The organism is Sphingomonas sp. DMC6, assembly GCF_056314225.1.
Map to the genome: position 1 here is coordinate 1 of NZ_JBQUYT010000001.1, position 57,671 is coordinate 57,671.

The 57,671-nt window shown below is 65.8% G+C and carries 35 protein-coding genes and 3 pseudogenes (1 of these 38 running past the window's edge); 16 read left to right on the forward strand and 22 right to left on the reverse strand.

Annotated features, from left to right (window positions below):
- Positions 1–552: 552 nt before the first annotated feature.
- Positions 553–981: pseudogene (locus ACT53M_RS00005) on the reverse strand (IS3 family transposase); the annotation flags it as partial.
- Positions 982–1,054: 73 nt separating this feature from the next.
- Here ACT53M_RS00005 and ACT53M_RS00010 point away from each other — a divergent pair.
- A pseudogene (locus ACT53M_RS00010) lies at positions 1,055–2,086 on the forward strand (IS110 family RNA-guided transposase).
- 254 nt (positions 2,087–2,340) lie between these two features.
- Here the strand turns inward: ACT53M_RS00010 and ACT53M_RS00015 are convergent.
- From ACT53M_RS00015 to ACT53M_RS00050, 8 genes and pseudogenes are all read right to left on the reverse strand, one after another.
- Positions 2,341–2,574: pseudogene (locus tag ACT53M_RS00015) on the reverse strand (transposase); the annotation flags it as partial.
- 195 nt (positions 2,575–2,769) lie between these two features.
- On the reverse strand, positions 2,770–3,678 hold the full coding sequence (locus tag ACT53M_RS00020) for an aspartyl protease family protein (protein ID WP_476230651.1): 909 nt from the start codon (positions 3,676–3,678) through the stop codon (positions 2,770–2,772).
- Positions 3,679–3,754: 76 nt separating this feature from the next.
- On the reverse strand, positions 3,755–5,245 hold the full coding sequence (locus ACT53M_RS00025) for a sensor histidine kinase (protein ID WP_476230652.1): 1,491 nt from the start codon (positions 5,243–5,245) through the stop codon (positions 3,755–3,757).
- A complete protein-coding gene (locus ACT53M_RS00030) occupies positions 5,242–10,806 on the reverse strand; it encodes a hypothetical protein (protein WP_476230653.1) in 5,565 nt (1,854 codons plus the stop codon). Before ACT53M_RS00030 ends, ACT53M_RS00025 begins: the two co-directional genes overlap by 4 nt.
- Positions 10,803–13,229, reverse strand: coding sequence for a VWA domain-containing protein (locus ACT53M_RS00035; protein WP_476230654.1), 2,427 nt, complete (start codon positions 13,227–13,229; stop codon positions 10,803–10,805). Before ACT53M_RS00035 ends, ACT53M_RS00030 begins: the two co-directional genes overlap by 4 nt.
- Before the next feature lie 8 nt (positions 13,230–13,237).
- Positions 13,238–14,923, reverse strand: a complete 1,686-nt coding sequence (locus ACT53M_RS00040; RefSeq protein ID WP_476230655.1) for a hypothetical protein — start codon at positions 14,921–14,923, stop codon at positions 13,238–13,240.
- On the reverse strand, positions 14,920–15,831 hold the full coding sequence (locus ACT53M_RS00045) for a DUF58 domain-containing protein (RefSeq protein WP_476230657.1): 912 nt from the start codon (positions 15,829–15,831) through the stop codon (positions 14,920–14,922). The genes ACT53M_RS00040 and ACT53M_RS00045 overlap by 4 nt, the downstream gene beginning before the upstream one ends.
- Positions 15,828–17,279 carry a hypothetical protein gene (locus tag ACT53M_RS00050; RefSeq protein WP_476230658.1) on the reverse strand — a complete coding sequence of 484 codons (1,452 nt, stop codon included), beginning with the start codon at positions 17,277–17,279 and terminating at the stop codon, positions 15,828–15,830. Before ACT53M_RS00050 ends, ACT53M_RS00045 begins: the two co-directional genes overlap by 4 nt.
- A 363-nt stretch (positions 17,280–17,642) precedes the next feature.
- Here ACT53M_RS00050 and ACT53M_RS00055 point away from each other — a divergent pair, with 363 nt between their 5' ends.
- Entirely contained in the window at positions 17,643–20,285 is a 2,643-nt protein-coding gene (locus ACT53M_RS00055; RefSeq protein ID WP_476230660.1) for a M16 family metallopeptidase, read from the forward strand.
- 37 nt (positions 20,286–20,322) lie between these two features.
- Here the strand turns inward: ACT53M_RS00055 and ACT53M_RS00060 are convergent, their stop codons facing one another.
- From ACT53M_RS00060 to ACT53M_RS00070, 3 genes are all read right to left on the reverse strand, one after another.
- Positions 20,323–21,318 carry an AAA family ATPase gene (locus ACT53M_RS00060; RefSeq protein ID WP_476230661.1) on the reverse strand — a complete coding sequence of 332 codons (996 nt, stop codon included), beginning with the start codon at positions 21,316–21,318 and terminating at the stop codon, positions 20,323–20,325.
- Between the two features lie 93 nt (positions 21,319–21,411).
- Positions 21,412–22,083, reverse strand: coding sequence for a response regulator transcription factor (locus ACT53M_RS00065; RefSeq protein WP_476230662.1), 672 nt, complete (start codon positions 22,081–22,083; stop codon positions 21,412–21,414).
- A 133-nt stretch (positions 22,084–22,216) separates the two neighbouring features.
- Positions 22,217–25,225 (reverse strand): TonB-dependent receptor domain-containing protein, encoded by a 3,009-nt coding sequence (locus ACT53M_RS00070; RefSeq protein WP_476231553.1) that lies wholly within the window; start codon positions 25,223–25,225, stop codon positions 22,217–22,219.
- An 827-nt stretch (positions 25,226–26,052) separates the two neighbouring features.
- Here ACT53M_RS00070 and ACT53M_RS00075 point away from each other — a divergent pair.
- The 4 genes from ACT53M_RS00075 to ACT53M_RS00090 are packed head-to-tail and all read left to right on the forward strand — an operon-like array spanning position 26,053 to position 28,045.
- Complete coding sequence (locus ACT53M_RS00075) at positions 26,053–26,604, forward strand: helix-turn-helix domain-containing protein (RefSeq protein ID WP_476230663.1); 552 nt, start codon at positions 26,053–26,055, stop codon at positions 26,602–26,604.
- 38 nt (positions 26,605–26,642) lie between these two features.
- Complete coding sequence (locus ACT53M_RS00080) at positions 26,643–26,987, forward strand: hypothetical protein (RefSeq protein WP_476230664.1); 345 nt, start codon at positions 26,643–26,645, stop codon at positions 26,985–26,987.
- A gap of 30 nt (positions 26,988–27,017) precedes the next feature.
- Complete coding sequence (locus ACT53M_RS00085) at positions 27,018–27,464, forward strand: hypothetical protein (protein ID WP_476230665.1); 447 nt, start codon at positions 27,018–27,020, stop codon at positions 27,462–27,464.
- 53 nt (positions 27,465–27,517) lie between these two features.
- Positions 27,518–28,045, forward strand: a complete 528-nt coding sequence (locus ACT53M_RS00090; RefSeq protein WP_476230667.1) for a JAB domain-containing protein — start codon at positions 27,518–27,520, stop codon at positions 28,043–28,045.
- On the opposite strand, the gene ACT53M_RS00095 is transcribed toward ACT53M_RS00090, so the two are convergent.
- The 5 genes from ACT53M_RS00095 to ACT53M_RS00115 all read right to left on the reverse strand — a co-directional run bounded on the left by ACT53M_RS00095 (position 28,037) and on the right by ACT53M_RS00115 (position 34,983).
- Entirely contained in the window at positions 28,037–28,216 is a 180-nt protein-coding gene (locus ACT53M_RS00095; protein WP_476230668.1) for a hypothetical protein, read from the reverse strand. The two genes, ACT53M_RS00090 and ACT53M_RS00095, sit on opposite strands and share 9 nt — an antisense overlap.
- Before the next feature lie 331 nt (positions 28,217–28,547).
- Complete coding sequence (locus tag ACT53M_RS00100; RefSeq protein WP_476230670.1) at positions 28,548–31,610, reverse strand: efflux RND transporter permease subunit; 3,063 nt, start codon at positions 31,608–31,610, stop codon at positions 28,548–28,550.
- A gap of 3 nt (positions 31,611–31,613) precedes the next feature.
- Positions 31,614–32,603, reverse strand: a complete 990-nt coding sequence (locus ACT53M_RS00105) for an efflux RND transporter periplasmic adaptor subunit (protein WP_476230671.1) — start codon at positions 32,601–32,603, stop codon at positions 31,614–31,616.
- Entirely contained in the window at positions 32,600–34,000 is a 1,401-nt protein-coding gene (locus tag ACT53M_RS00110) for a TolC family protein (RefSeq protein ID WP_476230672.1), read from the reverse strand. Before ACT53M_RS00110 ends, ACT53M_RS00105 begins: the two co-directional genes overlap by 4 nt.
- On the reverse strand, positions 33,997–34,983 hold the full coding sequence (locus ACT53M_RS00115; RefSeq protein WP_476230673.1) for a YncE family protein: 987 nt from the start codon (positions 34,981–34,983) through the stop codon (positions 33,997–33,999). The genes ACT53M_RS00110 and ACT53M_RS00115 overlap by 4 nt, the downstream gene beginning before the upstream one ends.
- Positions 34,984–35,133: 150 nt before the next feature.
- Between ACT53M_RS00115 and ACT53M_RS00120 the strand changes: the two genes are divergently transcribed.
- The 6 genes from ACT53M_RS00120 (at position 35,134) to ACT53M_RS00145 (ending at position 44,828) form a co-directional block, all read left to right on the forward strand.
- The gene (locus ACT53M_RS00120; RefSeq protein ID WP_476230674.1) at positions 35,134–35,811 is read left to right on the forward strand and encodes a response regulator transcription factor; all 678 of its coding nucleotides are present in this window, start codon (positions 35,134–35,136) and stop codon (positions 35,809–35,811) included.
- The gene (locus ACT53M_RS00125; RefSeq protein ID WP_476230676.1) at positions 35,804–37,135 is read left to right on the forward strand and encodes a sensor histidine kinase; all 1,332 of its coding nucleotides are present in this window, start codon (positions 35,804–35,806) and stop codon (positions 37,133–37,135) included. Before ACT53M_RS00120 ends, ACT53M_RS00125 begins: the two co-directional genes overlap by 8 nt.
- A gap of 266 nt (positions 37,136–37,401) precedes the next feature.
- Entirely contained in the window at positions 37,402–40,131 is a 2,730-nt protein-coding gene (locus ACT53M_RS00130; RefSeq protein WP_476230678.1) for a TonB-dependent receptor, read from the forward strand.
- Between the two features lie 292 nt (positions 40,132–40,423).
- Positions 40,424–43,222, forward strand: coding sequence for a TonB-dependent receptor (locus ACT53M_RS00135; protein ID WP_476231554.1), 2,799 nt, complete (start codon positions 40,424–40,426; stop codon positions 43,220–43,222).
- 84 nt (positions 43,223–43,306) lie between these two features.
- Positions 43,307–43,825, forward strand: coding sequence for an RNA polymerase sigma factor (locus ACT53M_RS00140; RefSeq protein ID WP_476230679.1), 519 nt, complete (start codon positions 43,307–43,309; stop codon positions 43,823–43,825).
- The gene (locus ACT53M_RS00145) at positions 43,818–44,828 is read left to right on the forward strand and encodes a FecR family protein (protein ID WP_476230680.1); all 1,011 of its coding nucleotides are present in this window, start codon (positions 43,818–43,820) and stop codon (positions 44,826–44,828) included. The genes ACT53M_RS00140 and ACT53M_RS00145 overlap by 8 nt, the downstream gene beginning before the upstream one ends.
- Positions 44,829–44,850: 22 nt before the next feature.
- Here the strand turns inward: ACT53M_RS00145 and ACT53M_RS00150 are convergent, their stop codons facing one another.
- The 3 genes from ACT53M_RS00150 to ACT53M_RS00160 all read right to left on the reverse strand — a co-directional run bounded on the left by ACT53M_RS00150 (position 44,851) and on the right by ACT53M_RS00160 (position 49,574).
- Positions 44,851–45,933, reverse strand: coding sequence for an NAD(P)-dependent alcohol dehydrogenase (locus ACT53M_RS00150; RefSeq protein WP_476230682.1), 1,083 nt, complete (start codon positions 45,931–45,933; stop codon positions 44,851–44,853).
- Positions 45,934–45,944: 11 nt separating this feature from the next.
- On the reverse strand, positions 45,945–48,551 hold the full coding sequence (locus ACT53M_RS00155; RefSeq protein WP_476230683.1) for a TonB-dependent receptor: 2,607 nt from the start codon (positions 48,549–48,551) through the stop codon (positions 45,945–45,947).
- A gap of 120 nt (positions 48,552–48,671) precedes the next feature.
- A complete protein-coding gene (locus tag ACT53M_RS00160; RefSeq protein WP_476230684.1) occupies positions 48,672–49,574 on the reverse strand; it encodes a LysR family transcriptional regulator in 903 nt (300 codons plus the stop codon).
- 95 nt (positions 49,575–49,669) lie between these two features.
- Between ACT53M_RS00160 and ACT53M_RS00165 the strand changes: the two genes are divergently transcribed.
- The 4 genes from ACT53M_RS00165 to mmsB all read left to right on the forward strand — a co-directional run bounded on the left by ACT53M_RS00165 (position 49,670) and on the right by mmsB (position 54,326).
- Positions 49,670–51,169 carry a CoA-acylating methylmalonate-semialdehyde dehydrogenase gene (locus tag ACT53M_RS00165; protein WP_476230686.1) on the forward strand — a complete coding sequence of 500 codons (1,500 nt, stop codon included), beginning with the start codon at positions 49,670–49,672 and terminating at the stop codon, positions 51,167–51,169.
- 67 nt (positions 51,170–51,236) lie between these two features.
- Positions 51,237–52,382 carry an acyl-CoA dehydrogenase family protein gene (locus ACT53M_RS00170; protein WP_476230688.1) on the forward strand — a complete coding sequence of 382 codons (1,146 nt, stop codon included), beginning with the start codon at positions 51,237–51,239 and terminating at the stop codon, positions 52,380–52,382.
- Between the two features lie 5 nt (positions 52,383–52,387).
- Positions 52,388–53,428 (forward strand): enoyl-CoA hydratase/isomerase family protein, encoded by a 1,041-nt coding sequence (locus ACT53M_RS00175; protein ID WP_476231555.1) that lies wholly within the window; start codon positions 52,388–52,390, stop codon positions 53,426–53,428.
- A gap of 28 nt (positions 53,429–53,456) precedes the next feature.
- Positions 53,457–54,326 (forward strand): 3-hydroxyisobutyrate dehydrogenase, encoded by an 870-nt coding sequence (gene mmsB / locus ACT53M_RS00180; protein WP_476230689.1) that lies wholly within the window; start codon positions 53,457–53,459, stop codon positions 54,324–54,326.
- Between the two features lie 198 nt (positions 54,327–54,524).
- On the opposite strand, the gene ACT53M_RS00185 is transcribed toward mmsB, so the two are convergent.
- Together ACT53M_RS00185 and ACT53M_RS00190 are read right to left on the reverse strand one after the other, a co-directional pair.
- Complete coding sequence (locus ACT53M_RS00185) at positions 54,525–55,931, reverse strand: efflux transporter outer membrane subunit (RefSeq protein WP_476230691.1); 1,407 nt, start codon at positions 55,929–55,931, stop codon at positions 54,525–54,527.
- Positions 55,932–55,948: 17 nt separating this feature from the next.
- Positions 55,949–57,671 carry the 3' portion of an efflux RND transporter permease subunit gene (locus ACT53M_RS00190; protein WP_476230693.1) on the reverse strand. 1,454 nt of this gene lie beyond the right edge of the window, so only the last 1,723 of its 3,177 coding nucleotides appear in the window; its start codon lies off the right edge, out of view; it ends in the stop codon at positions 55,949–55,951.

The following is a 57,671-nucleotide window of genomic DNA, read 5'->3' on the forward strand; positions in this document are numbered from 1 at the left end:
GATGAGGAAAGATCGAGCCAATGGTGAGACGAACCCGTCTGATTCAATGCGCTTCAACGCGCGCGAGCCTGTTTAGGGACCTCACCGGCGGATTTCCATCAAGGCCAGCGGTAACCAAAAAACCGCACAAACAGGCCGGACATATGAAAGCAACCGATCAAAACCGTCTCGACAAAATGCCCTTGCCAAGGGGGCGTCCACATATGAATCAGATCGCGCACCTCACATCAATGGGGCCTGACCCTAGCATGTCGTTACGTTCGCCACGACGGTCACGACAGAAGTGGCGCGAATGCTCCATCCGTTTGTGGGGCCGTCAAAACAGGTCACACATCCAGGACTCATCGTGGAAACGGATTAGATCTTGGCGTTCACGCCAATGCAGCCGGACCGACAGTCGAGTTTTAACCGGGTGCCAACCAGCGCCAAGCTGGCAGGGACATTGCCGCTCTCTTCAGGGGGAGCTATCACGTCGAGGCGTGAAGCCGAGATCTGCGAGCAACGCGACGATCAGGTGGATGCATTGCGACGGCGAACGACCGTTTGGGCATTGTCTGTCACCCAGGCCTGGTCGGGCGCAGCCACGTCGAACTGGCGATCCAGCGTGTTGTCGACCGCCAGGGACGGCTTGCCGCCATGGCTGCCGGGCCTGCGCTTGTAGCCGATCTGCGCGTTGATGCCCGCCAGCCTGGTCAATCTGGCGACCCGGTTCGGGCAGCAGGTCTCGCCGTGATCCAACAGGTCGTCGTGCAGCTTGCGGTAGCCATAGACCCTGCCGCTGTCGTTCCACGCCCGCCGGAGCAGCTCCGTCTGCCGAGCATCTTCCCGAGCCCGCGGGCTCAGCGGGCTCTTTTGCCACGCATAAAAGCCACTTGGCTGCACGGCTAGGCACCGGCACATCGCCCGCACGCCAAAACGATTGCGATGCTCGGCAATGAACGCGTATCTCACTTTGCATCCCGAGCGAAATACGCGGTGGCTTTATGGGATGGCCCGCCCCTTTTCCGCGGCATCGGATATGATGCCGGTGCTTGAGAAGGAAAGGAGCGGACCGATGTCTATTGTGATCCTTGGCATTGATTTGGGCAAGAACACCTGCAGCGTCGTGGGCGTTGATGCGGCAGGCGCTGTCGTAGTGCGCAGGTCGATGCGTCGCCAGACGCTGATCAACTACGTGGCCAAGCTTCCGGCGTGCATAGTTGCGATGGAAGCATGCTGCGGCGCCCATAACCTCGGGCGCATTTTCGCCGCGCAGGGGCACGAGATCAGACTTATGTCGCCAGAGTAGGTGCGCCCGTATGTCAAGGCACAGAAGAACGATGATCGTGATGCCGAGGGGATCGCCGAGGCGGCCTCGCGCCCGACGATGCGCTTCGTCGAACTCAAGACCCAGGAGCAGTTGGATATCTAGACCTTGCACCGCGTCCGGTCCCGCCTGGTCGCCGAGCGCAGGAGCCTGATCAACCAGCTGCGGGCGATCCTGCTTGAACGGGGGACCATTTTTCCGGTCGGGCGGCGCAAGCTGGAACTCGGCATCGATGCCATGCTGGCCGCTGAGGATACGACCTTGTCACCGCGTCTGCGCCAACTTGCAGGCGAACTGCGTGACGAATGGCGCGAACTTGATGCCAGGATCGAGGCTCTGAACGGCGAGTTTGTCGAACTGGCTCGCAATGATGCGGCTGCCCGGCGGCTCACGTCCATCCCTGGCGTCGGAGTGTTGAATGCAACCGCCCTGATTGCAGCCGTGGGCGATGCCAGCAGCTTTGCCAAAGCGCGAGACTTGGGTGCCTGGCTCGGCCTGGTGCCCAGGCAACATACCACCGGCGGCAGGCCGCGGCTGCTCGGCATCTCCAAGCGTGGCAACACCTATTTGCGCACTTTGCTCATCCACGGTGCCCGGGCAGCATTGCCCTCACTGGCGCGCAGCGAAACCCCGCTCGGACGTTGGCTGACAGGAATGATCGAGCGCGGCGTCCACCGCAACGCCATCGTCGTCGCACTGGCCAACAAGCTGGCACGGATCGCCTGGGCTGCCCTTCGTAAGGAAGCGAATTTCGAACGCGGCCATCCCGCCGCGGCTTAACCAGACCGGCCGCGTGCACCCGTGCGCATAGGCCAACGATGTTTGCAGGAAGGATCGTGAAGATGGCCTGACAGTCGATCGGCGTTTGGAAAGCCCGGGCAAAAAAATGGCACTCGTTGCCGGTGTCTTTATTGTGGCTCCAAACGTGCGGATTTCCATCTTGGCCACGGGCTTGCTCGTGAGACCGTATACGTTGACGCAGACTGATCAGCGCACTTCAAAATCCCCCTTGCAGACGGGGCGGGCCATACGTTTTTTAGGATGTCGCGCTCCTCGGTCACCCGGGCCAGCTCGCGCTTCAGCTGGCGGATCTCCGCATCCTTGCCGGCATCGCCCGACCCCACCTTCGCCAGCTGCCGCTTCCACGAATACAGCGAGTGCTGGCTGACGCCCAGACGCTGCGAAACCTCCGCTACCGGATAGCCGCGCTCGGTGATCTGGGCTACCGCGTCACGCTTGAATCCATCGCTGAAATTGGGCTTCCCCATCGTCGCCTACTGTCCTCAAAATTAGGATCCAAGGCGTCCAGAAATCTAGGGGCTACTCAAAGGGCGGATCAAGTGGCTTTGAAGGCGGCTGGCCTGCCAGCCGATGGGACGAACTTGAGCTTCGAAATTGGAAGCCGCCGGTAAATCAGCCAATTGCGCGCGCCGTGCTGCTCGAACACAGCGCCGCGCACTCAGCTACGATGGGGTGGGCCGATGATCGGCATCAGGCAGGTCACCTAAGGCTGCCGCGTGTGCACCGGGCTTCGGCAGTCGAATCTGCAATTCTGCGCGGGGGAAGTCAACAGCGAACGCTTCGAAGAGATTGAGCAGGTCCGCCCCCAGGATCAACATGGGCGCCTCTTCCCCTTCCGAAGCGGCGGTGAAGTAGAGCGGGACGTGGCGCAGCGTCGCGGGGCCGATGGCAAGACTGTCGACAGTGGCGCGTCGCACGCTGCTGGTTTCTGCGGTGGCGCCGCGAACGACGCCGTCGGCGCGAAGTCGGGGATCGTCCGCAGACCAGCCCAGTGCCTTGAGTGCTGCCGGATTGGCGAGGGAAACCGATGCCCCGGTATCGACCAGCGTGTCGATGATCACGCCGTTTATCTTGACCGGCACCTGCACCAGCCCGTCCGTGCGTCGCGTGCCGGCCAGGGCAACGAAACCCGGGGCGGCCGGACCGGAGGGCAGCGCCTGAACGCGGTGTGCTGTGCGGTCGAATACCAGTTTTCGGGCGCCGAAATGCTCCATCCCCAAAATGCCTCGCGCCGGCGTGGTCTGCGGGTTTGGAAATTCGAACAGCCCGACGAAGCGGGCATCGAGCAGATGGTTCGCCAGATGATCCACGGGGTAAATGCGCGCGGCGTGCGCTCCGGTCGCCCCTTCGATCCGCATGTCGCTGGCCATGGGCGCCAGATGCAGATCGGCGGCGAGCGATGGCGCAAGCAGGCTCGACTGCGCGGCAGTATCGAGCACCATGTCGAACGGCCCCTTGTCGTTGACCTGCACCGAAACCACGGGGCGACCGCGATTGTCATAGCGGAGCTCCTCCCCACTGCCATCCTGCGGCGGGAAAGCGAGAAGAAGCGTGAAAGCAAGGATCGACATTGGCGAAGGTCCGGAAGCGAAAGCGTACCAACCGTTATCGCGCTCGGCTTGCGCCAAGCTGACATGGAGGCGTGGATCAGCCTTGTGCCTGGAACGAAGGCAAACGAACCGGCACCGCGCCGTCGACATCGCCGCGTCCACCGTCGGGCGGCAGCTGCAGGTCGAACACGGCGCCGCGCCCTTCGGCATTGCGTGCACTGATGGATCCGCCATGCAGCGTCGCGATCGCCTTGACGATCGCCAGCCCCAGGCCATGGCCCCGGCGGTTCGACGGATGCCGGACGAACGGTTCGAACAGGCTTGCAGCCTTTTGCGGATCGAGGCCGGGCCCGAAATCGCGCACCGACAGCAGTCCCTTGGCATCGAGGGCAACGAATACCTCGCCACCGTCGGGAGTGAAGGAGATGGCGTTGTCGACCAGATTGGCGATGGCCACTTCGATCAGTTCGCTGCCGCCCGCCATCGGATAGTTCGTGACCTGCGGTGCGAAGCTCAGCGCAATGCCGCGACCGGCGGCTAGCGGGGCGAGATCCGCCAGCACCTTGCGGGTCGTTGCGACGAGGTCGAGGCTTCCCGCCGCTTCAACCAGCGTGTCGAGTTTCATCAGGGTTAGGAGCTGGTTGACGAGGTTGGTCACGCGCCGCACGTCGCCGACAAGCTTGTCCTTGATTGGCGTGTCGTCGAGCAGTTCCAGTCGCGTGCGCAATACCGTTAGCGGCGTGCGCAGTTCGTGGGCAGCGGCCGACAGGAAGAATTTCTGTCGCGCCTGGGCCTGGCTCAGCCTTCCGATAAGCTGGTTGATTGCCCTAACCAGCGGCAGCACTTCGCTCGGGACGCCTCGTTCGGGCAATTGCAGCTCGAGGTGGCTCGCGTCGAATGACTGTGCCAGCCGTGCGACTCGCCTGATAGTCAGCATGTTGAGCACGATCACCCCCGAAACGAGCAGGAACAGGGCGCCGACCGTGTAGAAAAAGGCCCCGCTATAGGCCCAGAAAATCTTGTGGAATGCCTGGTTGACGCGGTTGATTGTCGTCGGGAAAGGATGGGTGAGCCCGTGATACTCGTAATAGCGCGGCTGCTGACAATAGCTGTATTCCATGCCGCCTCGCGCCCGGTCGCTCGAAAGATTGCGGAACATTTGCAGGCACAGCTCCGGCGCCGGGGTTGTCGCACGTACTGCCTCCAGCCGATCGAGCCCGAGCTGCTGGAAGTAACTAGGCGTCTGCATATTGCCGACGACACGGTTTCCGACCTTCATATACCAGCGGAATGCGGGATTGTACCTTGCCGCCTCCGCCATGGTGGCAGTGAACTGATGCGACACGGCTCGATCCGGATGGAGCGACAGCGCAAAGGACTCGGCGTTGATCGCATCGCGCACTTGCTGCGCCGACACGTCGAGCGGATCACGCGCCGAAGGCGGCAACGCATCAAGAATGGGCCGGATCGCCAGCAAATACGTGCCCGCGCCGAGCAGGAGCAGCGTTAGCAATGCCATTTGTCCGAACATCGATCGGTGTGGCCAGGTGAGCCGCATCGTTCCTCCTCGGTCGGTCGCTTCGGTCATTTGCCCGCGTCGAATGCGGGGAAATTGCCAAAGGGCGCTTCGTCTGCCGATGGTCCCAGTTCGAGCCGGATCCGGGTGCGCAGTGCTGCATAGACGGCACGGGCGGCTCCGACGTCGCGCCAGTTTCGCAGCTGGCTCACGATCGCGGTCAGCTGCGCTTCGGCGGAGGTGACGTACACAGCTTCGGCCTGAGAGGGATAGAGCATTTGCAGGACCGCGGCTTCCAGCAGTCTGCGCGCCGTTGCCGTGTCGCCAGCCTCGGCGAACAGGCCCGCATAACGGATACGTTCGTCAACCGTCAGGACGGGCTGCGTTCCCAGCCTGTGCGCGAGTGCACCGATGGCGTCTGGCGGCAGCCCAGTTGTGGTGCGGGCCAACAGCAAGGCGAACTGGTGCAGCATCGCCGGGCGAATGCTCCCATTGCGGAGCGCTGCAAGACCATCCCGGATGCGCCGGGGCGCCTCGCCCTGCTTGACCAGCCCGGCAGCGACCAGCGCGTCGAGCCGTACCTGATAGGGGCGCAATGCCGGGGCAAGCCCGTCGAGCCAGTGTTGCAGCTCACGCGTCAACAAGGGCGTCTCAAGGATGTCGAGCAGCGGTTTGGTCTCCGTATTTGGGGCGTCAGGGTCCGGGAGCACCTGAAGGAGCTGCATTCGATCCGGCGGAGCTGCCGCTTCATCCCCATCATGTGGTGCCGTTGCCCGCCAGACCGCGCGCAGTTCTGCGCGGACTGCCTCCGGACCCCGTGGTATCGCCGCGATGACACTGCGCAGTGGAGAGGCTGCGCCTGATGTGACCTGCTGGCGCTCCGCCATCCTGCGGCGGCGTTCGGCTTCCAGGACGGCAGGATCGCTTGCGGCGTGCTTCGCATAGTCACCGTAGAGGCGGCCGAACAGTGCCCGGAAGTCGGGACCGGCCAAGCCTTCGCGCGCGGCGGAGGCGCGGTTGACCATTTCGATCAGCCAGTCCTTGTCCAGGACATCGGCTCCGCTCGCTTTCGCAACCGCTGCAGCTTGGGCTGCCTTCCCCGCCAGATAGTCTGCGAGCTGAAGTACCGATGCTGCCTCGCGGTCATCCGGGTGGGCTGCAACGAAGCGGCTCAGCAATACCGCGAAGCCGGTACGATCGCCCTTGTTCCACAGCGCGTCGAGTGCACCGCTGACATAAATGGGGTTGTCCGGATCGAGCGTAGCCAGCTTCTGGTAATAGCGCGGTATCTCGGCACGTTCTGCGGCAACGCCGCTCGATTGCGCATCGAGCACGAAGCTGCGGTAAAACTCCGCGACACTGGCTTTGTCTGCGTGATCGAGCCTCAGAAACGCATCGATGTCTCGATCCCGTTCGGCCGCGAAACGGGCACGGATAATCGGTGCCGCATAATCGATGCCGCGGTAATGTGCGCTGGTATCGGCATGGAGGGCCTTCAGTTCGAGATATGCCGTCGGGGCGTCGCCAGCGAACAGTGCCTGGAGAAACAGCGGAAGGTGTTTCGCGTCGGCATACCGTGCCGCAGCAGACTGGGCGGCGTGCAGAAGCAATGCGCGGTTGCCGGGATCCGGGTCCAGCATCAGCAGTTTCTGCACGATGAAGGCGGCGGTCCTGTCCCTCAGGCCCCGGTCGAAGCCGATATCGGATCCGATGGCGGCTGCGAGTCGTGCCTGCTGGGCGTTATCGAGCGGTGTTGCCAGAAGCTGGCCGACCAGCGCCTCCTGAAAGGCAGTTTCCGTACCCTGAGCCTGCATTCGCGCGACCAGCCGCTCGTAGAGCGCGAGCTTCTGGGCGACCGGAAACCGCGCCACCAGTCCTGCAGGCGAGGCCGATATGTCGCGCCGCATGCCGAAGGTCGCCCGGGCAAAGGGCAACGGGCCGCTGCCCTGGTCGACCAGCAGGGTTAGCAACTGGTCGTCGTCGAACAGCGGGTGACCAGCTGCCTTCTCTATTCGGCCATACCAGTCGCCGCCGCTGCGATAGATGTCGAGCAAGACGCGCGCACGGTACGCTGCCCGGTCAAGCGGGGTGAGAATCAACGCGCGGAACTGGTCCGCGGGCAGCGTGTCGATCGCCTTTAACATCAACGTATAAAGCGGCGAGACCATGCCCGCGCGGGGGGTGCCGCTGGCGATCGCTGCGTCGTTCGCCGTTTCCGCAGCCATTGCGAGCCTTAGCTGTTCGCGGATCTCGGCCACGTCTCCGCTGGCCAGCGCGATCGACTGGGCCAGTTCGCTGTTGTTGCCGTCCCGCGCCTGCTCGCTCAGGCCATACGTAACCCAGTCGACGCCCGGCGCGGGAGGCTGCGCCCAGCCTTCCAGCCCCTGAAATCGTGCTGCCGCGCGGGCGGCTGCATCGTCGCTGCCGAGCAGCGGGGCGAGCCGCGCGTCGATCTCGTCTGACAGGGCGCGGTCGCCGAGATGGTCGGCAATACGGCGACCGAGGTTCGTCAGTAATGCCAATCGTGCATGGTCGTTGAGCCGACGCCCTTGTGCTGGCACAATCGCCGCGGCAGCCGTATCGAGCAGCGCAGTGAAGCTTGCCCGCACCTTACTGGTGGTTGCGTCGTTCCCCGGCCATGTCAGGATGAGCCCTTCCGCCAGCGTGCCATAATATTGGCGAGCGTCGAGCGCAGCATCTTCGCTGCCGCCGCCCTGTAGCGGCTGGTGTAATGCCAACGCGGTGAGCGTCCGCCAATACCAGTCGAACGCTACTGCATCGTCGCCGCGCTGTTCGCGCAGGATCGACGTCTTGACGACAAGATCCGGATCCTCACGGTTGCGCAGCAGGGCACGCTCGTAATTGAGTAGTGCGGGCTCGATAAAGCCCAGCGCCGCATAGGTTTCCCCCTTGATACGATTGACATCGTCGAGGTCGCCCAGATCGCCCATCATGCCGAAAGCACGTTCGGCGCCGGGCACGTCACCCACGGTGAGCAGGGAGCGCGCCAGATCGGTATAGACGTCGGGGGGGTAATCTTGCTTCAGCGCGAGCAGGCGGCGCCCGAACGCCAGCTTCGCACCGACGTCGCCCACGGTCGGTCCGTTGCCGCCTTCGCCGGGCGTTGCGCCGCCCGACGCCAGCGTGACAAGCATGCGCAGGACGGCCGGGCGCTGATCGCCCGCAGTCGGCAGCGCATTGGCATAGGCGCGCAGTTGCAGCGAGAAGTCGGCTTCGGTTTGCGTCAGATCGGCGAGCAGTGCGTAGAGGCGGGCATCCTCGCCATCGTGGATGATCCGCTCGAAGATGCGCCGTTCTGCCCAGCGCAGCCTGTCTGCCGAAAGCTGCGCCAACCCCGGCGGGGGTGGCGGACCATTGGGGTCCGGTGACAGCGCGGCCATCAGCGCGTCTATCGCAGTGATGAAGCTGTTGGTGTCGCGCGCATGTTCCCCGGCATATTGCAGCAATGCTGATGCCTCCGCCTGCCGGCCTTGCTTGCGGAGCAGATCCGATAACTGGGCAAGCGCATAAACATCGCCTGGCGCCATGGCGGCGCTGCGGCGATAGGTGTCGACTGCGGCATCGGTGAAGCCGGCCGAGCCATAGACAGCAGCAGCGAAGCGCGTTGCCTGCAACGGATCGAGCGAGGATGCCTTGCGCAATTCGGCTAGGAGCCCGTCGATCCGGGCCCGCTGCGCGGTGGGGGCCTCGCCATCGGGAGAAAAGCGTACGGCGTTGAGTGTCAGCTGACGCAGATAGAGATCGGCATTCTTTGGATCGACCACGATCAGCCGGCGCAGCGTTTCGGCCACCCGGGCATGATCGTTCAGCCGGGCATAGATGCCGATCTGGCGGCGCAGCCGGCTCGCCTCGCTCTCGCCGCTCACCCTGGCCTGGCGTTCGACATCGGCGATCGCGGCGACGCGATCCTTTTGCGCGAGACGCAGTTCGATCAGCAGCCCGAGCTCGTCCTCGGAGATACGATGCGTGGCAAGACCGGCTTCGAGTTCGGCCGTCAGCCGGTCCATCTCGCCCAGTTGCTGCGCCGTGCGGACGATCTGCTTGGCGAGATAGGTCTTGCGTGCGGGCAGGCTGGCCGACGCCCAGAGCTTGCGCCAACGCGTCAGTGCTTCCTCGGCATGGCCGCTCTCTCCGGCCAGTGCCGCGATGCGGACACGCTGGTCATAGTCGAGCGCGGGATTTTTCGTCTCGAGCTCGCGCAGCACTGCGAGCGCCTGCTCCTTGTGGCCGAGCGCCTCATAGGCGTCGGCAACGGCGATTCGCTCCGGAGCGGCCGGCGCAAGCATTGTCCGGAGCAAGGCAAGCTGTTCCAGCGCGGTGGCGTCTTTGCCGGCGGCACGCGCCGTATCGATGAGGAAGAAGCGATAGGGCACGGCCATTCCCGGCGCTTTCGATGCCACCTCCATCAGCCGCATCGCGGGTTCGGACAGCCCCATGGAAATCATCTGGTGCGCTGCTCGCACCAGCAGTGCGGCGCGGCCGGGGTTTGCGGCAAACAATGCCTGGTATGCGGCGACCGCTGCGTCTTGGTCGCCCTTGCTCAGCGCCAGCACGGCAAGCGCGCTATAGCCTTCCAGGCGGTGCGGATCGGAGGCGATCAGCCGGCGATATTCAGGCTCGCCTTCGCGCGCTCGCCCGGCAAGGTCGAGGATTTCCAGCATGCGCTGGCGTACGGCCGGGTTGCTGGATGCTGTTACGAGCGCGAGTGCGGCATCGTAGCGACCAAGTTCGAGCAGGAGGTCGATCCGAGTCTGGTCAATCTCGGCATCGGCAGTTTGCGGTGCAAGAAAGGCGAGCGCGCCCGCCAGTTCGTGGCGATTGCGGAAGACCTCGACCAGCAGCGCCAGCGCATAGCGGCGGTCCGACACGGCGGTGGCAAGGCGATAGGCGCGCCAGCTCTGGTCACGGGCTGCAACCGGATCGCCGGAGGCGATTGCCCATTCCGCAAGGCGAAGCGCATCGACCAGCGCTGTCGGTCCGCTTTCAGCGGGACGGTACAGCGCCAGAGCGTCCCGTGTGTCTCCCAGCAAGGCAGCGACGATCGCAATCCGGTCGCGGCCTGCGGCATCGACGGTACCCATCTGTACCAGCGACGCCGGATCGGTGCGGCTGGCGAGGAGCGCAATCCGCAATTGCAATCGCGCCCGAACTGCCGGATCGGTCGCCTTGTCGGCGGCGCGGACATAGGCGGACGCCGCCGCGCTATCACCGCGGGCGTCGAGCAGTTCGGCCTTCAGCAGCAGCGCGTCTGTATCCTGCGAAAGCGCCGCAGCGTCGTCGGCGGCGGCTTGCGCGGTTTCGGTGTCGCCACGCTCCCAGGCGATTGTAGCGCGCGCAAGCATGGCGCGGACCCGTACCGACTGCGGTTGGGCGGATGCCGCCGCTGCATCCAGCGCTCGTTCGAGACCGGCGACTTCGTCACGCAGTAGCGCCTCTGCATAGATCCGCTCCACTGCAGCGCGATCGAAGCCGGGGGCGTGCACCAGCCGTTCTACGCTTTCACTTGCGACCTGGGCAGAAGCAGGCGTGCCCTCCACCGCTGCAAGCACCAGGCCGAGCGACAGTGTGAAGGACAGCGGCAGGCGAGCAAGGAACATCGATCGGCTCTTCATGCGGAGCGCCGCCGGCCGGGCCAGCGGCGGTAAACCAGCTCCACCAGGTAGAGCAGCAGCGCGAGCAGCGCGAGCCAGCCGCCAAGTGCGGTGGCGACGAGCGTGCTGCCTTGCGGGCGGGACGGAGCGAATGGCCCCTCGGGCGAGGCGGCATAGCTGCCGCCGGTCAGCCGGGAGAGCCTGTCGAGCGGAAGGCGGTATCCGCCACCGACATCCGCAAGCGCCCGATCGGCAGCGCGCAACAGCAATGCACCGCGACGTACTTCGGCGCGGGCTGGCTGGTCTGGGGCAAAGCGCTGTTCAACCGTAAACAGACCAGGGGCGTGTTCGATCATCTTCACCGCAGGGCCGGGGACACCGCGTGCGTCGAGCAGGCGCAGCACCGGTGCGGTGCCGTTCCCGTCCGGATCGCGGAAAGTTGCCGTCAGGACGTCGAAGCGGCGTTCCATCGCCAGGGTCGCGGGCGGATGGCTGTCGGCGGTGCGGGCAAGCAGTCGGGCGAGCCATTCGCCATACCCGCTCCAGCCAAGCCAGCTCGCTGTGCCTTGGCCCAGTGGCTCGGTCATCAGCGCCGTCACACGACCCGCGCCATATTGCCAACTTGCGAGCAGCGGGTCGCCTCCCGGCGTCGTCAGCAACGTTTCGGCCGCGTCTCGTTCGCCTGCGGGAACATAGCCGGCAAGCGGCGGCATCCCGCCCAGCGTCATACCCTGCCATAGCGGCTGTCCCGGCATGGGCTGGGCCGTGACGCGGCCGCTGCGATAGCCGGGCGCCGGCTTGTCCTGCGGCTGCTTCAGATTGAGTTCGACCAGGCTGAACTCGTCGGGCACGGCATAATAGCGACCCCGGCCCCAGCGTGCCCACTGCACCATCCGTTCTTCGCCTTCCGGATCGGTGCCGACCAGCGCGGTCGAAACGTTGATCCGGTCGTCGGCGATGTGGGTTAGCAAGGCCTGATAGCGCTGCTCCTCCACGCCGGCATCGGAAATGACGAGGATGTGCTTGTAGCGGGCATTGCTGCCCTTCAACGCATAATAGGCTTCCTGGATTGCAGGGAACAGGATGCTCGAGCCCTGGGCCTGCATCCGGCCGATCGCGCGTTCGACGCCGCGGGTGTCGCGCGCCGGCTGAAGCGGCACGGCCCATTGCTTCGCACCGTAGAATTCGACGATGCCGACGCTGTCCATCGGTCCCAGCTTGCGCACCGCGAAACGCGCGACCTGTTTCGCGAGATCAAGCGGTGTGCCGGTCATCGAGCCGGAAGTATCGATGACGACGACCAGCGCGACGCTGGGCTGCTCGAGCTTGTCTTCCTGCCGCAGCGAGACAGGCAACGCCGCGGCCAGCGGCGTGCCGTCATAGCCGCCCATGCCAAACGCCCGCGCACCGCCGGCATAGAACAGCCCGGTGCCCTGTCGCGTCACGCTGTCTAGCAGGCGCTGCTGCACTGGTGCCGGCAGGGCTTTGGCCGGGACATCGTCTAGGAACACCAGGGGGTAACGGCTGAGGTCGAATGCGCCGGCCAGCGCCGCTGGTGTGCGGGAGTCGACTGCGAAGCCGGATCCGAGCAATGCCTGCAATCGCGGTGCCGCGCCCTGCTGGCGACCTTCAACATAAAGAAGGGGCAGCGGATCCTGTACTGCGGCGACTGCATCGACAGCCGAGCTCCCGTTCAGCAATGCGCGGACTGGTATGAATCCAGCGCGACGCGCCGGAAAGCGCAAGGTCAGATGCGTCTCTCCGTCGAGGGCAATCGGCGCCGATCGTGCGACCGGTGCACCATCGCTGATCAGCTCTACCTGCACGTTGTCGCCTCGTCCCTGGAGCGTCAGGTCCGCTTGTAGCACTTCGCCCACCCTTGCCGGCGCAAAGCGGATGTCGGTGACCTTAGGCGGAGTCGGCGGCAGGTCCATGGCAACCGCGTTGACCGCGATGCCACGCCGGATCAGGCCGTCAACGGCGCGTTCCCAATGGCTGTCACGCGCTTCGCCATCGCCGATCACCGTTACCGCGCCCGTTCCGCCGGGGGGAATATCCGCCACGGCACGGTCGAGCCCGGTTGAGAGGGCACCTTCGGCCATCGTCACCAGCGTGTCGACGCGCCTTTCGCCTGCCGCACTAGGTATCGTACCTAGCGTGAGCAGCGTTACCCGATCTTCTGGCGAGACCCGCTCCAGCAGACGATGCAGCATCGCCACGCCCGCAGAACCGGTGCGCGCATCGACCAGGAAGATCTGACGTACGCCCGCTTGGCGGACAATCATGCTGGGTTGGACCAGTCCAAGCAGGATGCAGCCGAAAATGGCGCTGCGCAGCAGCCGTTGGGCCAGCGGTACCCGCCGGCCGATCCGCCACCACAGTAGCGGCAGCAACAGTGCCAGCCAGAGAAACTCGGGGTGTAACAGCGAAACCGTAATCGGCAACAGATCCCTCATGGCAGGCGACCACGCTGGAAGAATACCCATTCACTCGCAAGCAGAAGTGCTGCGGCGATAAGGGCGAGCGTGAAAGGAAGGTCGAGCGGCCGCGACGCTTGCGCATCGTCGTGCGCATCTGTCGGCGCAGTGGCTGCCATGCTTTCCGTAGTAGCCGGGTCGGCAAGCGTCACCACGACTGACTCGTCGCCAATCGCGGTCGCGCCAGGCGCAGTAAACGCGATGGTACCGCCCAACCGGCGCGCGGCAAGCGCGGTGGGGTCCGCGAGTGCATCCTCGCCAGCGAGTGTGACCAGCGTACCGCCGGTTGCCGCATAGGGAATCCATGGCTCGGGTCCGGCGAGCCAGCGCAGGCTCTTCGCGACGAAGAGCGGCAGACTCTGTGAATGGGCGAAACTGCCCGCCGGATCGAAGAGCTCGCGCCAGACAGACACGGTGCGGACAGCCCCCGGCGCCATTTCCAGCGAGACCGGCCGGTGCAGGGCGTCCGCCACGGCAACAGCATCGAACTGGCCGAGCCCCAGCTGGTCGAGCGCAGCGTCGAGGCGGGGCTTCGGCGCGCCTTCGGCATAGGTGAAGCGAAAGGCTGCCGTCTGGCTGCTGGCCGGCTGCAGGATCAATGCCGGCTTTCCAGGGCTGGCGGGGTCGCCTGCGTCGCGCACAAAGACATCGGCGCCGGCCGGAGGCACCGCTTTCAAGGCGGGATCGGCGGCGATTGCAGCACGGATGGGCGCGGGTATGCCCGCCATCATTGCGACGCGCACCGGCCTACGATCGGGGAGGCGCAGCGCCGCGCTGTCGTCGGCGGCGAAATCGTCCGTCGCGGAAAGCCGCGCTTCGATCACGGCGCCGTCGGCGGGCATGTCGCGCAGCACGAAGCGGCCGTGGCCGGTTTGCTCGAACTTCGCGTTATAGGGACGGCCATTGCGAGCGAAAACCAGCGGTGTTGCCGGCGCCGCGCCGGCATCGGCTGCAACGCGCACGAGCAGATCCGCCTTGTCCCACGCACCCGATGCAGCCGGCACCGCACCGATGGCCACGATTCCGCGATTGCCGCGGATCGGCGGTGCCACATAGCCCTGGATGATCGGGATGTCAGTCGTGGCAAGCGCTGCGGCGGTCCCGTAATAATGAAACGCGGCAGTGCGTCCTTCCGCTTGGCGCTGGCGCTCCGCCCACTCTCCAAAGCGACCGGGGATCGCCACGGGGTAGACCGCCGCCATGCGCAACGGAAGCAGGGCGATATCTTCACCGGGGGCGAGCAGGCGGGTACCATAGGCGTCGCCCAGGAACACTTCGCGTCGATCGGCGGGGACTGCGCTGGCGTCGGCGATCAGTGCACGCTTGGCCTCAATGAAGCGTTCGCCTGCGGTCATCGCGGCCGATGCGTCGAGATAGAAGATTTCGAGCCGCGTTCCGGGTGCTCGCGTCAGCGCGGGGCGAGCACCGGCAAGCCACAAAAGCCAAGCGATTGCCAGCACCAGCAGAAACGCCAGCCAGTGGCGAAAGCGGCGGGATAGCACACGAGAGGGAGCTGCCTGGGCCGCCGCCTGCCAGAATATCGTCGTGGCGACCCGCACCACCTGTCGCTGCACCCGCAAGCGCTGGAGCGCGAAGACGATGCCAGCAAGAACGAGGCCGCCCACTATTACGGTGGCGGTACTGAAGGTCGTAAAGCTCACAGGGCAATTCTTCCACCCTGAAACAGGGATCCGAGTTGTTCGATGACGTCGCGCGTCGCGTCGATCGGTGCCAACGCCGTGCCGCGCTCCACCGCATGGGACAGCAATCGGTCATTGAATACCCGATAGGCATCGCGATAGCGTTCAAGCAGGTCGGGCGTAATAGTCAGCTCGATCCGGTCACCGGTCTCGCTATCCTCGACCGCCACGTCGCCGGCCAATGCGGGATTGCGCGTGGGATCCGAATCCTCCGGCCGGACGAGCTGGACCAGCAACGTCCGGTGCGGCAGCAGCGTCAGGGCAGGGAGCACCCGATCGAGCCCCTCCGCATCGAAAAAATCCGATACGATCACGGCCAGCCCGCGCCGAAGCCGCATTGCTGCCAGCGCCTCGACTGACCCGGCGAGCGAAGTTCCGCCGACTGGCTGGTAGTCGGCGAGATAACGCGCGACGCGGACCAGATTGCTCTTCCCGGAAATGTGCCGAGCCTGGATCGTCATCGCGTCCGAAAATGGAAACAGGCCGATTGAATCATGCTGCCCCAGCACGATTGCCGCAAGTGCCAGACTGGTGCGCAGACCCGCATGGATGCGCGGACTCTCGCCGGTGAACATGCTCTTCGAAACATCGATGAGGAAATAGACCGGCATATCCTGCCGCTCTTCGAATACGCGAACGAACAGGCGCCCCAGGCGGCGGTATATATTCCAGTCGATCGCGCGAAGATCGTCGCCAGCGATGTAGGGCCGGAAATCGGCAAAATCCACGCCCTGGCCTCGGGCTGTACTTGTCTGCTCGGCCAACCGCCCACCCTTGTCGATGCGCGTGACAGACAGCGCGAACTGCTGCACCCGCGCCAGAAAATCGGGATCGAACAGTGCATCGAAATTGAGCTGCGGGGCGGTCAATGCCGGACTCCGGAAGGACGGAAATAGTCGTGAACCAGCCGTCGTTCCTGCGGCGTGGCGGGTCGATGGGGCAGATGGCCAGCATCGCCCGCGCCCTTGCCGCGATCTCCGGCCGCGACGTCGCCGGCCTGTCCTGCATGCGGCGGCACGCGCTGCGGCAGGCTGGATACCGGCCCCGGATTGGCAGTGCCGCCCAGCCGATCGGCCATCGGTACCGCCAGCAGCATGGCTGCGACGCCGTTCGAGCGTTTCAGCGCGTCCTGCCCGGTGCGCTGGCCGTCGCGGCCCTGGCCCTTGCCCTGGCCGGGGTTCGACTGGTCCTGCCCATCCTGCTGGCTGCGGCCCTGCTGGTGCTGGCTGCCATTACTCCCCTTGCCCGACTGTGGCCGCTGCTGTGACGCGAGCGGAGAGGGGGAGGGCGCCTGGTTGCCTTGGGTGCCGCTGCTCTGGGGCGTGCTGCCCGCGCGCCTGGTCGCTTCGCCGTCGGGCGCGGCGCGGTCGCCACTTGCCCGATCCGCCTGGCCAGCACGCGCTTCCTGCGTTCCGGTGGCCCGATCGGCATCCTGTCGGGTGCCGCTGTGCGCACTGGCGGACGCTGCACGTGCCGATCCCTGCGCTGCTGCGGTGCTGCCGCCTCGGCTGGCGCCCGGCGTATCGAAGCCGCTGGCCGGAAGCGTTCCACCAGCCCCCGCTTGTTCCCGGCCGGCTCCGTCGCTGGAGCGGCTTGCATCGTTCCCGGCGACGGCCGGAGCAGGGGCATTGCTTGCGGCCCCCATGCCCGCAGCTGCGCGCGCGGCGGAGCCATTCCGGCCGCTGTCATTGTCTGGTGTGTCGCCGGCTGGTAGCACCCCGTTGCCGCGTGCGGCGATTCCTGCGCGCGTCAGGGCATCCTTGATCGCGTCGATCTCGACGGCGGCGGGCGCGAAGATCTGTTGCACTGCCGTTGCGAGCAGCAGCGCCAGCGCGGCGGCGGCGAAGGGCCAGCTGGGGTTTGCTTCGGCCGACCCCGCCGTTGGCAGTACGGCGGTGCTCGCGCGTGCTATCCAGGGCGCCGCCTCCTGAACGGCTGCAGCTTTGAATGCATTCGGGCGCACGTCGTGGAGAAATTCGTCCGTTGCGGCGATACGGTCTTTCAGCGCCAACTGACGATCGAACAGGGCAATGGCTTGTTGACGGGACACCCGCTGCTTTCGCCATTCGCGCAGGAAGATGGCGCCGAACACGGCTCCCGGCACGAGGGTGGCCGCGGTCAAAAGGACTTCCCAGCGGAGCACGGCGAACCAGCCGGCGGAAAAGCCGAGTGCCGGCACCGCCAACGCGGCCGGCAGCGCTGCCTTCAGTCCCTTGTGGACTGCCATGGTTCGGCTGACCGCGCGCAAATGACCCGTTCCGCGCGCTTCGATCGCGGAAATCCGTTCGGCCAGATGGAGGTCAACCTCGTGAAGCATCCACGGTCCTGGCTAGGTCGGAAGGCGCAACGCGCTGGGGGCCGTCTGCGCAATCCCGACGGGAAGAGCAACAATGTCCGTCCGGCAACGTCGGGAAGTCTGCCTCGGACCCTGTAGGGCTAGGGGACAAGGCTTGCACCAACCTTGCGCACGCTCCCCGGTCGCGGGCGCTGCAAGGCTGCTGCAAGCTTCCCGTGCAGGATGCGCACCGGGCGCCAGTCCGCCCGACCATGACAGGATTTCCCCTTGAACCTTTCCCGCAAGGCCCGGTGTTTCGGGTTGCTCGCCAGTGTGTCGTTTGCCGCCGCGATCACAGCGCCTGGCTGGTGCCGGCCGGCTCCAGCAGCGCCGCAGGCTGCGCGCATGAAGATTGACTATCGGCGTTTCACGCTGCCCAACGGGCTGACTGCGATCGTCTATAGCGACCATTCCGTACCCAGCGTGTTTGTGGGGGTACGGTACCGCATCGGCTCCAAGGACGAACCGGTCGGTCGCAGCGGCTTCGCGCATCTGTTCGAGCATCTGATGTTCCAGTCGACGCGCAACCGCAAAGGTGATTTCCTTTCCGCGCTGGCGGGGATTGGCGCCAGCAACATCAACGGCCAGACTACGAGCGACTGGACGGACTATCACGAGACCGTGCCGACGGGCGCGCTCGACTATGCCTTGTGGATGGAGTCTGATCGGATGAGCTATCTGGCCGACGGCATCACCCCGCAGGAGCTGGAGGAGCAGCGCGGCGTGGTGAAGAACGAAAAGCGCCAGGGCGAATTGCAGCCGGGTGCTGCTGCCGGTGACCGGTATCTGGCGGGCTATTACCCGGCGGGCCACCCTTACGCCCACTCGGTGATCGGATCGATGGACGATCTGGACCACGCCTCGCTGGCGGACGTGAAGCAGTGGTTCAACTACTATTACGGCGCATCGAATGCGGTGCTGGTGATCGCCGGCGATGTTGATTTCGATACCGCGCGTGAGAAGATCACGCGCTATTTTGGCGCGGTGCGGCCCGGCAAGGTCGCCGACCGTGTCGATCAGTGGCTGCCCGTCCTTTCAGACATCAAGCGCGAAACGGTCTACGATGCCGTCAGCACTGCAAGCGTTACCCGCAGCTGGCCCATTTCCAACGACGATCCGCGCGAGAAGACGCTGCTGCAACTCGCTGCCCGCACCATGGCGGGCGCGCAAACGACGCCGCTGGTTCGTGCGCTGGTCGACGAGGCGAAGGTTGCACTGGGCGTCAGTGCGGAAGTCGACGAGAGCCAGCTCAGCAGCACCTTCAAGCTTTCGGTCGCGCTACGTCCCGGCGTGACGCCCGAACAAGCGCACGCGGCAATTGATGTCGCGATCACGCGCTACCTGGCGGAAGGACCGGATGCGCAACGGCTAAAGGCTGTGATCGCCAGTTCCGACATGGCGTTGTTGCGGCTGATGGAAAGCGCTCCGGCCGTGGGTGGCTGGATGCTTGCCAGCACCGTCGACCATGACGATCCCCTTTACTTCGTGAAGCAGCGTGACTGGATCGGCGCCGCAACTGCCGCCGATGTGCGCAGCGTGGCGGTCAAGTGGCTCGCACGGCCTTACTACGAACTGCGTCTGCTCCCCCGACCACTTCACCAGGCGGCCGGACAAGACGCAGACCGCAGCCATCCACCGCTCACCACTGCAGGTGAGGGCGCTGTCCGTTTTCCGCCGATCCATGAGACGCGGCTCGCAAACGGACTGAAGATCGTCGTTGCCGAGCGGCCGAAGTTACCGGTCGTCAGCGCGCGCCTGCAGTTCGCCACCGGCACCTTGCTTGACCCTCTCTACACGCCGGGAGCTGCTCGCCAGGCCCTCGAGATGATCGACGAAGGTACCGTCACGCTGGACCGCACGGCGTTTGCAAATCGGCTGGCGGCGATCGGGTCTGGTATTTCTGTCGACGTGGGCGGTCGACAGTCCGCGCTGAGCTGGAGCGCGACGACCGCCGAGCTCGATCCTGCTTTTGCGCTGGTGGCGGATGCCGTCCGACACCCCGCCTATCCCCAGGCGCAGATCGACAGGTTCCAGGGTACGATCGACGCGCAGTTTGAGGGGCTGGTCCGCAATCCGGTCGAGGCGGCCGGGCCGCTCTTCGCCCGTGCGGTCTGGGGCGCGGACCATCCGCTGGGCCGCCTCATCACGCGTGAGGCCGCGCATACGCTCAATCGCGCGGCGATCCAGCGCTTTCACGATACCGAACTCGGACCCAATGACGCGACCCTGTACTTGATCGGCGACATCACGCTCGATCAGGCGCGGGTGCTTGGCGAACGCTATTTCGGTAACTGGAAGCCTGTGCAGCCAACGGTGATCGCGCCGACCCCGCCAGCGAGAGAGGAGGGCCCGCGCATTATTCTGGTCGATGCACCGGGTGCGCCACAGACGAGCATCACGGCCGGTCATCTCATCGGTCCCTATTCCAGCAAAGATGCGGCGACGGAAAGGCTGGTCGATGCTGTGTTGGGGGGCAGCTTCGAGAGCCGGCTGAACACCGACCTGCGCCAGAGCAAGGGCTGGTCCTATGGGTTTTCCGCCAGCATAGCGGATAGTCCGGCCGGTCCGCGACTGTTTGTCGCGAGCGGCAGCGTCCAGACCGACAAGACCGCCGCAAGCATGGTCGAGGTCCGCAACCAGATTCGCGATATAGTCGGCAGCCATCCGATCGGTGCAACGGAGCTGGAACGCGAGCGCGCTGCTGCGACCCGTTCCATTCCGCTCGGCCTTTCGGGTAATGCCGCATTTCTGGGGGCAATCATCTCCGCGGACCTATACGGCGAGCCGCGCAACTATGCGGAGGGGGCGATCGGCCGTCTGTCGCAAGTCACGCTCGATCAGGCACAGGCGCTGGCCGCGCGCACCTATCATGCGGATGCACTGACATGGGTGGTCGTGGGCGACCTTTCGCGGATTGAACAGGATATCCGCGCGCTCGGCTTCGCACCGGTCGAGGTTTGGGACGTGACCGGCAAGCGCCTGCGCTGACCGGATGCGGCCCCGGTGCTGCCGGGGCCGCTGCGGTTCAGTGCTGCACGGCGGCGATAAGATCGGCGATAAGGTCGTCGGCAGTAATGTTTGCGGCCTGGGCGTGGAAGTTGACTACGACGCGATGCCGCAGGACAGACATTGCCACCGCTTGCAGGTCGTCGGTACTGACGGCGAAGCGGCCGTCGAGCAGCGCCTGCACCTTCGCGGCGAGCATCAGTCCCTGAATGCCGCGCGGCGAGGCTCCCAGCGCTACGTTTCGGTTGATCGCGTCGGTCGCATAATCGCTGCCGGGTTGCGTCGCCATCACTAGCCGGATCGCATAGGCCTTGGCGAATTCGGGCACGGGCACCTGGCGTACCACGGCGCGCAGCCGGTTAAGCGTTTCCGCATTGGTGACGGCGCGGAGTTCGACCCGCTCGTCGCTGGTAGTGCGGTCGATGATGGCATGATATTCGGCCTCGCTAGGATAGCCGACGATCAGCTTGAACAGGAAACGGTCGAGCTGCGCCTCGGGCAGCGGATAGGTGCCTTCCTGATCCACCGGATTCTGCGTCGCCATTACGCAGAACGGCTCGGGCATCCGGATCGTTCGCCGACCGACTGTGACCTGGCGCTCCTGCATCACTTCGAGCAGTGCCGACTGGGTTTTTGGGGTCGCGCGGTTGATCTCGTCTGCGAGCACGAGGTTGGACACAATCGGGCCTTCCTGGAAGCTCAGCGCGTGGCCGCCGCCCTCGGCCTCAGTGAGCACTGAGGTGCCGATAATGTCCGCCGGCATCATGTCCGGCGTAAACTGGATGCGCGAGAAGGGCAGGTCGACGGCGCGGCTGATCGAGCTGACCAGCATCGTCTTGCCCAGTCCCGGCACACCTTCCAGCAACACATGACCGCCCGCCATCAGGGCGGTGAGTACGCCTTCGATTATCCCTTCCTGCCCGACGATCATCTTGCCGACCTCGCTGCGGATCGCGTCGAAGGTCAGCTTGAATTCGGCTGCATCCTGTCGGACCGCCTCAACCATATCGTACATCGGGTCAGAATTCCGTTGTGCTGGAGTGAATTGGGAAAAGGTGGCCTTCGCATGGCTGGCTTGCACCAGTCTTGCGGAGGCGGGCGGCCCTCGTCATTCCACGACGAGCTGATAGCCCATGCCGCGCACGGCCTGGATCTTCACCTGGTCGGTATATTCGCTCAGATTGCGGCGCAGGCGGGAAATCTGCGATTCCAGCGAGTTGGCGTTGACGAACTTATCATAGCCATAGACGCGCGATTCCAGCGTCTCGCGCCGCACCAGCTGGCCGGGCCGCGCCATCAGCGCCTCCAGCACCAGCGCCTCGGTGCGGCGCAGGGCGAGCGGTGTGCCGTCGACGGTGAAGCCGCATGCTTCGACGTCGAGGGTGAGCGGGCCGAAGCTGCGCAGCTCGCGCTCGGCGTTGAGCGGGCGGCGCAGCGCGTTGCGGATGCGCGCCAGCAATTCGCGCGGCTCGAACGGCTTGCTGAGATAATCGTCAGCGCCGAGTTCGAGCGCGTCGACCCGGTCGTCGATCTCGCTGAGCGCGGTCAGCAGCAGGAAGCGCTGGGGATTGTTGCGCGCCTTGGCATGGCCGATCAGCGATACGCCATCGCCGTCCGGCAGCACGCGATCGAGCAGGATCAGGTCGAAGCCGCCCCCCTCGATCGCATCCTCGGCAATGGCGAGCGAGTCCGCGACGTCAACGACAAAGCCGTTGCGTTCCAGAAACGCGACCAGCGTCTCGGCGATATCCGCATCGTCCTCGACCAGCAGCAACCGCATTATCCGCTCTTGCTCCCTCCTCCCTGGGGAGGGAGCAGGCCCGCGAGAGAATGGGCCTGCCCCCACCGGGGCCCGGTGATCCTGCCGACAGACAGATACAATGCCGTCGCCATGGTGCGCCAGCCCCCGGTAACTAGAAGGAGAATTGCAGCTCGAGTGAGCCCGTCCGCCCGGCGACGTTGTAGCGCGCCGTGTCATAGGGCAGGCTGTCGATCACCACGAAGGGCGGCTTGGCATCGAAGATGTTGCGCGCCGCCAGGTTAAGCCGCACGTCCTTGCGCACCCGCCACGATCCGGTGAGATCGAAGGTGGTGTAGGAACGCACCGGGCGGATCTGGTTGGTGTCGTAGTAGACGCCAGCCGCCTGGTAGACCGTGTAGTTGTTGGTGTAGCCGGGCGTGTAATAGCCCCAGAGCATGGCGTTGAAGTCGCCCTTGCTCCAGCCCAGCGAGCCGACGATCTTGTACTTGTCCGGCCCCAGCACCTTGCCGAGCTGCGAGATGGGCGCGGAAGCCTCGGTGATCTTGCGTTCGGACTTGAGGTTCTGCAGCACCGTCAGGCTGGGCTCGAACCGGCCAAGCCCGGTCTCGATGCTGTAGTTCAGCTCATAGGTGATCGAGGAATAACGCGAGCCGGCGATGTTGAAGATCAGGTTGCGCTGCTGGGTGATCCGCCCGCTCGCGTCGCGCGGGAAGAACTCCGGAATCTTGTAGGTCTGGAGGACGGGCGTGACCTGATAGAGGTCCTGAAGATTGGCGTATTCGTTGCTGATCTTCGTATAGTTGTAGGTCACGGTGGCACGCAGCCCGCGCAGCACCCCCTCGGGCGCCCAGGTGCCGCCGAAATTATACTGGTTCGAGGTCTGCGGCTTGAGGTTGGGGTTGGGCGCCTGGACGACGGGTACCTGATAGCCGGTGCCGTTGCGCGAGACGATGCAGTTCACGGTGCAGGTGTAGAGCGGATCATTGTAGATCGGGGTGTAATAGGTGTTCGTGCCGGTCAGGCTGAACAGCTGGGTATAGGGTGGGGCGCGGAAGCCCTGCGACCATTTGCCGCGCAGCGTGAGCGTCCGCACCGGCTCCCACCGGAACCCCACCGAGGGCGTGGTGCGCGAGAAGCGGTTGTGGCCGAAGATGATCTGACCGCCCTGGTCATAGGGTACGTTGTTGACGGTGCCTACGGCGCCGTCGGTCAGATAGGTGTCGTTGCGCGCCGCCAGGCTGAACAGCAGCGAGCGGACCAGTGGCAGTTTCCAGCGGCCGCCGATCACCGGCACTGTCAACTCGCCGAACGCGGCATAGCGCGTGCGGCTCACGGCGGCACCGGTCTTGGTGTTCACTTCCCGGCTGTTGACGCCGTCGTCGTTATACTCGCCGCCGATCGCATAATTCAGCCGGCCGCCGGGCAGGTCGACCAGCACGCCGTTCATGTGCAGCTCGTAGTTCTTGTTCTGCGACTGCCGGTTTTCCTGCGCGTCGTTGTACAGGAATATCGAGGCATCGGCGCCGGGTGCGTTCAGATCGCTGCGCCACGGATTGAACGCGGTCGCCGGATCGGTGCTGGTCAGCGCGGCGCACTGGCGCTGGAAGGCCGCCTTGTAGGCGTCCAGGTTCGGCCCGCGATACTGGTTGTTGGCGATCGCGAAATTATAGCACGAATAGCCGGTCGGCGACTTTGGGTCCGCCTTGAACGAGACCAGCGAGCCCAGGACGGTCGAATCGGCGTTGGACCGCGACGTCGACGTGGTGAACACGAATTCGATGCGCGTGTTGCTGTTCAGCTGATACCGCAGGCCGGCATCGATCGTCCATTGCTGTTGCGTATTCTGGATGCGCGCGTTCGGGAACTTGCCGCTGTCGATCTCCGCCTGCGGATAGTAATAGACGCGCGTGCCTGGATCGAACCTGCTGAAATAGGTGGCGGGGAACGGGTTGTAATATTGCCCCGGGCCAAGCACCACGTTGAGGCCGAGCCGATAATCGGTGAGCTGCGAGTTCTTCGAGCGCGTGTAGAGCCCGTCCGCGAAGAAGCTGAGCCTGCGGGTGATTTCCTGCTCGAGGCTCATCGTCGCGGTGATCGTGTCGGTCTTCGGGCCGCCGAATTCGGGCACATAGTCGCGCTTGGCCGAATCGGGAAGCTGGATGAAGTCGCTGATCTTGGGCGCACCGGTCAGGCCGGGGCGAACGCTCATCCCGGTTTCGCGGGTGATCGTGTTGAACGTCACCGGATCGACGGTGCTGGTGCTGCTGACGATCACGCCCGGCTGCAGCCCGCGCGTGAAGGTGCGCCGGTCGAAGTCCGAATCGCCGTCGTAGAAGCCCGAATAGTCCTGCGTCACATAGCCGGTCTTGTAGTTGTTTACCGGATTGCGATGCGTATAGCTTGCGGTGCCCGAGAGGTTGCCCGAACCCCAGGCAACGCCCGAGGCGATGCTGAAGCGGGAGTTGCTGGCGGCGTTGCTCGAAAATTCGTGCTGCGCCGAAAGCGTGGTGCCGGTGTAGTTCTTCTTCAGGATGAAGTTGATCACGCCGCCCATCGCGTCGGCGCCGTATACCGCCGATGCGCCGCTCATGTTGATCTCGACGCGCTCGATCGCGTTGAGCGGGATGTTGTTGAGATTGGCGAAGCCTTCCTCGATGCCCGCGGCGCCGGCGACGCGGCGGCCGTTGACGAGGATCAGCGTGTTGCCCGCGCCGCTGCCGCCCAGATTGGCGGCCGAAACGCCGAGCTGGCCGAGGCTGGAGACGCCGACCTTGCTCGGCCCGGGCGCGGTCAGCGGGCCCTTGGAGCGATCGTTGGTGATCGCGCCGATCGTCGCGATGTTCTGCGGCAGGGTGCGGATCAGTTCCTCGACGCTGGTCACGCCGCGCGCCTGGATCTCCTTGGCGGTGATCACCTGGGTCAGGCCGGTCGGATCGCCGTTCTGCAGGCGGCTGCCGGTCACTTCGATCGTGTCTTCATATTGCACGATCTTGGCGCGCCGGGCGCGTTCCTCCGCGCTGGTCTCGGGCACATTGGTCTGCTGGCCATCGGCGGCGACGGTGTCGTCGGGCTTGCCGGTCTCAGCGGCCGTGGTGGTCTGCGCCATGGCAGGCAAGTGGACGACGGTGCCGAGCGCGACGCTCAGCGCGAGAAGCGACACACGCAATTCGATTTTCTGCAATTTTCAAGCCCCCGACGAGCGGCAACCTTTTGGAGGCGCCGGCGTTATCGTTCGCCAGCCACCCTTGCGGCCAGCGTCCCCGCTGCGTTTCCGCGGCTGCGCTTTCGCGCCCGCGGCTCTTGTAACATTTGTGTAGTGGGTAGGCGGGCAAGCTTGCACAAACCTTGCGCAGCTATGTCATAATTCGGCGCATTGCTGCGCGGGGGCGGCGGGCGGCCTGGTACCTCCTAGGGTCAGGACTTGCTGACCACAGCCAGAAGATGGCAGTGGCAGCGAGGGCGGTGCCGGAGAAGAAGGAGGCGAGGCAGCGGTCGTAGAGGGTGGCGACCCGGCGTCGTTTGCCGCAGCTTTGCGGAACACGCTGGAGCGAGCGTGAGATCGTTGCTTTGATCGCGAACGTCAAGGATGGCTTCAAGGGGAAGGCGCGAGGTGTAGGTGGAACCAACTTCCGCATCGCTGGCTGGCCGACAGCACATCGACGCAAGACTGTAGCATCAGAATGCAACCTGACCGCGAAGGTCTCCATTGGCAGTCATTTCCGAAGGTAACTGTCACGCCGCAAATTCTTGCAATTCAACGTATGGTCCTGACCTGCCCCCCGTTGGCTCCCTCGCTTTGATGTAGAGTCTGCACCAGGAGGAGCAGGCGAATGAGGAAGATGCGTCGCGCTTCTAAAGCGAGCGACACGTGCCAAACTTGCTGTTTCAACGCGTGCCGGATCCATAGAAAGGCGATATTGTCCCGGAGGTATCAGGGGAGATTCCCCTTGTCCGTTGCGAGATTGGGGCTTCGAATAGGCTATGGTGATGGCGGACGCGCTGGTGACGAGTAAGAGCGAGCGGCTCGCGCAGCTTACACCGACGCAGCTTCGCGTGCTGCGTGCCGGCGTCGGCGGGACATCAAAGTCGATCGCTCAGGAATTGGGCATGTCTCCGCACACGGTCGACGGCCATTTCCGGCAAATTCTGCGAACGCTTGGTGTCCTGTCACGGCAGGAGGCGATCCGTCTCCTGCTACAGTCGCAAACAACCGCTCAGCAATTGAGCGCTCAGTCACAAGCGGTTGATCAGGGCGCTAATCCGGTCAACTTGGGCGTGCCGCTGACATGGCAATCGCAAGGAGCGTCGTGTCGGACGGTACTGAGAGAGGAACGCGCGGTTTTTGGCGGTACCGATCTCGGGATCGAGCGAAGTCCGGAACAGGGGGAGAGTAAGGGCGCAAGCGAGAGGCTCAACTTTCTTCATCCTCTTGTACAGGCGGCATTGGCGGCGCTGGCACTTGCGATGCTCGCTATAGCAGCGCCTCGTCTGGGGGCCACGTTCCAGGCTCTTTCGAACATGATGCAACCCTATCACTAGCGATCCGGCAGGCGTCGCCTCCGGACGGAGGAGACTCTATGCCCAAGACTCGCAATGACGTGGTACAGAAAGTGATCGACGCCTTCGTTCCGACCGAACGGAGCGCGATTGAGACGGCCGATCGGGCGGCACAATGCATTTCCACACTAATCGCGCAGCGTGACCGCGCACGGGTTCATCCGAAGACCGGCAACGCCGCATTGCTGCAGATCGCTAACGGTCTGACAAGCGCGCTCGAGGCTGCCAGTGCATTCGCTGAAGCGCATGAAGAGCTCGCCAAGTTGCCTGCCCAGCTAGGAATTGAAGTGGGTATCGGCGCGGACTGTGCTCCGAACACTGCGACAGCCGATCCTCAGCCACTTCATATTGTCAAAGCGGCTTGATCTCGACGCGGCTGCTCGCATTGTCAGACGATGGTGATAGCCGCTTACACGTATGTTTTCGGATATTGGTTGCTGCTCTGCCTGCTGTGCTTGCTGGCCTGGGGGTGGGGCAGCGCCACCGAACGAATTTTTGGATGGCTGCTGTTGAGCGCCTCGGCGGCTTCGCTTGTTTCGAAGTCCAGTGTTCAAACCGGATATCGAAGCTTTGAGCCGGGCATTCTCGGGGCGGACCTGCTGTTTCTGGTTACAGTTGCTGTGTTGGCAACCCGCGCGCGGCGAGGATGGTTGATATGGGTATTGGCGTTTCATCTCGTGGCAATGACGGGGCACCTCGCCAAGCTGCTCGATCCGTCGCTCTCGCGGATGGCCTATGCGCTAGCGGTTGGCTGCCAAAGCTATCCGATCCTGTTGCTTTGGGCGCTGGCGATCTGGCAGCAGCGCAGGCGCCTTCTCGCGAGGGCTGTGTTACCCACCTAGCCAAGTTGCTGAGGCCAATCTGCGGCGCCGCGAGCGATCGACTTGCCGCGGCGTTGGTCGCGCGGTTTGGTGCGCTCCGCGATGTACTGAATGCGAGCCCGGTGCAAATGCTCCATGTCGTTGACGGTAACGAGGCGGTCGTGGCGCATCTCCAGGCGGTTCGTAATGCTTGCCTTTGGCAGCTGAAGCTCGACCTCGTCGAGCGGCCGCTGCTGGATAATTACGACGCTGTATTTCGGTACCTTCTCGCAGCCTATGGCAGCGCGCGATCAGAACATATCAGGCTTCTGCATCTCGACGCCAGTAACGGGCTGATCGCCGACGATTTGGTCCAGTCGGGAACGGTCGATGAAGTTCCGTTCCATGTCCGCGAGATCATTCGCTGCGCGCTAGACAGGGGAGGGGTCGGGATCATTCTGGTCCATAACCACCCCTCGGGCGATCCGGCGCCAAGCGCCGCCGACCAGGAGGCTACCCGATCGCTTCTGTCTGCTGCACGCGCCATGCGGATTGACCTGCACGATCATCTGATCGTCGGGCGCACGCGCGTCTTCAGCTTCAGAACTGCAGGTCTATTGTAACTTCGGCCACGGGGCGCGCTCCTGTCGGAGTGCCGATCCCTTGCGTTCGTTGAGGCGCTCGATCGCCCCGTAGACGAAGTCACTGGCGAGGGTCTCGCCCAGCACCATACAGAGTTGCTGGAGCTCATCGGCGAGCAGGCGCGCGCGTTGCAAGGCTTCGTCTTCCGTCATCCGATTCCAAGGTGCATGGCACATCAAGCTTCAACTACTGCCATAGCTGGCAGTGGTATCGCTATGCCGATTGCTAGCATGAGGTTTATGGCGGCAATACTAGGGAATCGCTACCATTTCGGATCAAGATTATCCTTTAATGGCAGCCATATATCGCCAGCCGTTTGTCACTATATGCTCGCGTGGCTCGAACAGCACGGGCATCATCCGGTCTTGGTAGAAGGCCGCCTGGCGGCTGCAGTCCGATTCGGGCGTACCCCTAAGGCCGGTCCCCTCAGCGAGGGGAAAAATTCAGCATCAGCGATCGACCGCCCCCTTTGGGGCGCGGCCGTTACCGGCGCCAGCGCCAGACCAGTGCGGGCAGCAGCAGCAGTGTCAGCACCAGCGAACTGGCGAGGCCGCCCAGGATCACCACCGCCATCGGGCCTTGCACCTCGCGGCCGGCCTGACCGCTCTCCAGCGCGAGCGGGGCGAGCCCGAAGGCGGTGATCAGCGCGGTCATCAGGATCGGCGTCACCCGCTCGCGCACGGCGCGAAGCAAGGTTTCGGCATTCCAGGGCGCGCCTTCCTGCTCGACCAGATGGTCGGCATGTGCCACCAGCAGGATGGCGTTGCGCGCCGAAATGCCGAACAGCGTGACGAAGCCGACCAGCGCGCCGAGTGACAGCACGCCGCCGCCCAGCGCCACCGCCGCAACGCCGCCCGCCAGCGCCATCGGCATGCCTGCGACGATCAGCAACGCCGGCCGCAAGCCCCGGAATGCGAGGATCAGCAGGGCGAGGATCGCCAGCGCCGCCAGCGCGACATGGCCTGCAAGCTGCACCTCGGCCGCCTTCTGCGCCTCGGCCGCGCCGCCCCAGGACAGATAGACGCTCGGCGGTAGCGGCAGATTGGCGGCGATCCGTGCGCGCGCCGCCGCGACGAAGCCGGACACGTCCGCCGTCCGGACATTTGCTGTCACCACCTGGCGACGCTGGCCCCCTTCATGCGCGATCAAGGCGCGGCCTTCCTCCAGTCCGATCGTCGCGAGGCTGGCGAGCGGAACGGCCTGGCCGGCAGCCCCGCGCACCAGCATGGCGCCGACCGCTTCGGGATCGGCACGCAGCGCCGGCGGGACCACCACCGCGGCCGGTACGGTGCGATCGGCGAGAGTGAGCTGGCCGGCAGGCACGCCTTCGAACAGCGTGTCGATCGCCTCACCCGCATCGGCGGGGTCGACGCCGTGGAGCGCCATCGCCTCGGCATCGAGCGCGACGTGGAGGATCGGCGTGCCGGGCTGGGCCTTTACCAGCACATCCGCGGCGCCCGGCGTTGCGCGGAGCTGGGCGGCGACCTGATCGGCTACCTTGTCCAGCGTATCGAGATCGCCGCCCATCACGCTTACCGACACGGCTGCCGTTTCCCCCGACAGCGATTCACCGATCCGGTCGCCGAGGAAGGTCGTGACTTCGCTCTGCACTGCCGGCGTGTGCTCCAGGATCGCGCGGATCTTTGCCAGCGCCGCGTCTTCGCCGGCACCGCTCACCGGTTTCAACCGGACATGAAACTCACCGCGATTGGGGCTCCAGGTGTCCTCGCCTGCTTCGGCGCGGCCGATCTGTTCCTCGACGCTCAGCACTTCGGGCAGCGCCAGCAACTGCCGCGACAGGGTGGTGCCGGTGCGGCGCATCCAGTCGATCGAAGCACCGACCGGGCCCGTGACCTGCACGACATAATGGCGTTCGCGGAACGACGGTAGGAGCTCGCCGCCGAAGCGCAGTGCGCCGAGCAGCGCCGCCAGGCCGATCACCGTCGTCACCAGGGCGATGCGGGCGGGGAAGCGCAGCAGCTGGGCAGTGAGGCGGCCATGCCAGTCCTTGAAGCGCGTGAGCAGACGCGGTTCGGCATGGGGCGCGCCGCGGCCGAGCAGCAACAGCGCCAGCGCGGGTGTAACCGTCATCGCCACCGCCAGTGAGGCGAGCGTCGCGAGCAGGAAGGCGAGGGCGAGGGGGGAAAAGAAAGCGCCTTGCAGGCCGGTGAGAAACAGGATCGGCAGGATCGTCAGCGCTAGCACGAAAGTGGCGTAGACCACTGGCCCGCGCACCTCGACCGAGGCATCGGCGATCAGCGCGCGGCGGTCGGCATCGGCAGGCGCCTCGCGCAGGCGGCGGACGATATTTTCGATGTCGACGATGGCGTCGTCGATCACCACGCCAAGCGCGACGGCGAGGCCGCCGAGCGTCATGGTGTTGATCGTCTGGCCGGTCGCATCGAGGATGGTGAGCGCGGCGAGCAGCGAAAGCGGGATCGACAGAAAGGTGATCGCCGCCACCCGCCAGTCGCGCAGGAACAGCAGTAGCACCACGGCGATCATCGCCGCGCCGATCCACAGGTCGCGGGCGATGCCGGCCAGCGCCGTTTCGATGAAATTGGCCGGGCGATGCATCGCCGGATAGACGGTGATGCCTTCCGCTTTCAGCGCGGGCAGCAGCTCTGCCAGCGCCGCCTCCACATTGCGGGTCGTGTCGAGCGTGTTGGCGCCATATTGGCTGGAGAGCGTCATCAGCACGCCCGGGCGCCCCATGATGAGCGAGTCGCCAAAGGCAGGAGCAGGGGTCTCCACGACATCGGCCACATCGCCGATACGCAGCGCGCCGCCAGCGCTGGCGGCCGTCAGCACCGTATGGGCGATGGCGGCGGCGGACAGGTTACGGCTGTCGGGCTCGATCAGGATGCGCTGGTTGGGCGTATCCGCGAAGCCGCCGCCATTGATCGTCAGCGCGTGGCGGGCGGCGTTGGCGACGTCGCTGACGGTGACGTGGCGGGCGACGAGATCGGCGGGGCGCACGCGGATTTCGATCCGGCGCTGCTCGCCGCCGAAGATGTTGGCGCGCGCCACGCCCTGCGCGGCGAGCAGGCGCGGCCGCACCGTCCACTGGACGCGGTCGCGCAGGTCCATCGGGCTCAGCCGGTCGCTGACGAAGCCGATCTTGACCAGATCCATCGTCGAGGAAGTGAGCGGGGTGATCACCGGCGCGCCCACGCCGGCGGGCAACTGGCCGGCGGCATTGGCCAGCGCTTCGGCCACCTGCTGGCGGGCGCGGAACGGATCGACGCCTGCCTTGAAGGTCAAGGTGAGCACCGAGAGGCCCTGGATCGTTTCCGACCGCACCGTCTCGACGCCGTTGGTGCCGCCGACGATCGCCTCGATCGGGCGCGTTACCAGCGCCTCGACCTGCTCGGCGACATAACCGGGGGCCTCGGTCTGCACCACCGCCTGGGGCGGCACGAATTCGGGGAACACGTCATAGGCGGCATGGCGGACCGTCTGCACGCCCAGCACGAGCAGCAAGCCGGACAGGAACAGGACCAGCCACGGAAACCGCAGCGACTGGCGGACGATCCAGTGGAGCATCACTTAGTCCTCGTCCGCCGGTACCGGCGCGCGCTCCAGCCCGAGCAGGGTGGTGGCGCCGGACAGAACGATGCGATCGCCGGGGTGCAGTGCGCCGGGCGGAAAGAACCAGCCGCCGGCGCTCGGCGTGCCGCCGGTGAGCGCAACCCGGGTGAAGCGTCCGCCAGCCTCGGCGCGATAGACGAACTGGCCGCCGTCCGCCCGCATCAGCGCCGTGCGCGGGACCAGTATGCCGCTCGCCCCGCCTGTACCGGCGAGCATGACCGGCACCACCCGGCCTACACCCAGCCGCGCCGCGGCCGGTCCGCGCACCAGCGCGAGCACCCCCGCCGACTGCAACTGCGCATCGGCCGTGGCCGCGGGGCCCAGAATCTGCGCCGCCACAGCGTCGCCGCCGCTGCCCAGCATCACGGTGCCGCTGGCGGGCAGCGCGCCGGTGGTTGCGTCGATGCGTACCAGCGCCCCCTGTCCGGCAGCGGCGGCATGTACCAGCGCCGAAATCCCATCGCAGCCGATCCGCATGAGCCCGGCGCCGAAATCCAGCCCGATACGTCGGCAGGCGAGCGTCAGTCGTGCCCGGTCGGCAGCCAATTGGGCGCGGGCAGCCTCGACATCGCGGGGCGCTGCGCTCTGGTCCTGCCCGGCCAGCGCCGCGAGCCGCGTGACTTGCCGCGCGGAGGCCGTCACCGCCGCCCGCGCAGCTTCGGCATCGGCGGCCAGCGCGGCGAGGGGGCTCAGGTCGAGCGCGCGGGCATAGCCGGTGCCGCCGGCGCCGTGTTGCGTGGCGGCGCTTACGGGTCCGACGATGATCCCTGCCGCGCGCTGGGCGGCCGCGTCGAGCGGCTTGCTGCCGCTTGCGGGCGCGGAGGCTTCGGCCGCCGGCTTCCGCGCGTCATCGTCGGCGTCGTGCAATAGCGGTGTTGCCATGGCCATCAGCATCGCGCCGATCGCGGCGCCTCCCGCAGCCCAGATTGCGGCCGTCCAGCCTTTCATCGCACTTCCTCCAGCCGCTCGGGCCTGATCTTCGTCTCCGGCCCCTCCAGCGGGCGCCGCATCGCGTTTTCGAGCGCGGCATCGGCTGCCTGCACACGGGCCAGCAGGTCGAGCGCCGCGAGCCGCGTGGTCAGTGCCGCAACTCGGGCATCGGCCCATTCGGCCCGGCCGATCTGCCCCCGGGCAAGCCGTGCCTCGGCCTGGGCCGCAGCGCTGTCCAAGGCCGGCAATTCGCTCGTCTGCAGGCGATTGAGCGCCGCCGTTGCCGCGCGTCGTTCGACCAGCGCCGCGTCGATTTCGGCAGCCGCATTCGCCAGCACGGTCTCGATCGCCGCCCCCGCCTCGTCGCGTTTGGCGAGTGCGGTGCGGATCGCGGCGCGATTGCCGTCAAAGCTGGGCAGGGTGAGGTTGAGCGCGAGCGGCAGCTTTACCAGCCCGCGCTCCCAGGTATAGCCGGGGCCAATGCTGATGTCTGGATATTGGCGGGCGATCTGCTGCCGCACATCCGCTTCGGTCTGGTCATAGGCGGCGAGCGCACGCAGCACGTCGGCCCGGCTGGTTACGGCCTGTTGTCGCATCGCCGGCGTAATGGCCGCGTCGGGCTCGGCGGCGGGCGCGTCGAAGTCGGGCCAGACAAACGCGGTATCGCCCAGCGCAGCGACCGGCATGGCGAGTAGGCCGGCAATCGTCGTGCGGGCGGCGAGCATGCGCGCGCGAGCATCTTCGGTCGCGCGGCGCTCCTGCGCCTGCAGTGCCTTGTAGAGCGATAGCATTGCCCCCGGCACTGCGCCGGCGGCGATCTGGTGCTCGACCGCGGCAATCTGGCGCGCGCGCAGCGTGGCGATCGCTTCGCCAAGCGTCACCTGTCGGGCGGCAATCGCACTGTCGATCAGCGCGCGGCGCATCGCCATGCGTTCGCTCCACAGCGTCTCGGCATAGTCGTCGCGTGCGATGAGCACCGCTAGATCTGCGCGGTCGAGGCGTGCCTGTCGACGTTGGCCGCGGTCGATCGGTAGTGTCAGTGCGCCGCCCAGCAGCCAGGGCGAGCTGGCGCTGGGATCGTTGGCATATTCGGTACTGAGCGTGAAGCCGGGGCTGGCCGCGTGGCGGCTCGCATGTGCTTCGGCCTGCGCAGAGGCAATGGCAGCGCGGGCCTGCGCCACCTTGGGATCGCGCGTCAGCAGCGCCGCGAACAGCGCAAGCCGGTCTAGCCCGGCCGGAGCCGCCGCGTCCGGGGCGATGCGCTGCGCCGTTGCGGTGATGGCAGCGGAGTCGAACTGCTCCTCGGCGCGCGCCTGCACCCGCTGCTCCAGCGCGATCGGGACGGGCGTATAGCGTGCGCAACCGGCCAGCAACGCGAGCGCCGGCAGGACCAGGGCATGGCGGATCGCCGTCACGAAGGCTGGACAACCAGGATGTGGAACGAGCCGGGCAGCGGCACCGGCCGGCCCGGGGCCGGCGCCGGACCGGCAAAGCGCGCGCTGGGCAGATAGACGATTCCGCTTGCCGGATCGACCGCGCCGGTGCGGGCGCCGACTTCGGTCTTGACCCGGCCGGCAACAGTCACGGCTTCGGCAGAGCCCAGCGAAAGCAGATCGAGCACGCCGTCTTCGCCGCAAGGGATGAAGGCGATGCCGCGCGCATCGTCGACGATCACGGCATCCGGCCCATGGCCGATCGGCACCAGCGCGGTCAGCCGCCGGGCGGCGACCGCGACGATCGCAGCTTTGCCATTGGCGCAGGCGCTGATCAGCCGGTCGTGCTGCGCATCATAGCCAAGGCCGGTCGGCCCCTCGCAACCGGGCAGGGCGATCGGCGCCAGCGCCTTGCCGCTGGCAAGGTCGATGACGTCGATGGCACTGGCATCCTCGTTGTTGACGTAGAGTTTCCCGCCGGCGAGCGCCGCATATTCCAGCCCCGGCCGCACTGCGATCGTCTGCACGACTTTGGTTGTCGTAATGTCGATCACCGAAATGCTGCCGCCGACGGCGTTCATCACATAGGCGCGGCTGGCATCGGCGTTGAGAATGGCGGCGTCCGGCTTCTTGCCGACGGCGATCCGGGCGCGCTCCGTGCCGCTGGTGGTATCGACGATACGGACGCTGTCGTCCTTGCCGCTCGTCACCAGCAGCCGGCCGCCGGGCAGCGGCAGCACGGCATGGCCGCGCGCGACGGCGCCGATCGAGCGGGCAGTGCCGGTGCGCAGATCGACTGCGGTGACGGCGTCGGTGCGGGCGACATACAGCGTCGCGCTGGCCGGATCGACACGGGCATAGTCCCAGCCGCCATCCGGCCCCGCGATCGGCGTAGCGAGGTGATAGGCGGGTGTCGAAGGCGCGGCGAAGGCGAGCAGGGCAAGCGCTGAAGCGAACCGCAACATGATGGCATCTCTCCGGGCAAGGGATGCGGCGTATCTGCAATGATCGGGGCGGCCTAACCAGCGCCCGGGGCGACATTGGGAAAATATAATGTTCGTGGCGTGCCTCGGGGGCTGGCGGAGCGCGCGGGCGCGGCGCAACAAGAGCGCCGCATGCGCCTGTTGATCGCCGAAGACGACGCCGAGACTGCGGCCTTTCTCGCCACCGAGTTGCGCGGGCTGGGGCATGATGTGGTGTGTGCGGCAACCGGCGATGCCGCGCTGGCCACGGGCCTTGAAAGCGCCTTCGATCTGATCTTGCTCGATCGCATGCTGCCAGGGCTGGACGGCGTGGCGGTGCTGCAGCGGCTGCGCGCTGCGCATGTACGCACGCCGGTGCTGCTGCTGACGGCGCTGGGCGGCATTGCCGACCGGGTCGAGGGGCTGGAAGCAGGGGCGGACGATTATCTGGTCAAGCCCTTCGCGGTTGCCGAGCTGGTCGCACGGCTGCACGCGCTTGCCCGCCGCGCGGCGCCCGCCGAGGCGAGCATGCGGCTGGAGATAGGCGAAGTCACGCTCGACCTGCTGCGACGCGAGGCCTTGCGGGGCGGGCGGGCGATTGCGCTCCAGCCGCGCGAATTCGCGCTGCTTGAGCAGTTGATGCGCAATGCGGGGCGGATCGTCACGCGCACGATGCTGCTCGAACAGGTATGGGGGTTCACCTTCGATCCCACCACCAATATCGTCGAAAGCAATCTCAGCCGCTTGCGCGCCAAGCTGAACCACGGTTTCGCAAGCGACCCGATCGAAACGGTGCGCGGGCTTGGCTACCGGATGCGGGCGGATGGCTGAGCACCGGCCGAGCGCGGCCTATCGCATCGCCTTCATCTATTCGGCTGCCTTTGCTGCGGCGATGCTGGTGCTGGGCATCGCGGTCTATTTCGCTGCCGATGCGGAGTTCCGTCGCACGCGCGATCAGGCAATCGCCGAGGAAGTTGCTACCCTTGTCAATGAAGGGCGCGGCGGCCATTTGCGCGACGAGATCGCTGCGCGTGAAGCCGCACGGGGGCCGCGCGCCTTTGCCTATGCGCTGTTCGATGCGCGCGGCCGCCGTATTGCCGGTTCGCTCGATACTGCGCCGCCGCCGCCGGGCTTCGGCCTGATAACGTTCCGCGATCCGGTGGAGGGACCGGACACTGCCCGCGCGCAGACAGTGACGTTCGGTGACGGCAGCCGGCTGGTGGTGGCAGTGGATTCGGAAACCATCGAAACGATCGACGCGACGATCTTGACGCTGTTCGGCTTCGCTTTTGCGGGCATTGTCGCGCTGGGGCTGGGCGGCGCGCTGCTGCTCGGCCGCTATCTGCGCAACCGGCTCGCGCCGATCCACGATACCGCCCGCGCGATCATGGCCGGCGACCTCGGCCCGCGCGTGCCTGTGGCCGGGCGCGGCGACGAGTTTGACGATGTGGCGCTGGCGCTCAACGCGATGCTCGACCGGATCGGCGGGCTGATGACCAACCTGCGCCAGGTTTCGAGCGATGTCGCGCATGACCTGCGGACGCCGCTGCTTCGCCTGCGCAACCAGCTCGATCAGGTCGGCCGGGTCGAAGGCGCCGCCGAGCGCGCGATCGCGCTGGGCGACGAATTGCTGCGCCTCTTCGCGGCGATCCTGCGGATCAGCGAAGTGGAAGGCGGCGGCCTGGTCAGCGACTTTGTTCCCTTCGATCTCTCCGCGCTGGCGTGCGAGGTTGCGGAGACGTTCGAGGCAGCGATCGTCGACAGCGGGCGCAGCTTCGCTGTGGATGTGACGCCCGGCGCCACGCTGCTCGGCCACCGCGAACTGGTGGCGCAGGCGCTGGCCAATCTGCTTGACAACGCAATCCTCCATACGCCCACCGGAACCCATGTTGCGCTCCGCCTGCGCGCCGATGAGAGCGACATTGCCGTCACGGTTTCCGACACCGGCCCCGGCGTCGCCCCGGACGAAAGGGGGCAGCTCACCCGGCGCTTCTTCCGGGGGAGTGCAAGCCGCACCACTCCCGGCAACGGGCTGGGGCTAAGCCTGGTGCAAGCCGTGGCGGAATTGCACGGCGGCCGATTGGCGATAGCGACAGAGGAGGGGTTCGCGGTAACGCTGCATTTTGCGACGACCTGGCACGGCGACAACAAGTAAAATGTTCCATTTGGATAGAGATGTTTCGTAACCTGCGTAATGCCCAGAAATATAAACCGGTGCACGTGGCGGTTGTAGTTGCGTTATAATGCCATAAAAATCCCGTACTTCGATGGTCTTGTGGTTTGTAACAATATAGTAATAAAAGTCACGAAAGTTTAACAAAATTCTTCTGTCCCCGTTGGGAAGGAAAACCCCTCTTCCCGGTCGAACCGCGCGTCCTGCGCGGGACATGCGCGACCAAATTCTAGGGGGTTATCCAGATCATGTTGAACAACCGCACCCTTTGGCTGGTGACGACGGCGCTCGGCTGCGCCGCGCAGCCGGCCCTTGCCCAAGACCAGCAGCCCGCCGCCGATGCGCCGCAGGAAGTTGTCGTCACCGGCTATCGCGCCAGCCTGGAACAGGCCCGCGACATCAAGCGCAAGTCGGCCATCATCCAGGATTCGATCGCGGCCGACGACATTGCTGCCTTCCCTGACCTCAACCTCGCCGAAGCGATCCAGCGCCTGCCGGGCGTCGCGATCAACCGCGAAGCCGGCGAAGGCCGACGCATCAGCCTGCGCGGCCTCGGCCCCGATTTCACCCGCGTGCAGCTGAACGGCATGGAAGTGCTGGGCAACGTGGACTCGCCGCAGGACAGCCGCGGCCAGAATTCGCGCGACCGCGCCTTCGACTTCAACCTGTTCGCCGCCGAACTGTTCAACCGCGTCGATGTCGAGAAGTCGTACCAGGCGATCCAGACCGAAGGCGGTCTGGCGGGCACCGTCGGCCTGCATACCGGCCGGCCGTTTGACTACACGGGTACCAAGGCGGTGGTCTCCGCCCAGCTTGGCACCAACACGCTGACCAAGGACGCGCAGCCGCGCTTCACCGGCCTGCTTTCCAAGAACTGGGGTAATTTCGGCATCCTGATTTCGGGCGCCTATAGCCACCGCAACACGCGCGAAGAGGGCTTCGACACCTATCGCTGGCGCCGCAACAAGTCGAACGGCAGCGACATTTCCGCGCTGACGCCGGACCAGCAGGCGAAGGTCAATTCGGGCGATCTGCGGTTTGCGCGCGGCAACCGCCTGTCGGTTTGGGACAGCACCCAGGATCGCCTGGGCCTGACCGCCGCGATCCAGTGGAAGCCCAGCGACAAGATCAATCTCGCGCTCGACGGCCTGTACGGTGAGTTCAAGGGCGATCGCTTCGAAACGCACCTCGCCTCGCGCGGCGGCGGCGGCTCGACCTGGCTGGGTGGCGCGCAGACCTTTGCGGGCGTGGTGTACAAGAACTCGAAGATCAACGCGATCCACTGGAACGACCAGAACGAAGTCGACTATCTCGACGTATCGCAGGCCAACACTGCCACCGAAACCCGCACGCAGAAGACCAAGAACATCTTCAAGCAGCTGGTGCTGAGCGGCGATGCCGAGCTGAACGACAAGCTGAAATTCTTCTTCACCGCCGGCCTTGAGCGTTCCAGCTACAACATGCCGATCAGCGACAAATTCTATCTCGAAGCCTATGGCGACGTGATTTCGGATTATCGCGGCGGTACCTATTCGCTGGTCAACACCTATAAGTGGGACACCGGCAACCCAGCGCTGTGGCATGCCCACAACCTGCTGATCTCGTCCAACTATCAGGACTCGGCGTTCGACACGGCCAAGGGCCGCTTCGAATATGCGCTGAGCCCCGACGACAAGCTGTCGTTCGGCGGCGAATGGCGCCGGTTCGAGAATAGCGGCTATAGCCGTGGCGGGCAGGTCAACGTCTACCAGACCGAGTTCCAGACCGGGAAGGTCAGCGCCAACATCGCCAATTATGCCCAGGTCTATACCGGCTATACCGGCCAGAACTGGGTCGTGGTCGATTACAACAAGGCGCTGAGCCAGCTCGGCATCGATCGCAATGCCTATCTGGGGCCGAAGCTGAGCGTCTTCGCGGTCGAAGAGCGTACCGGCGCCGGCTTTGCCCAATATGATTGGGACCATATGCTCGGCGGCTTGCCGTTCCGCGGCAATATCGGCCTGCGGTATTATCGCACCGATCTGACCTCGAGCGGCGTGTCGAGCGGTCCGCTCGGCAGCGGCACCGCCAGCATCAAGAAGCATTATGACGGCGTGCTGCCGGCGATGAACCTGACGCTGGAGCTGCAGAAGGGCCTGCAACTGCGCTTCTCGGCGGGCAAGAACATCAACCGTCCGACGCTGAGCGCGCTGGCGGCCAATGCTTCGGTCTCGCTCAATGACGATGGCACCTATAGCGTCTCGGTGGGCAATCCGGCGCTGAAGCCGTACAAGTCGACCGACCTCAACCTGTCGCTCGAGCGCTATTTCGGGCGGGTCGGCTATTTCGCGCTGGGCGGCTTCTACAAGCATCTCGACGGCTTCATCGCCACCAAGACGCTGTCGAACGTGCCGTACAGCGTCACCGGTCAGCCGACCACGCTGGCGCCGAACCTGACGCCGAACACCATCATCACCAGCTATTCGATCCCGGTGAACCTCGACGGCACCGATCTGGTGGGCATGGAGCTGGCCGGTCAGGCGGACTTCACCTTCCTGCCGGCCCCGTTCGACCATTTCGGCGCGAGCGGCAACTTCACCTATCTCGACGCCAAATATGATTACACAAAGATCTATGGCCCGGACGCGATCCGCACGACGCTGGAAGGTCTCAGCCATGTCAACGCCAACGCGACGCTCTATTACCAGGACCGCAAGTTCGACGCGCGTGTCTCGGTCAATTATCGCAGCGGCTATGTCTATAGCGCCTCGCCGGTCTCCACGAGCCTCGGCAAGGATCAGGACCTGACCGGTTATGCGCCGACCACCTATGTCGACGCATCGGCGCATTACAACCTGACCGACAAGATCCAGCTGACCTTCGACGCGATCAATCTGACCAACCAGCGCGAGAAGCAATATTCGGACAGCACCCAGCGCCTCTATGTCGTCACCCGTTCGGGCACGACGGTGATGGGCGGCGTCCGCATTTCCTTCTGAAGTTCCCCTGGGAAGGGGCAGCAATGCCGCTCCTTTCCACCCCCCGGGGAGGAACGGCGCTGCCGTTCCTCCCCGCCCCTGTACGGCCGGGTCAATATTCTGTCATGTTGCGCTGGTAGCCGCACCTGCGGAGGCAAAGGGTCTGCGCGGGCGTCGTCAATCGTACCGGTGGGTTTCGGGGGTGGCGCTGGTCGTTGGATCGCTTTCGCCCGAGGTCGCGTATTGCCAGACGCAGGCTGCCGCTACGCGAGCCTCCTTCCGCTTCGACATAGCAGCCGGTCCTTTGCCCGACGTGCTACGCGCGATCTCGCGCCAGACCGGAATCCAGATCGTCACCACGCAAGGGGCCAGGTTGCGCGTCGCCCGGCCGATCCGCGGCCGGATGTCGGTGGAAGCCGCAGTCGCACTTGCCATAGCGGGCCTGCCACTGATCGTGCGGGCCGCAAGCGGCGGCTATGTCGTGTTGGCGGGACCAGCGACGCGGGCTGCCGTACCAGCGCCATCGCGCGCCATATCCCCTGAAACGGCCGAGCCGCAGCTTATCGTTGTCACCGGCTATCGGGAAGCCGTGCGTCAATCGATTGCGCTCAAGCGCCGCGGCGCCGGGGTACGCGAGGCGACGCGCGCCGAGGATATTGCCGATTTTCCCGACCGCAACGTTGCCGATGCGCTGCAGCGCCTGCCGGGCGTCGCGATCAGCCGTGACAATGGCGAGGGGCGCCAGGTCTCGCTGCGCGGGCTGGGGCCGCTTTTCACGCGCACCACGCTGAACGGCATCGATGCGCTCGCTACCACGGCGTCCGGCCTCGACAATCGCGGATCGGTCAGCCGCGAGCGCCGCTTCGACTATTCGGTGTTCGAGGCCAGCCTGTTGTCGCAGACCGTGGTGGAGAAAAGCTGGGCGGCCGATACGGACGCGGGCGGCATCGGCGGCACGGTCGCCTTGCAGACGGTACGGCCGTTCGACAGACCGGGCAACGAGACGCTGGTGTCGCTGCGCGCGCGCGCCGGCGGCAACGGTATGGCGCTCACGCCGCAAGCCACCGCGGAAGTGTCGCGGCGGGGCGATCATTGGGGCGTGCTGGCGGCACTATCGTACAGCAGCAACGCTGTTGCCGAATATGGCTATCGCAATTGGGACTGGGCGCCGATTACCTTCGGTGCGGCCAATCTCGGGCCGGCCATTCCAGCCGACCAGCGCGCGCGGCTGACCGGCACCGCCGGCGCTCCGGTCTACGGTCCCCGTGCTGCGACCTATTCGAGCTGGCTCAACCGGCTGGAACGCCTCAACCTGGTCGGTGCCGTCCAGTATCGGGGCGACGACGGCTTTGCCGCGGCGCTGGACTGGGTCCATGCGGCGCTGGCGGACCACCGGCACGAATATTCGCTGGCGGCGGCGGGCGCGAACGGCCTGAGCGGCGACGTCGTCGGTACCCAGCGGCTGTTATCGGCAACGATTGTCGGTAACACGCTGGCAGCCGCCCGCTATTCGGGCGTCGACCTGCGCACCGAGGCGAAGCGGAGCGAGGACCGGACGCAGTTCGATCAGGCGACCTTGTCGCTGCGCAAGCCGCTGGACGCGGCGACGGTGGTGGAATTGCTCGCGGGGTATAACCACTCGGCGTTCCGAGGGCCGGTGTTCGACAAGGTGTTTCTCCAGTCGAAAAATCGGGACTTTGCGACCGTTTCCACCGGCGCGGCGCCGCGCAACTGGTACGGCTTCGATCCCGGCGATCCGGGGGCATGGGGGCTGATGCGGGCCGATCCGCGCGAGGACGCGATCGACAACAGCAATGCCCAGGCACGGCTGACACTCGAGCGGACGCTTGCGCCCGGGCTCAGCTTGCGGACCGGCGGCAGTTGGCGCCGGTTCGTGAACGGCGGCTATCAGCGGCGAACGCGCGTCGATTATCCCGATGGCGGGCCGGCGGTCACGACGTTGTTCAGCGGGCCGACGCTGGCACCCTATATCGTCGCCGATGTCGATGCGACCTATGCCGCCACGGGCCAGCGTCGCGATCTGAATGCCGGCGACAATGTCCCCGGCACCGATTACCGCCTGCGCGAGGAGAATGGCGGGGCCTTCGCGCTGCTCGACTGGGACGGAGAGGTGGGCACAATGCCGCTGCGGGTGCGCGCCGGGCTGCGTTATGAGGGCGTGCTGACGCGGTCGACCGGCACCGCCAGCAGCGATGCACTGGCAGCGCCCATTTCGCGCCGAAGCATCAGCCGCGCCTGGCTGCCTTCGCTGGAGGTGCGGCTGGGACTTCGCCGCGACCTGTTGTTGCGGCTGGCAGCCAGCGAGAACGTCAATCGGCCCGATGTCGCCGATCTGGCGGCCGCAGCGGTGGTTTCGGTGTCGCCCTTTGGCGGTACCATCACGACCGGCAATCCGGACCTGAAGCCGTTCCGCGCCCAGTCGCTCGACTTCGCGCTGGAACAGTATGGTGGTGGCGGGCTGATCGCGCTCGGGCTGTTCTACAAACATATGGATTCGTTCATCACTTCGGTGACGACGGTGCAGCGCTATGCCGATACGGGCTATCCGCTCGCCTTTCTGTTCCCGGGGCAAAGTGCCGGTACGCTGTTCAACGTCATCCGGCCGTTCAACGGCGGCGGCGCGTCGATAGTGGGGGCGGAACTGACCGTGCAGCGCGAACTGCGGTTTCTGCCGGCGCCGCTCCACCGGCTGGGTGTGCAACTGAACGGCACCTATGCCGATGGCCGATCCGACGTTGTCTATGGCGCCGTGCCGGTGCGGCTTACGCTGATCGACCTGTCGCGCTGGCAGGGCAACGCCACGCTTTACTACACCGGGCGCGGCTGGGACGTCCGCGCCTCGCTCGCCTATCGCGACCGCTATCGCACCGCGATCGGCAATAGCGGCAATATCGGCGAGTGGATCGCACCCAGCGCCACACTGGATGCCGCCGCGCACATCGCGCTCGGGCGTCGCGCAAAGCTGGTGCTGGAGGGGCAGAATCTGACCAACGCGCCGGTGATGCAATATACCGATCGCGACGCGCGCCGGCTGCTCGCCTATACCCATAGCGGACGGGTGGTGAGTGCGGGGATTCGCTATGCCTTTTGACTGCGAAGCGGGAAGGGGCGCCGCCGATTGTCCCCATTCCCGCCTGGGCGCACTCTTCCCTAAGGTGACGCTGTTGCCGGAAAGATGCGACTAATGGGGGCGGCAGAAACGCTCGCCGAACATCGGTCGCGCCTGACGGCCTATGTCCGCAGGCGGCTCCGTGATCCGGAGCAGGCGGACGACATCGTGCAGGAGACGTTTGTGCGCGTGGTGGAACAGGAGCGGCGGCAGCAGATCGAGCAGCCGCTCGCCTATGCCTTTCGAGTGGCGGATTCGATCGTCTACGCCGGCGCCCGCAAGGGAGCGCGGCCGACCGAGCCGCTCGATCCCGAACTCGCCTGCACGCTGCCGCTGCCGGAGGAAGTGCTGGACTATCGCCGCCGCCTGTCGCGGTTCGAGGCACGGCTGGCGTCGCTGCCGCCTCTGCGCCGCGCGGTGTTCGTCCAGCGCCATCTCGACGGCAAATCGCGCGCCGAAATTGCCGATGACCTGGGGTTGAGCCTGGAAGCAGTTAAAAAACATCTGGTACGCGCGATGGTCGACCTTTCGGATTACGTCGCCCTGAACGAAGACGTGGCCGGAGAGGATGTCGGACATGGTTGAAGAAGAGGTGCTGGAAACGGCCGCCGACTGGGCGGATCGGCTGCCGGAGCTGGACGCGGCCGAACGCCGCGCGCTGATCGGCTGGCTCAATCAGTGCGAAGCGCATGTTCAGGCGTTTTCGCGCATGTGCACCGTGTTGCAGGACACGGCCTTGCTGGAGGTGCTGGAGGCTGAAAGGCGCGTGTCGATGGCGCCCGCGCCCTTGCCGGAACCAGTGGAGCCGCGATCGGCGCGCCAGCGTCGGCTCCGGCCGGTGCTTCGCCGTGTCCGCGGAGTGCGTGTCGCGGCGGTGGCGGCGGGGCTGGCTGCGGCAGTTGCCGTGCCGGTGCTGCTGCGGGAAGCGACGCCGCCATCGGCTCCGGTTGCTGCTGCCTCGCGCTTTGCCAGTGCATTGGGCAAGCGTGAAGTGATCCGCCTTTCGGATGGGTCGACCATGACGCTCGACGCGGCTTCGGCCGTGCAGGTCGCTTTCGCTGCCGGTGCTCGCCCGGTTACGCTGGAGAAAGGCGCGGCGCGGTTCGAAGTTGCGCACGATGCCAGCCGCCCCTTTTCGGTGGCGACTTCGCGCGCAAGCTTCACTGCGCTTGGTACCAATTTCAGTGTCGATACGCTTGCCGATGCCGTGGAACTACACGTCTATCGCGGGCGGGTACGGGTCGATCAGGCGGAGCGCGCGCCGCTGGTCGTAACGGGCGGCGAATGGCTTCGCATTGGGTCCACCCCGGCGCGGATCGCGCACTTCGACGCGAAGAGCGACGACAGCTGGAGCGACTATTGGCTGAACGCCGATCAGATGCGGCTCGACGCCGCGCTGGAGCGGATCGGCCGGTACAGTGCCGTCCCGATCCGCCTCGCCGATCCCGCGCGGGGCGCCAGCCGCTTCAGCGGCCGTTTCCGGCTGGATACGCCCGAACAAAGCGCCGCGCTGATCGGCGCGCTGTTCGGGCTGGAGGCGCAGCGCCAGGACGGGGCCATTCTGTTGCGGCCTGCCCGGTCGCGGTAACGGCCGGGCAGCCCTGCGCTGCTCAGTCTTCGCTTTCCATCAGCAATACCGACTTGATGACGGCGCCGGTCTCGGAGTCGTGCACCGCCTGCTCGATCTCTGCGAACGGGTAGGTCTTGACCAGCATTTCCATCGGCAGGCGCCCGGCCCGATAGTGCGCGATGAGTTCGGGCACGAAGCGCTGCGGATCGATGCCCCCCTCGACCACGCCGACGATGCGCCGACCCATGCTCATGATGGCCGAGGCATCGATGGCGAGCTTCGGATCGGAGGGATAGGCGCCGACCAGTGCCAGCGTGCCGCGCCCGGCGAGCAGGTCGATGGCGGGCGCAAGCAAGGCGGGAACGCCGGTTGTGTCGACGATATAATCGAACGGCCCTGCCAGCGCATCGAGGCTGGTTGTAGATTCGGTGGCCCCCAGCGCTTCGCCCAGTGCCAGCCGATGCTGATGCCGGTCGAGAAGGGCGATGCGGCCTGCGCCCGCAATGACGGCCGCCATCACCGCGGCGAGACCTACGGCGCCCGCCCCGAAGATCGCGATCGCCTGACCCGGCTGGACCTTCAGCGTTTCCAGCACCGTGCCTGCGCCCGTCTGGATGCCGCAACCGAGCGGTGCAAGCAGGTGCAGCGGCAGGTCTGCATCCACCTTCACCACGTTGCGCTGGTGCGCCAGGGCATGCGTGGCGAAGGCCGACTGGCCGAAGATGTTGCTGCCGACCCGCGCCTCGCCGCGCCACAGGCCGCCCTGATCGGGGCCCAACGCACCGAGGAAATTGCGCGGGAAGAATTCCGGGCAATAGCCGGGCTGGTGATCGTGGCAGGCGGGGCAGGTGCCGCAGCTGTCGAAGCTGAGCAGCACCCGGTCGCCGGGGGCGAGGCCGGCAACTGCCGGCCCCACCGCTTCGACCACGCCGGCGCCTTCATGCCCGAATACAGCAGGGAAGGGCACCGGCAGCGCGCCGTCGCGCATCACCATATCGGTGTGGCACACGCCGCATGCCACGATCCGCACCAGCACCTGGTCGCCTCCCGGTGAATCGATCCGCAACCGTTCGATCCGGAAGGGGCCGCCCGCTTGTTCGGTGACGGCTGCTGCGATTTCCATGAAACGGCTCCTCAGAATTTGAAGCCGAACCGCGCATACCATTCGCGCGGGCGGTTATAGGTGCCGAAGAACGCGCCGACCGAGACGTTGGAATTGCCCGAGGTCAGGTAGCGATTGTCGGTAAGGTTGGTGCCGCCCACCGTGAGCGTCCAGCGGCCGTTCGGCTCCTCATAGCTGACGCTGGCATTCACCTGGTCGGAGGCAGGGCGGTACAGCAGATAGGTGCGGGCAGTGTCGTTCCAGACGCCGCTGGCATGGCTCCAGTCCGCCAGCAGAATCACCGATCCGCCATTGGCCAGCCGCGTTTCGTAGCGGGGGCTTAGGCTGGTCTTCCAGTTGGGCGTCTTGGGGAGCGGCGCGCCGACCACCGCGCCGGCCTGGAACGGGCCGGGCCCGCTCACCGCCGCCGCCGTCGCCGATACCCGCGTGTAATAGGCGTCGATATAGCCGAGCGAGGCATTGATCGTCAGCCCGCGCACCGGGGCTGCGACGGCCTCCACTTCGAACCCGCGAATGCGGGCGTCACCGGCATTGGCGATGGTCGGCGAGGTGCCGATCTGGATGTTGAGCTGGATGTCCTTGTAATCGGTGGTGAAGGCGGCTGCGTTGAGCTGCAGCTTGCGGTCGAGCAGGGTCGACTTGACGCCGGCTTCCCAGGTGGTTGCCTTTTCCTCGTTGAAATCTGGGGCCACGGCGCCCTGCGGGTTGGTCAGGCGGGTCGTCCAGCCGCCGGTCTTGTAGCCCTTCGACCAGCTTGCATAGAGCATCACATTGTCCTGCGGATGCAATTGCAGGCCCAGCTTCGGCGAGAAATTGCTGAAGCTCTTGTGGTTCACGCCGGGCACATAGACCCGCACCGGATTGTTGGGATCTGGATAGCCGAGCCCGGTCTGGCACGTCACGGGCGCGAGCGGGAAGGGGCCGTTCGGGGTGATGTTGCCATTGGCATCGGTGCAGCCGAACAGCTTGTAGTTGAAGCCGTTCAGTTCCTGCTGGCCGCCCTCGAACTGCTTCTTCTCATTGGTGTAGCGGCCGCCGACGGTGATGCCGACCAGGTCGATCGGGCGATAATCGATCTGTCCGAACGCCGCGAAATTCTCGGTCTCCAGCCGGTTCGGCCCGTCCACCTGCACCAGTCCTTCGGCGAAGGTGACATAGTCGTGCAGATTGCCGGCTTCCTTGAAATAATAGCCGCCAAGGACGTAGTTCAGCTTGTTGTCCAGCGCCTTGCCGAGCAGCTGCACTTCCTGGCTGAACTGCCACTGGCGCATGGTGAAGCTGAGCTGCAGGAAATTCAGCGGGGAACCGTCGGCATCGAGCCCGGCCGCCCATTTCAGCTCGCGATAGGCCGTGATCGACTTCAGCGAAATCGACTTGCCCAGATCATAGTCGAGGACGCCGGAAAAGCCCCAGTTCTTCAGGTCCGAAAAGCTGTTGCCGGTGGCGTAGCTCTTGTCCGGATCGGCGATCAGGTAGCGGCCGTCCCAGGGAAGGCGATCATTGTTGGGATTGTTGTCGACATTGACCCCGGCATAGCTGGGCAGGCGCCAGCGCGGGTTGAACTGGGTGCCCGACACGCCGCACAGCGCCTGGGCATTGCGCGCGGCGATCTGTTGCGGCGTCGCACCGATGCAGAAATTGTATAGTCCGGCGAACAGGAAACCGGTGGTGCCGGTGGGATCGAACGCCGTGCCGGGCAGGTCCGCCGTGCCGGCGAAATTGCCGGGCACCGTCTCTGCCGTGCCAAGCAGCTTGTTGGCGCTGGTGCCCTTGTCGCGGCTATAGTCGCCCGACAGCGTCAGGGTGAGCGGTCCGCCGTGGTTCCATTTCAACTTGCCGCGCAGATTCCAGTTGTCGTTGCCGCCTTCGCGATTGCTGTTACCATAGCTTGCTGCGTCGAACGCGGTGTAGGACGGCGAGTTATTGGCCCGGGGATCGGGATAAGGGATGCGCTGCAGGAAGCCGTCGCGCGTCTTGACGCCGAAGCTGAGGATAGAACCCAGCCCGTCGGCAATGGGAATATCGACCGCGCCGCGGGCCTGGAGCAGATTATAGCTGCCCGTCGTCACATCGCCCTGCACCCGGAACTCCTTGCCCGGATCGCGCGTGACGATCGAGATGGCGCCGCCGATCGTGTTCCGGCCGAACAGCGTGCCTTGCGGGCCCTTGAGCACTTCGACGCGCGAAACGTCCATCAGATCCTGATTGGCGCCCACAGTGCGGGCCAGATAGACGCCGTCGAGATAGAGGCCGACGCCCGGGTCGATGTTGAACGCGAAGTCATCCGATCCGATGCCGCGGATATAGGCCGAAAGCACTGCGGGGGAGCCCGAAAAGGGCGTGCCGGCATCGAGATTGACGTTGGGTGCGATGGCCGAAAGCTGGGCGACGCTGCCCACCGCGCGTTCCTGCAGCGTGTTGGCGCTGAAGGCCGAAATGGCGATCGGCACGTCCTGGACATTTTCCGCGCGCTTCTGCGCGGTGACGACGATTTCGGCGATGCCGCTGTCCGACTGGGCTGCTGGTGCCGGTGCGGCGGGCTGCTCGGTTGACTGGGCAAATGCGGACCCGGCCCATGCCGTGGACGCAAGCAAGGCCGTTGCGAAACGAATGCGCATATCCTCTCCCCTTGTGAACTGCACCTTTTGGCGCTTGACGGAGAGGCTAGCGGCGTATCGGCCGATCGTCTTGGACCAGCGCGAACTGCGATCAGGACGGATGCGAACCCGCGCAGCCCTTCATTCAGGCGGCAGCAGCAACGTGCGATAGGTCTGCACCGCCTCCGCCAGCCACTCGCGTCCGGCGCGGACGCGGGCGAGCTGGTGCGAATCCTTATGCGTAACCTGCCAGAAGGAGCGCAGGATGCGGCGCTCGGGCAGCACAGGCACCAGCGCCGGATCTGCCCTGCCGATAAAGGACGGAAGCACGCCGATCGCTGCCCCGGTGCTGACCATCCGATACTGTGCATTGATGCTCGAGGAGCGCAGGTGCGGCGTCAGCCCCTCGCAGAATTCGTCGAGATAATGGAGCTCGGGCGCATAGATCAGGTCGGGAATATAGCCGACAAAGCGATGCCCCTCGCGCAGGTCGGCCGGCATGCGGGGAGTGCCGAATGTTTCGAGATAGGCGGTCGTCGCGAACAGCTGCAGCGCATAGTCCGACAGTTTCTGCGCGATCACCGGCCCCGCGCGCGGGCGGGACAGCATGACGGCAATGTCCGCCTCGCGCTTCGAAGGGGAAAGAAAGCCGCTGTTCGCGACAAGGTCGAGCGTCAGGCGCGGATGGAGCGCGCTGAAGGCGGCGGCCTGCCCGGCGAGCAGGCGACTGCCGAATCCTTCCGGCGCGCTGATCCGCAAAGTGCCCGATATGCCGGGAAAGCGATCGCCGCGATGGGCCTCGATCTCGTTTGCCGCGAGCGCGATCGTCTCAGCGAGCGCCAGCAGGGCCTCGCCCGCCTCGGTGAGTATCTGGCCTTCGCGCGTTTGCTCGAACAGCGTCGCGCCCAGCGTCGCCTCCAGCCGGCGCAGGCGGCGCGCGATCGTGGTGGCGTTTACACCCATCGCCTTGCCGGCGCGTCCCATCTGGCCGGTGCGGGCCAACGCCAGGAAGGTTTGCAGATCGCGCCAGTCCATTGCCTGCATTTTTGCAGATGTTCCCTGCATTATTCGTCATTGCGAGCGAAAATGCATATTCCTACAATCGGGCAAAGCAAGGCGGGTTTTTGGAGAGGATTGCCATGCGTATCGTCGATCACGTCATCGTCGGCGGCACTGCCGGACTGGCCGCAAGCCGCAAGGCGCCTGTGTTCGATCCCAATACCGGCGCTGTGCAGGCCGAGGTGGTGCTGGGTGGACAGGACGTGCTCGACCGTGCCGTCGCGGCGGCGCAGGCTGCGCAGCCGGGCTGGGCGGCGACCAACCCGCAGCGCCGCGCGCGGGTGATGTTCGCCTTCAAGGCGCTGGTCGAAGCGAACATGGATGCGCTGGCGCACATGCTCTCGATCGAACACGGCAAGGTGCAGGCGGACGCGAAGGGCGACATCCAGCGCGGCCTGGAAGTGGTCGAATTCTGCTGCGGCATCCCGCACGCGCTGAAGGGCGAATATACGCAAGGGGCGGGGCCCGGCATCGACGTCTATTCGATGCGCCAGCCGATCGGCATCGGCGCGGGCATCACGCCGTTCAACTTCCCGGCGATGATCCCGCTGTGGATGGGCGCGGTGGCGATGGCGACGGGCAATGCCTTCATCCTGAAGCCCAGCGAGCGTGACCCGTCGCTGCCCAACCGACTGGCCGAACTGTGGCTGGAGGCCGGGCTGCCCGAGGGGATTTTCCAGGTCGTCCACGGCGACAAGGAAATGGTCGACGCGATTCTCGACCATCCCGCGATCGGCGCGGTGAGCTTCGTCGGCTCGTCGGACATCGCCCATTATGTCTACCAGCGTGGTGTTGCGGCGGGGAAGCGCGTTCAGGCAATGGGCGGCGCCAAGAACCACGGCATCGTCATGCCCGACGCGGACCTCGACCAGGTGGTCAACGACCTGTCGGGCGCGGCGTTCGGCTCGGCGGGCGAGCGCTGCATGGCGCTGCCGGTGGTGGTGCCGGTGGGCGACGAGACGGCAGAGCGGCTGAAGGCCAAGCTGATCCCCGCGATCGAGGCGCTGAAGGTCGGCACCTCGACCGATCCCCAGGCCCATTACGGCCCGGTGGTGACGGCACAGCACAAGGCGAATATCGAACGCTGGATCCAGACCTGCGTCGACGAGGGGGCCGAGCTGGTCGTCGACGGGCGCGGCTTCACGCTTCAAGGGCATGAGAACGGCTTCTTCGTCGGCCCGACGCTGTTCGACCATGTGACGCCGGACATGGAAAGCTATCGCAACGAGATTTTCGGACCGGTGCTGCAGATGGTGCGGGCGAAGGATTTCGAGGAAGCGCTGACGCTGCCGAGCAGGCACCAATATGGCAATGGCGTCGCGATCTTCACCCGCAACGGCCATGCCGCGCGCGAATTTGCGGCGCGCGTGAATGTCGGCATGGTGGGCATCAACGTGCCGATCCCGGTGCCCGTCGCCTATCACACCTTCGGCGGCTGGAAGCGTTCGGCATTCGGCGATACCAACCAGCACGGCATGGAAGGCGTGAAGTTCTGGACCAAGGTGAAGACCGTCACCGCCCGCTGGCCCGATGGTGCTGGCGATGGCAGCAATGCCTTCGTCATCCCGACGATGGGGTGAGGGGAGTGCTCCACGTCATCCTCCCCATTCCGGGGAGGATATTGTCAGATCCAACACGGCTGAACCCATGACCCACCAGTTCGACCTCACCGACGACCAGCGCCAGATCCAGGAGATGGCGCAGAAGTTCACCGCCGATGCGATCACCCCGCACGCGGCCGAATGGGACGAGAAGCACCTCTTCCCGCGCGAGACGATCAAGGCGGCGGCCGAACTGGGTTTCGCGGCGATCTATGTGTCCGAGAAATCGGGCGGTATCGGCCTCGGCCGGCTGGAATCGGCGCTGATCTTCGAGGCGATGGCCTATGGCTGCCCGTCGACCAGCGCGTTCATCTCGATCCACAACATGGCCGCCTGGATGATCGACCGGTTCGGCGCGCATGCGGTGAAGGACAAATATCTCCCCAGCCTCGTCACCATGGACCGGCTGGCCAGCTACTGCCTCACCGAACCGGGCTCGGGCTCGGACGCGGCGGCGCTCAAGACCCGCGCGGTGCGGGACGGCGACCATTACATCGTCACCGGCTCGAAGCAGTTCATCTCGGGCGGCGGCGAGAACGACCTTTACGTCACCATGGTCCGCACCGGCGAGGACGGGCCCAAGGGCATTTCCTGCCTCGCGATTGAGAAGGACATGCCCGGCGTCAGCTTCGGCGCACAGGAGCGCAAGCTGGGTTGGCACAGCCAGCCGACGGCACAGGTGATCCTCGATCAGGTCCGCGTGCCGGTGGAAAACCTGATCGGTGCCGAAGGCGAAGGCTTCCGCATCGCGATGATGGGCCTGGACGGCGGCCGGCTCAACATCGGCGCCTGCTCGCTGGGCGGTGCGCAGCGCTGCCTCGACGAGGCGATCCGCTACACGCAGGAGCGCAAGCAGTTCGGCAAGGCGATCGCCGATTTCCAGAACACCCAGTTCATGCTCGCCGACATGGCGACCGAGCTGGAGGCCGCCCGGGCGCTGCTCTATCTCGCTGCCGCCAAGGTGACGGCGGGCACGCCGGACAAGACCCGCTTCGCCGCAATGGCCAAAAGGCTGGCCACCGACACCGGTTCGTCGGTGGTCGATCGCGCGCTGCAGCTGCATGGCGGATACGGCTATCTGATGGACTATCCGATCGAACGTTTCTGGCGCGACCTGCGGGTGCATTCGATCCTGGAGGGTACCAATCAGGTAATGCGGATGATCGTCGGCCGCGATCTGGTGCGCGAATGAGCGACATGATGCAAATCCTCACCCAAGCCGACGGCGCCGCCGGGCGTATCCGCCTCAACCGCCCGAAGGCGCTGCACGCGCTCAACACCGCAATGTGCCAGGCGATGCTCGATGCGCTCGATGCGTGGGAGCATGATCCGGCGATCCGCATCGTCCTGCTCGACCATGCCGAAGGCCGCGGTTTCTGCGCCGGTGGCGACATCCGGCTGATCGCGGAGAGCGGTGCGGGCGACGGCGCGGCAGCCGCGCACTTCTTCCACACCGAATATGGCCTCAACCACCGGCTGTTCACTTATCCGAAGCCGATCGTTGCCTTTGCCGACGGTATCGTGATGGGCGGCGGTGTGGGGATTTCGCAGCCCGCCCGCTTTCGCATCGCCACCGAGAATACAAGGTTCGCCATGCCCGAAACCAGCATCGGCCTTTTCCCGGATGTGGGTGGCGGCTGGTATCTGTCGCGTCTGCCGGGCCATATGGGTGAGTATCTGGCGTTGACCGGCCACCGGCTTGACGGTGCCGAATGTCTCGCGCTGGGGCTGGCGACGCACTTTCTGCCGGCAGAGGCGCTGGAGACGGTCAAGGCCTCCATCCTCGCCGATCCCGAACAGGTGGAGTCGATTCTGGCCGGTCTCTCCGTGCAGGCGCCTGCGGCAAAGATCCTCGATCACCAGCCGGTGATTGACCGGCTGTTCGCCGGCGAGACGGTAGAGGCGATCTTTGCCGCGCTGGAGGCTGATGGCAGCGAATGGGCCACCGCCACCCTTGCCACGCTGCGCACGAAATCGCCCCAGGCCTGCAAGGTGTCGCTGCGTATCGTTCGCGAGGGGCGTGCCATGCCCGATTTCGCGGCCGAGATGACGCAGGAATATGCCGTCGCCACCCGCGTCTGCCGTCTGCCCGATTTCGCCGAGGGGGTCCGTGCGGTGATCCTCGACAAGGATAATAGCCCTCGCTGGGATCCGGCGACGCCGGACGCGGTTACGGCCGAGCAGATCGACGCGATTTTCGCGCCGCTGCCCGCGCAGGAAAAATGGAAGCCGCTGTAAGCGGTCGGGTTACTGGAAGGATGGCCGTATGAGGATCGCGTTCGTCGGACTGGGCAATATGGGCAGCGGCATGGCCGCGAACCTGGCCAAGGCCGGGCACGACGTCCACGCCTTCGATCTGTCCGCAGAAGCGCTGGATCGCGCCCGCGCCAATGGCTGCGCGGTGCATGGATCGGTGCGCGAAGCGGTTGTGGATGCCGAGGCAGTGGTCTCGATGCTGCCCAATGGTGCGGTCGTCGAGCGGGTCTATACCGAAGAGGTGATCGGCCATGCGCCGGCCCATGCGCTGCTGCTCGACTGTTCGACGATCGACGTCGCGACCGCGCGGCGCGTGGCGGAGGCGGCGCAGGTGGCGGGGCATGCGATGGTGGATGCGCCCGTTTCCGGAGGGATCGCCGCCGCCAATGGCGGTACGCTCACCTTCATGGTCGGCGGCTCCGCCCAGGCCTTTGACCGCGCCGAACCGATCCTGTCGGCGATGGGCAAGGCAGTAATCCATGCCGGCGCCAGCGGTGCAGGGCAGGCGGCGAAGATCTGCAACAACATGATCCTCGGCGCGACGATGGTGGCGACATGTGAGGCATTCGCGCTGGCCGAAAAGCTGGGGCTGGACCTGCAGACCTTTTTCGACATTTCCAGCAAGGCGTCGGGCCAGTCCTGGTCGATGACCAGCTATTGCCCGGTGCCTGGCGTCGGCCCGCAATCCCCGGCCGACAATGGCTATCAGGGCGGGTTCGCGGCAGCGCTGATGCTCAAGGATCTGACGCTGGCGACCGACGCCGCCGCCGATGTCGGCGCGCAGGTGCCGATGGGCACCCGCGCCCGCGAACTCTACGAAGCCTTCGCAGCGGCCGGGCAGGGGGGGCTGGACTTTTCGGCGATCATCCGGTCGCTGTAGAGGGGCGCATACGACCCAAGGTTGAAACGAGCAGTTCCCTTCCCTGAAAGGGAGGGGGTGGGGGTGGGGCCGCCGCCATCAGGCGGCGGCGCTTGCTGTCAGAAAGGCGAGAGTCTCTGGGGCGCGCAGACGCGCGCACCCACCCCCAACCCCTCCCTTGCAGGGAGGGAGCGAAGAAGTGTGGCGTTTTCCTCTATTTCACGCCTGCGCCTGCCAGCCGCCGCCCAGCGCGCGGAACAGGTCGACCTGGGTTTCGGCAATCGCCGCATCTGCCGCTGCCAGCGAAGCCTGGGCATCGGCGAAGGTGCGTTCGGCATCGAGCAGGTCGAGCGAGTTGATGTCGCCTTCGGTCTGGCGCGCGCGGGCGATGCGCACCGCCGCTTCCGCCTCGTTCAGCGCCGCCTGCAGCGCGGTGCGCCGTTCGAGCGCGCGGGCATAGGCGGACAGCGCCGTCTCGGTTTCCTGCAGCGCGGTCAGCACCGTGCCGTCGAAGGTCGCTAGCGCGACCTGCGTGTCCGCCTGCGCTGCGACGATGCGGGCACGGGCCGGGGCGGGATTGACTGACCAACTGATCAGTCCGCCCAGCAGCCAGCGTAGCGGACCTGCCCCGAAGATGTCGCCGAAATCATTGCCGGTCGAACCGCCCGAACCTCCCAGCGTGATGCGCGGATAGAGATCGGCAGTCGCCACGCCGATCCGCGCGGTGGCGGCGGCAAGCCGGCGTTCGGCGGCGCGAACATCGGGCCGGCGGGCGAGCAAGGTTGCGCCGTTCCCCACTGGAATCGGCCGGTCGAGCCGCAGCGTCGTGCGGCGCTCACGGGCTTCGACCGGCAGCTCGGCGGGGGTTTTGCCGATCAGCGTCGCCAGCCGGAACAGTGCCGCGTCGCGCGCGGCGGCGAGCGCCGGCACATCGGCCTGACGCTGGTTGCGGAGTGCCGCGATGCGGGCGACATCCAGCCGGGTTGCCAGCCCGACATTGCGGCGGCGCTGGGTCAGGTCGATCGACTGGTCGAGCAGCGCGACGATATGTTCCGCCACGGCCAGTCGCTCGGCAGCGGAGACGGCATCGGCATAGGCGCGGGCAGTATCGGCGGCGACGATCACCCGCACGGCATCGGCATCGGCCTGTGCGGCGGCGACATCGCCGCGCGCCGCCTCGACATTGCGGCGGATGCGGCCGAACAGATCGACCTCATAGTTGACGCTCAGCCCGGTATCGACCTGCCAGTCGTCCATTGGGGCGCCGGCCGGCCGCTGGCTTGCCGGCAGGCGACCATAATTGGCACCTGCGCTCGCATCTACCTGGGGCAGACGATCAGCCGTGGCGCCGCGCAGCGTGGCACGGGCGCGCTCGATCCGGGCAACGGCGACGCGGATGTCGGTATTGGCAGTGAGTGCCTGCTCGATGAGCCGGTCGAGCACCGGATCGTTATAGAGCCGCCACCAGTTGCCCTCAACCGGCGCAGTGGTAACGGCCGGGCTGGTGGAGAGGAACGCACCTGCCGCGCTTTGCGGGCGGGCGGGGGCGGTATAGTTCGGGCCGGCGGCGCAGGCGGAAAGCGCCAGCGCCGAGACTGCGGCCGTCATGGATGCAATGCGTTGCATGCGTAATCTCCTGCTCGTTACTCGGCGGGCTGAAGCTGCGGCGAAAGACCGCCCTCGCTCCGCCGTGCGGCAAGCCGCGCGCCCAGTGCGCGGCACACCACGTAGAAGGTCGGCGTGAACAGCAGGCCGAAGCCGGTGACGCCCATCATCCCGAAGAACACCGCCGTGCCCAGCGCCTGGCGCAGCTCCGCACCGGCGCCGCTGGCGATCAGCAGCGGCACGGCACCCAGGATGAAGGCGAAGCTGGTCATCAGGATCGGCCGCAACCGGTCCTGCGCCGCCCGCACGGCGGCGTCGACGGGCGACAGGCCATCGCGGACTTCCGCCTGATGGGCGAACTCGACCACCAGGATCGCATTCTTCGCGGCAAGCGCGATCAGCACGACCAGCCCGATCTGCGTAAGGACATTGTTGTCCATGCCGCGCAGGTTCACGCCCGCCATCGCCGCCAGCAGGCACATCGGCACGATCAGGATGATCGCCAGCGGCAGCGTCAGGCTTTCATATTGCGCCGCCAGCACCAGGAAGACGAACAGCACCGCCATCGCAAACACCAGTCCCGCCGTGCTGCCCGCCATCTTCTGCTGGAAGGCGATGCCGGTCCATTCGGCGTCATATCCGGCCGGCAACTGCGCGGCGAGCTTCTCCATCGCCGCCAGCGACGCACCGGAGCTGTAGCCCGGGGCCGTATCGCCATCGACTTCCACCGCCGGGAACAGATTGTAGCGTGTAACGCGATACGGCCCGGTCTTGTTTTCGAACGTCGCGACCGAGCCGATCGGCACCATCGCGCCGCTGTCCGACCGCGTCTTCAGGTTGGCGATGTCCGCCTCGGTTGCCCGGAACGGCGCATCGGCCTGCGCCGTCACGCGATAGGTGCGGCCCAGCATGTTGAAGTCGTTGACGAAGGTGGAGCCAAGATAGACGTTGAGCGCCTCGAACACCCGCTCCGACGGTACGCCCAGCATCTCCGCCTTGCGCCGGTCGATATCGGCGAAAACGCGCGGGGTGGCGGTGTTGAAGAAGGTGTAGACCTGGGTGAGCCCGGGCGTCTGGTTCGCCTGTCCGATCAGCCCGAAGGCCGTCTTGCCGAGCGCGTCATAGCCATGCTCGCCGCGATCCTCGACCATCAGGCGATAGCCGCCGGCAGACCCGATGCCCTGGATGAGCGGCGGCGGCACCACCAGCAGCATGGCCTCGTTGATGTCGGCGGTGCGCTTGCGGGCCTCGGCCATGATGCTGGCCAGACTGACGCCCAGCTTCTGCCGCTCCTCGAAGCTTTGCAGCGGCACATAGGCTGCGGCGCTGTTGGGGGCGAGCGTCTGCGAAGGACCGTCAAAGCCAGCCAGCATCACCGAGCCTTTGACGCCCGGGATCGGCAGGATTCGCGCCACCACCTTGCGCATCACCGCGTCGGTACGTTCCAGCGAGGAGCCCGGCGGCAACTGGATGACGGTGAGGAAATAGCCCTGATCCTGCGCCGGGATGAAGCCCACCGGCGTCACCCAGAAGGTCGCGACGGTTGCGGCGATCAGCCCGGCATAGGTGAGCATCATCCGCTTCGGCCGGGTCACCAGCTTGCGCGTAAGGCGGGCATAGCCGTTGCTCATCCGCTCGAAGCCGCGGTTGAAGCCATTGGCCGCACGACCCAGCCAGCGGCCGATCGAACCCTTTGCCTCGCCCTCGTGGTGCTGGAGCAGCAGGGCAGCGAGTGCCGGCGACAGCGTCAGCGAGACGAGC

Excerpts from the sequence above, each read along its gene's own strand:
- ACT53M_RS00020 (WP_476230651.1), bottom strand. The coding sequence starts at position 3,678 with ATGTCGATCCTTGCTTTCACGCTTCTTCTCGCTTTCCCGCCGCAGGAT.
- ACT53M_RS00025 (WP_476230652.1), bottom strand. The coding sequence starts at position 5,245 with ATGACCGAAGCGACCGACCGAGGAGGAACGATGCGGCTCACCTGGCCA.
- ACT53M_RS00115 (WP_476230673.1), bottom strand. The coding sequence starts at position 34,983 with ATGTTGCGGTTCGCTTCAGCGCTTGCCCTGCTCGCCTTCGCCGCGCCT.
- ACT53M_RS00095 (WP_476230668.1), bottom strand. The coding sequence starts at position 28,216 with ATGACGGAAGACGAAGCCTTGCAACGCGCGCGCCTGCTCGCCGATGAG.
- ACT53M_RS00140 (WP_476230679.1), top strand. The coding sequence starts at position 43,307 with ATGCGACTAATGGGGGCGGCAGAAACGCTCGCCGAACATCGGTCGCGC.
- ACT53M_RS00185 (WP_476230691.1), bottom strand. The coding sequence starts at position 55,931 with ATGCAACGCATTGCATCCATGACGGCCGCAGTCTCGGCGCTGGCGCTT.
- ACT53M_RS00145 (WP_476230680.1), top strand. The coding sequence starts at position 43,818 with ATGGTTGAAGAAGAGGTGCTGGAAACGGCCGCCGACTGGGCGGATCGG.
- ACT53M_RS00105 (WP_476230671.1), bottom strand. The coding sequence starts at position 32,603 with ATGAAAGGCTGGACGGCCGCAATCTGGGCTGCGGGAGGCGCCGCGATC.
- ACT53M_RS00100 (WP_476230670.1), bottom strand. The coding sequence starts at position 31,610 with ATGCTCCACTGGATCGTCCGCCAGTCGCTGCGGTTTCCGTGGCTGGTC.
- mmsB (WP_476230689.1), top strand. The coding sequence starts at position 53,457 with ATGAGGATCGCGTTCGTCGGACTGGGCAATATGGGCAGCGGCATGGCC.
- ACT53M_RS00165 (WP_476230686.1), top strand. The coding sequence starts at position 49,670 with ATGCGTATCGTCGATCACGTCATCGTCGGCGGCACTGCCGGACTGGCC.
- ACT53M_RS00075 (WP_476230663.1), top strand. The coding sequence starts at position 26,053 with ATGGCGGACGCGCTGGTGACGAGTAAGAGCGAGCGGCTCGCGCAGCTT.
- ACT53M_RS00125 (WP_476230676.1), top strand. The coding sequence starts at position 35,804 with ATGGCTGAGCACCGGCCGAGCGCGGCCTATCGCATCGCCTTCATCTAT.
- ACT53M_RS00060 (WP_476230661.1), bottom strand. The coding sequence starts at position 21,318 with ATGTACGATATGGTTGAGGCGGTCCGACAGGATGCAGCCGAATTCAAG.
- ACT53M_RS00030 (WP_476230653.1), bottom strand. The coding sequence starts at position 10,806 with ATGAAGAGCCGATCGATGTTCCTTGCTCGCCTGCCGCTGTCCTTCACA.
- ACT53M_RS00085 (WP_476230665.1), top strand. The coding sequence starts at position 27,018 with ATGGTGATAGCCGCTTACACGTATGTTTTCGGATATTGGTTGCTGCTC.
- ACT53M_RS00050 (WP_476230658.1), bottom strand. The coding sequence starts at position 17,279 with ATGCTTCACGAGGTTGACCTCCATCTGGCCGAACGGATTTCCGCGATC.
- ACT53M_RS00170 (WP_476230688.1), top strand. The coding sequence starts at position 51,237 with ATGACCCACCAGTTCGACCTCACCGACGACCAGCGCCAGATCCAGGAG.
- ACT53M_RS00065 (WP_476230662.1), bottom strand. The coding sequence starts at position 22,083 with ATGCGGTTGCTGCTGGTCGAGGACGATGCGGATATCGCCGAGACGCTG.
- ACT53M_RS00175 (WP_476231555.1), top strand. The coding sequence starts at position 52,388 with ATGATGCAAATCCTCACCCAAGCCGACGGCGCCGCCGGGCGTATCCGC.
- ACT53M_RS00160 (WP_476230684.1), bottom strand. The coding sequence starts at position 49,574 with ATGCAGGCAATGGACTGGCGCGATCTGCAAACCTTCCTGGCGTTGGCC.
- ACT53M_RS00080 (WP_476230664.1), top strand. The coding sequence starts at position 26,643 with ATGCCCAAGACTCGCAATGACGTGGTACAGAAAGTGATCGACGCCTTC.
- ACT53M_RS00155 (WP_476230683.1), bottom strand. The coding sequence starts at position 48,551 with ATGCGCATTCGTTTCGCAACGGCCTTGCTTGCGTCCACGGCATGGGCC.
- ACT53M_RS00130 (WP_476230678.1), top strand. The coding sequence starts at position 37,402 with ATGTTGAACAACCGCACCCTTTGGCTGGTGACGACGGCGCTCGGCTGC.
- ACT53M_RS00150 (WP_476230682.1), bottom strand. The coding sequence starts at position 45,933 with ATGGAAATCGCAGCAGCCGTCACCGAACAAGCGGGCGGCCCCTTCCGG.
- ACT53M_RS00120 (WP_476230674.1), top strand. The coding sequence starts at position 35,134 with ATGCGCCTGTTGATCGCCGAAGACGACGCCGAGACTGCGGCCTTTCTC.
- ACT53M_RS00055 (WP_476230660.1), top strand. The coding sequence starts at position 17,643 with ATGAAGATTGACTATCGGCGTTTCACGCTGCCCAACGGGCTGACTGCG.